Source organism: Gilliamella sp. LMG 34360, from assembly GCF_984568995.1.
Window position 1 is genome coordinate 2,364,533 of record NZ_OZ474900.1, and the last position, 57,671, is coordinate 2,422,203.

The 57,671-nt window shown below is 34.3% G+C and carries 48 protein-coding genes (1 of these 48 cut by a window edge); 23 read left to right on the top strand and 25 right to left on the bottom strand.

Annotated features, from left to right (window positions below; genetic code table 11):
* Positions 1-134: 134 nt before the first annotated feature.
* Entirely contained in the window at positions 135-716 is a 582-nt protein-coding gene (locus tag AC5LW9_RS10640) for a cell division protein ZapC domain-containing protein (RefSeq protein WP_144092402.1), read from the bottom strand.
* 1,502 nt (positions 717-2,218) lie between these two features.
* Positions 2,219-3,697 (bottom strand): ketol-acid reductoisomerase, encoded by a 1,479-nt coding sequence (gene ilvC, locus AC5LW9_RS10645; RefSeq protein WP_086287967.1) that lies wholly within the window; start codon positions 3,695-3,697, stop codon positions 2,219-2,221.
* Between the two features lie 174 nt (positions 3,698-3,871).
* On the opposite strand from ilvC, the gene AC5LW9_RS10650 reads away from it, so the two are divergent.
* Genes AC5LW9_RS10650 through fis form a run of 5 tightly spaced genes read left to right on the top strand, consistent with a single transcriptional unit; the run spans position 3,872 to position 7,756 of the window.
* Positions 3,872-4,108, top strand: a complete 237-nt coding sequence (locus AC5LW9_RS10650) for a YhdT family protein (RefSeq protein WP_086318565.1) — start codon at positions 3,872-3,874, stop codon at positions 4,106-4,108.
* A gap of 7 nt (positions 4,109-4,115) precedes the next feature.
* Entirely contained in the window at positions 4,116-5,567 is a 1,452-nt protein-coding gene (gene panF, locus AC5LW9_RS10655) for a sodium/pantothenate symporter (protein ID WP_086318564.1), read from the top strand.
* Positions 5,542-6,408 (top strand): 50S ribosomal protein L11 methyltransferase, encoded by an 867-nt coding sequence (gene prmA / locus AC5LW9_RS10660; RefSeq protein ID WP_279085197.1) that lies wholly within the window; start codon positions 5,542-5,544, stop codon positions 6,406-6,408. Before panF ends, prmA begins: the two co-directional genes overlap by 26 nt.
* A gap of 36 nt (positions 6,409-6,444) precedes the next feature.
* The gene (dusB, locus tag AC5LW9_RS10665; protein ID WP_198228518.1) at positions 6,445-7,452 is read left to right on the top strand and encodes a tRNA dihydrouridine synthase DusB; all 1,008 of its coding nucleotides are present in this window, start codon (positions 6,445-6,447) and stop codon (positions 7,450-7,452) included.
* A 7-nt stretch (positions 7,453-7,459) separates the two neighbouring features.
* Positions 7,460-7,756: a DNA-binding transcriptional regulator Fis gene (gene fis, locus AC5LW9_RS10670; protein WP_034883623.1), complete on the top strand. Its 297-nt coding sequence runs from the start codon at positions 7,460-7,462 to the stop codon at positions 7,754-7,756.
* Between the two features lie 104 nt (positions 7,757-7,860).
* Here the strand turns inward: fis and rbsR are convergent, their stop codons facing one another.
* From rbsR to rbsD, 6 genes are read right to left on the bottom strand one after another with little or no spacing between them, the layout of a single operon-like run.
* Positions 7,861-8,844 (bottom strand): ribose operon transcriptional repressor RbsR, encoded by a 984-nt coding sequence (gene rbsR, locus AC5LW9_RS10675; RefSeq protein WP_232352913.1) that lies wholly within the window; start codon positions 8,842-8,844, stop codon positions 7,861-7,863.
* A 24-nt stretch (positions 8,845-8,868) separates the two neighbouring features.
* On the bottom strand, positions 8,869-9,798 hold the full coding sequence (gene rbsK / locus AC5LW9_RS10680; protein WP_198235800.1) for a ribokinase: 930 nt from the start codon (positions 9,796-9,798) through the stop codon (positions 8,869-8,871).
* Positions 9,799-9,852: 54 nt separating this feature from the next.
* A complete protein-coding gene (gene rbsB / locus AC5LW9_RS10685) occupies positions 9,853-10,740 on the bottom strand; it encodes a ribose ABC transporter substrate-binding protein RbsB (RefSeq protein ID WP_198235799.1) in 888 nt (295 codons plus the stop codon).
* A gap of 22 nt (positions 10,741-10,762) precedes the next feature.
* On the bottom strand, positions 10,763-11,713 hold the full coding sequence (gene rbsC / locus AC5LW9_RS10690; protein WP_334323051.1) for a ribose ABC transporter permease: 951 nt from the start codon (positions 11,711-11,713) through the stop codon (positions 10,763-10,765).
* On the bottom strand, positions 11,700-13,214 hold the full coding sequence (gene rbsA, locus AC5LW9_RS10695) for a ribose ABC transporter ATP-binding protein RbsA (protein WP_493455876.1): 1,515 nt from the start codon (positions 13,212-13,214) through the stop codon (positions 11,700-11,702). The genes rbsC and rbsA overlap by 14 nt, the downstream gene beginning before the upstream one ends.
* Before the next feature lie 45 nt (positions 13,215-13,259).
* Positions 13,260-13,679: a D-ribose pyranase gene (rbsD, locus tag AC5LW9_RS10700; protein WP_493455877.1), complete on the bottom strand. Its 420-nt coding sequence runs from the start codon at positions 13,677-13,679 to the stop codon at positions 13,260-13,262.
* 355 nt (positions 13,680-14,034) lie between these two features.
* Between rbsD and AC5LW9_RS10705 the strand changes: the two genes are divergently transcribed.
* Complete coding sequence (locus AC5LW9_RS10705; RefSeq protein WP_025316003.1) at positions 14,035-14,778, top strand: YebC/PmpR family DNA-binding transcriptional regulator; 744 nt, start codon at positions 14,035-14,037, stop codon at positions 14,776-14,778.
* The gene (gene ruvC / locus AC5LW9_RS10710) at positions 14,778-15,266 is read left to right on the top strand and encodes a crossover junction endodeoxyribonuclease RuvC (RefSeq protein ID WP_065738819.1); all 489 of its coding nucleotides are present in this window, start codon (positions 14,778-14,780) and stop codon (positions 15,264-15,266) included. Before AC5LW9_RS10705 ends, ruvC begins: the two co-directional genes overlap by 1 nt.
* 193 nt (positions 15,267-15,459) lie before the next feature.
* On the opposite strand, the gene AC5LW9_RS10715 is transcribed toward ruvC, so the two are convergent.
* Positions 15,460-18,672 (bottom strand): efflux RND transporter permease subunit, encoded by a 3,213-nt coding sequence (locus tag AC5LW9_RS10715; protein ID WP_198228527.1) that lies wholly within the window; start codon positions 18,670-18,672, stop codon positions 15,460-15,462.
* Between the two features lie 19 nt (positions 18,673-18,691).
* Positions 18,692-19,888, bottom strand: a complete 1,197-nt coding sequence (locus AC5LW9_RS10720) for an efflux RND transporter periplasmic adaptor subunit (protein ID WP_198228529.1) — start codon at positions 19,886-19,888, stop codon at positions 18,692-18,694.
* Between the two features lie 391 nt (positions 19,889-20,279).
* Between AC5LW9_RS10720 and zipA the strand changes: the two genes are divergently transcribed.
* The 4 genes from zipA to thmT all read left to right on the top strand — a co-directional run bounded on the left by zipA (position 20,280) and on the right by thmT (position 24,227).
* Positions 20,280-21,194, top strand: a complete 915-nt coding sequence (gene zipA / locus AC5LW9_RS10725; RefSeq protein ID WP_198228531.1) for a cell division protein ZipA — start codon at positions 20,280-20,282, stop codon at positions 21,192-21,194.
* A 221-nt stretch (positions 21,195-21,415) separates the two neighbouring features.
* Positions 21,416-23,446 (top strand): NAD-dependent DNA ligase LigA, encoded by a 2,031-nt coding sequence (ligA, locus tag AC5LW9_RS10730; protein WP_493456618.1) that lies wholly within the window; start codon positions 21,416-21,418, stop codon positions 23,444-23,446.
* A gap of 67 nt (positions 23,447-23,513) precedes the next feature.
* The gene (gene luxS, locus AC5LW9_RS10735) at positions 23,514-24,029 is read left to right on the top strand and encodes an S-ribosylhomocysteine lyase (protein WP_198228533.1); all 516 of its coding nucleotides are present in this window, start codon (positions 23,514-23,516) and stop codon (positions 24,027-24,029) included.
* A gap of 9 nt (positions 24,030-24,038) precedes the next feature.
* Positions 24,039-24,227, top strand: a complete 189-nt coding sequence (thmT, locus tag AC5LW9_RS10740) for a 2-hydroxymuconate tautomerase (protein WP_198235795.1) — start codon at positions 24,039-24,041, stop codon at positions 24,225-24,227.
* A 106-nt stretch (positions 24,228-24,333) separates the two neighbouring features.
* Here the strand turns inward: thmT and ribA are convergent, their stop codons facing one another.
* Positions 24,334-24,951 carry a GTP cyclohydrolase II gene (gene ribA / locus AC5LW9_RS10745; protein WP_198228536.1) on the bottom strand — a complete coding sequence of 206 codons (618 nt, stop codon included), beginning with the start codon at positions 24,949-24,951 and terminating at the stop codon, positions 24,334-24,336.
* Positions 24,952-25,047: 96 nt separating this feature from the next.
* Here ribA and AC5LW9_RS10750 point away from each other — a divergent pair, with 96 nt between their 5' ends.
* From AC5LW9_RS10750 to AC5LW9_RS10775, 6 genes are all read left to right on the top strand, one after another.
* Entirely contained in the window at positions 25,048-25,767 is a 720-nt protein-coding gene (locus AC5LW9_RS10750; protein ID WP_493455878.1) for a phosphatase PAP2 family protein, read from the top strand.
* A gap of 81 nt (positions 25,768-25,848) precedes the next feature.
* Positions 25,849-26,160, top strand: a complete 312-nt coding sequence (locus tag AC5LW9_RS10755; protein WP_493455879.1) for a LapA family protein — start codon at positions 25,849-25,851, stop codon at positions 26,158-26,160.
* Between the two features lie 5 nt (positions 26,161-26,165).
* On the top strand, positions 26,166-27,338 hold the full coding sequence (gene lapB / locus AC5LW9_RS10760) for a lipopolysaccharide assembly protein LapB (RefSeq protein WP_198235794.1): 1,173 nt from the start codon (positions 26,166-26,168) through the stop codon (positions 27,336-27,338).
* 18 nt (positions 27,339-27,356) lie between these two features.
* Positions 27,357-28,139, top strand: a complete 783-nt coding sequence (locus AC5LW9_RS10765) for a YchF/TatD family DNA exonuclease (RefSeq protein WP_198235793.1) — start codon at positions 27,357-27,359, stop codon at positions 28,137-28,139.
* The gene (locus AC5LW9_RS10770) at positions 28,132-29,247 is read left to right on the top strand and encodes a ribosomal protein uL16 3-hydroxylase (RefSeq protein ID WP_198235792.1); all 1,116 of its coding nucleotides are present in this window, start codon (positions 28,132-28,134) and stop codon (positions 29,245-29,247) included. Before AC5LW9_RS10765 ends, AC5LW9_RS10770 begins: the two co-directional genes overlap by 8 nt.
* 187 nt (positions 29,248-29,434) lie before the next feature.
* A complete protein-coding gene (locus AC5LW9_RS10775; RefSeq protein WP_065738808.1) occupies positions 29,435-30,670 on the top strand; it encodes an MFS transporter in 1,236 nt (411 codons plus the stop codon).
* 79 nt (positions 30,671-30,749) lie between these two features.
* Here AC5LW9_RS10775 and AC5LW9_RS10780 read toward each other — a convergent pair whose 3' ends face one another.
* The 3 genes from AC5LW9_RS10780 to AC5LW9_RS10790 all read right to left on the bottom strand — a co-directional run bounded on the left by AC5LW9_RS10780 (position 30,750) and on the right by AC5LW9_RS10790 (position 33,205).
* Positions 30,750-31,172, bottom strand: coding sequence for a hypothetical protein (locus AC5LW9_RS10780; RefSeq protein ID WP_198235791.1), 423 nt, complete (start codon positions 31,170-31,172; stop codon positions 30,750-30,752).
* A gap of 481 nt (positions 31,173-31,653) precedes the next feature.
* Positions 31,654-32,181, bottom strand: coding sequence for a hypothetical protein (locus tag AC5LW9_RS10785; RefSeq protein ID WP_086327314.1), 528 nt, complete (start codon positions 32,179-32,181; stop codon positions 31,654-31,656).
* A gap of 136 nt (positions 32,182-32,317) precedes the next feature.
* Positions 32,318-33,205, bottom strand: a complete 888-nt coding sequence (locus AC5LW9_RS10790) for an SDR family oxidoreductase (RefSeq protein ID WP_493455880.1) — start codon at positions 33,203-33,205, stop codon at positions 32,318-32,320.
* 935 nt (positions 33,206-34,140) lie between these two features.
* Between AC5LW9_RS10790 and ilvG the strand changes: the two genes are divergently transcribed.
* The 6 genes from ilvG (at position 34,141) to AC5LW9_RS10820 (ending at position 41,876) form a co-directional block, all read left to right on the top strand.
* Positions 34,141-35,817: an acetolactate synthase 2 catalytic subunit gene (gene ilvG, locus AC5LW9_RS10795; protein WP_493455881.1), complete on the top strand. Its 1,677-nt coding sequence runs from the start codon at positions 34,141-34,143 to the stop codon at positions 35,815-35,817.
* Positions 35,818-35,820: 3 nt separating this feature from the next.
* Positions 35,821-36,051, top strand: a complete 231-nt coding sequence (gene ilvM, locus AC5LW9_RS10800; RefSeq protein ID WP_065738802.1) for an acetolactate synthase 2 small subunit — start codon at positions 35,821-35,823, stop codon at positions 36,049-36,051.
* Between the two features lie 170 nt (positions 36,052-36,221).
* Positions 36,222-37,151, top strand: a complete 930-nt coding sequence (locus AC5LW9_RS10805) for a branched-chain amino acid transaminase (protein WP_065602053.1) — start codon at positions 36,222-36,224, stop codon at positions 37,149-37,151.
* Between the two features lie 133 nt (positions 37,152-37,284).
* Positions 37,285-39,135: a dihydroxy-acid dehydratase gene (gene ilvD, locus AC5LW9_RS10810; protein WP_198235789.1), complete on the top strand. Its 1,851-nt coding sequence runs from the start codon at positions 37,285-37,287 to the stop codon at positions 39,133-39,135.
* A 2-nt stretch (positions 39,136-39,137) separates the two neighbouring features.
* Positions 39,138-40,679, top strand: a complete 1,542-nt coding sequence (gene ilvA / locus AC5LW9_RS10815) for a threonine ammonia-lyase, biosynthetic (RefSeq protein ID WP_493455882.1) — start codon at positions 39,138-39,140, stop codon at positions 40,677-40,679.
* Positions 40,680-40,895: 216 nt separating this feature from the next.
* Positions 40,896-41,876 carry a Gfo/Idh/MocA family protein gene (locus tag AC5LW9_RS10820; protein WP_039128579.1) on the top strand — a complete coding sequence of 327 codons (981 nt, stop codon included), beginning with the start codon at positions 40,896-40,898 and terminating at the stop codon, positions 41,874-41,876.
* A gap of 483 nt (positions 41,877-42,359) precedes the next feature.
* Here the strand turns inward: AC5LW9_RS10820 and AC5LW9_RS10825 are convergent, their stop codons facing one another.
* The 11 genes from AC5LW9_RS10825 to AC5LW9_RS10875 all read right to left on the bottom strand — a co-directional run.
* Positions 42,360-43,286 (bottom strand): L-lactate dehydrogenase, encoded by a 927-nt coding sequence (locus tag AC5LW9_RS10825; protein ID WP_065738798.1) that lies wholly within the window; start codon positions 43,284-43,286, stop codon positions 42,360-42,362.
* A gap of 681 nt (positions 43,287-43,967) precedes the next feature.
* Positions 43,968-44,393, bottom strand: a complete 426-nt coding sequence (gene tssE / locus AC5LW9_RS10830; protein WP_198228557.1) for a type VI secretion system baseplate subunit TssE — start codon at positions 44,391-44,393, stop codon at positions 43,968-43,970.
* Between the two features lie 5 nt (positions 44,394-44,398).
* Complete coding sequence (tssJ, locus tag AC5LW9_RS10835) at positions 44,399-44,908, bottom strand: type VI secretion system lipoprotein TssJ (protein WP_198228559.1); 510 nt, start codon at positions 44,906-44,908, stop codon at positions 44,399-44,401.
* A gap of 13 nt (positions 44,909-44,921) precedes the next feature.
* Positions 44,922-45,968: a type VI secretion system baseplate subunit TssG gene (gene tssG, locus AC5LW9_RS10840; protein WP_198235787.1), complete on the bottom strand. Its 1,047-nt coding sequence runs from the start codon at positions 45,966-45,968 to the stop codon at positions 44,922-44,924.
* The gene (gene tssF / locus AC5LW9_RS10845) at positions 45,932-47,695 is read right to left on the bottom strand and encodes a type VI secretion system baseplate subunit TssF (RefSeq protein WP_198228563.1); all 1,764 of its coding nucleotides are present in this window, start codon (positions 47,693-47,695) and stop codon (positions 45,932-45,934) included. The genes tssG and tssF overlap by 37 nt, the downstream gene beginning before the upstream one ends.
* Positions 47,696-47,747: 52 nt before the next feature.
* Entirely contained in the window at positions 47,748-49,352 is a 1,605-nt protein-coding gene (gene tssA / locus AC5LW9_RS10850; RefSeq protein ID WP_198228565.1) for a type VI secretion system protein TssA, read from the bottom strand.
* A gap of 33 nt (positions 49,353-49,385) precedes the next feature.
* Positions 49,386-52,727 (bottom strand): ImcF-related family protein, encoded by a 3,342-nt coding sequence (locus AC5LW9_RS10855; protein ID WP_198235786.1) that lies wholly within the window; start codon positions 52,725-52,727, stop codon positions 49,386-49,388.
* Positions 52,717-53,862 carry a hypothetical protein gene (locus AC5LW9_RS10860; protein ID WP_198228567.1) on the bottom strand — a complete coding sequence of 382 codons (1,146 nt, stop codon included), beginning with the start codon at positions 53,860-53,862 and terminating at the stop codon, positions 52,717-52,719. The genes AC5LW9_RS10855 and AC5LW9_RS10860 overlap by 11 nt, the downstream gene beginning before the upstream one ends.
* A gap of 4 nt (positions 53,863-53,866) precedes the next feature.
* The gene (locus tag AC5LW9_RS10865) at positions 53,867-54,133 is read right to left on the bottom strand and encodes a PAAR domain-containing protein (RefSeq protein ID WP_493455883.1); all 267 of its coding nucleotides are present in this window, start codon (positions 54,131-54,133) and stop codon (positions 53,867-53,869) included.
* Between the two features lie 263 nt (positions 54,134-54,396).
* A complete protein-coding gene (tssH, locus tag AC5LW9_RS10870; protein ID WP_493455884.1) occupies positions 54,397-57,177 on the bottom strand; it encodes a type VI secretion system ATPase TssH in 2,781 nt (926 codons plus the stop codon).
* 89 nt (positions 57,178-57,266) lie between these two features.
* Positions 57,267-57,671: the 3' portion of an Hcp family type VI secretion system effector gene (locus AC5LW9_RS10875; RefSeq protein ID WP_065738788.1), read on the bottom strand. Its footprint extends 84 nt past the window's final position; the window shows 405 of its 489 coding nt (coding positions 85-489); its start codon lies off the right edge, out of view; the stop codon is at positions 57,267-57,269.

A 57,671-nucleotide genomic window follows, 5' to 3' on the forward strand; every position in this document is an offset into this window, starting at 1 on the left:
AATCATTAACCAAATTACGATTAAAAAGTATAGGATATAAATTAAAATCTGAATTACAGGTGTTAATCAAAAGAAGAATGGATTAAATAGGAATGAGTAGAGAATAACTACTCACTTTGAATTAAGTTTGAAAATTAGGAAATTGCCTTTAATTCTAATTCTTTATCATCTAAAACCATTGAATTATCTGATTGGGTAAATTGTTGTGCTAAAGCCAGTCTATCATTCATTACCTTAATCGCCTCTGAAAAATAGAAAGTTTTATTCATAGAGAAAAAAGTTGGTTGAGCAATAATACACAATGATGCATGTACACCAACTTCAACAACCATCATACAAACTTCAAATCCATCTTCTTGCATATGAACTTTAACGATATCAGCCACTTTTGGTATATATTCAATGGGCTGTTGAGAAAAATACCAACTTTTTGGCATTTGCGGTTTTAAAAAATTAGCTGCGACAATGGCGTTAATTGATAATTGAATCTTTTGTGATTCTGTCAAATTTAATGAATGACAACTATTGTGAAACTGATAATAAGATGCAGCATCACTAACAGAAAAAGCAAATTCACTAAAAACATCAGGAATTAGCATTTTACTTGGATAACAAGATCGGAACAACATATCAGATGAAACTTCCAGCATTAAACTATCGTATTCACGATCAAAATACCAACGCCAACCATCAGTTGGTCGAAAAGCCATCTTCATTGATATATTACCCCTCAATATAAGCAAATGCTGAAAGATAACATAATTTAAATAAGAAATAAATAAGAAATTAAAATAAAAAAATTTTAATTACCTAATTTTTAAAAACTTTATGATCATATTTGATCAATTAAAATGATCTAAATATGATCTTGTCACTATTTTTAGATCTTATTGAATTCAATGCTTTTTTTTTACTTACACGTAGGCATGACCTGAAACTTTTTTACAAAATTAAAATATAAAAAGGTGCCATTTGGTACCTTGTGTTTTAATCAGAATTAAACTGTATCAGTACTTAACTGGCTACATTAATACGTTTCATATCTGTCATATAGCTACGTAATTTGCGACCTAATTTTTCGATCAGTTAATCCTAGATCGTTTCTTACAATTCTATGAAAGCGAAATATTGATTTTTTCAATCTGATTTTTTACTGAAATGTAGGCATGACCTGAAACTTTTTTACAAAATTAAAATATAAAAAGGTGCCATTTGGCACCTTGTGTTTTAATCAAAATTAAACGATTTCAGTGCTTAACTGGCTACATTAATACGTTTCATATCTGTCATATAGCTACGTAATTTGCGACCTAATTTTTCGATCAGTTAATTCTAGATCGTTTCTTAAAATTCTATAAAAGCAAAATAACGATTTTTTCAACTTAATTTTTTTACTGAAACGTAGGCATGACCTGAAACTTTTTTACAAAATTAAAATATAAAAAAGGTGCCATTTGGCACCTTGTGTTTTAACCAGAATTAAACTGTATCAGTACTTAACTGGCTACATTAATACGTTTCATATCTGTCATATAGCTACGTAATTTGCGACCTACTTTTTCGATCAGTTAATCCTAGAGCGTTTCTTACAATTCTATGAAAGCGAAATATTGATTTTTTCAATCTGATTTTTTACTGAAATGTAGGCATGACCTGAAACTTTTTAACAAAATTAAAATATAAAAAAGGTGCCATTTGGCACCTTTGGTTTTAATCAGAATTAAACGATTTCAGTGTTTAACTGGCTACATTAAGATGTTTCATATCTGTCATGTAGCTACATAATTTGCGATATAATTTTTCGATCAGTTAATCCTAGATCGTTTATTACAATTCTATGAAAGCGAAATATCGATTGTTTCAATCTGATTTTTTTACTGAAACGTAGGCATGACCTGAAACTTTTTTACAAAATTAAAATATAAAAAGGTGCCATTTGGCACCTTGTGTTTTAATCAGAATTAAACTGTATCAGTACTTAACTGGCTACATTAATACGTTTCATATCTGTCATATAGCTACGTAATTTGCGACCTACTTTTTCGATCAGTTAATCCTAGAGCGTTTCTTACAATTCTATAAAGGCAAAATAACGATTTTTTCAATCTGATTTTTTACTTACACGTAGGCATGACCTGAAACTTTTTTACAAAATTAAAATATAAAAAGGTGCCATTTGGCACCTTGTGTTTTAATCAGAATTAAACTGTATCAGTACTTAACTGGCTACATTAATACGTTTCATATCTGTCATATAGCTACGTAATTTGCGACCTACTTTTTCAATTGGATGATTACGAATTTCTTCGTTTACATCACGTAATTGCGCATTATCAACACTACCTTCAGGAATTGCTTTGCCAAGATCACCTGCTTGTAACATTGGCATAAATTTTTCTCTTAATAGTGGTACAGCTGCATTAGCAAATAGATAATTACCATATTCAGCTGTGTCAGAAATTACCACATTCATTTCATATAAACGTTTACGAGCAATCGTGTTAGCAATAAGTGGTAATTCGTGTAATGATTCATAGTAAGCTGATTCAGGTAAGATTCCTGATTCAAGCATGGTTTCAAAGGCAAGTTCAACACCCGCTTTAACCATCGCTACCATCACCACACCTTGATCAAAGTATGCTTGTTCGTCAATTTTGCCTTGATATTCTGCAGCTTTTTCAAATGCTGTTTCACCTGTTTCTTTACGCCATTTTAATAAGTTAGCATCATCATTTGCCCAGTCTTTCATCATCGTTGAAGAAAATTCACCTGAAATGATGTCATCCATATGTTTACGATAAAGATCAGTCATGATCACTTTTAATTCTTTCGCTAAAGCATTAGCGCGTAATTTAGCTGGGTTTGATAAACGATCCATCATTAAAGTTATACCACCTTGTTTTAATGCTTCGGTGATAGTTTCCCAACCAAATTGTAATAATTTACAGGCATATGCAGGATCTACACCATCAGCAACAAGTTTATCAAAACAAAGTAGTGAACCTGTTTGTAACATACCGCAAAGAATAGTTTGTTCGCCCATTAGATCGGATTTAACTTCGGCAACAAATGATGATTGTAAAACACCCGCACGATGTCCGCCCGTTGCAGCTGCCCATGCTTTAGCAATTGCTAGACCTTCACCTTTTGGATCATTTTCTGGGTGAACAGCAATCAGTGTCGGAACACCAAAACCACGTTTATATTCTTCACGCACTTCGGTACCCGGACATTTTGGTGCGACCATCACAACAGTAATATCAGAACGGATCTTTTCGCCCACTTCAACAATGTTAAACCCATGAGAATAACCCAATGCCGCACCTTGTTTCATTAGTGGTTGTACAGCTTTAACAACCGCTGAGTGTTGTTTGTCTGGGGTTAAGTTAATGACAAGATCCGCAGTAGGGATAAGCTCTTCATATGTACCAACTTTAAAACCATTTTCAGTTGCTTTTTTCCATGATGCACGTTTTTCAGCAATAGCCTCTTTACGGAGTGCGTAAGAGATATCCAATCCTGAATCACGCATATTAAGACCTTGATTAAGACCTTGCGCACCACAACCTACAATCACAATTTTTTTACCTTTTAAAAAATTCGCTTCTGAAGCAAATTCATCACGAGCCATAAAACGGCATTGACCTAATTGTTCTAATTTTTCACGTAAATTTAGGGTATTAAAATAATTTGACATCATTCTCTCCATGAGTTCAATTGTTTATTTTCGAATCATGAAACATGATATAGTAGTTTTATTGTTGCGAAAATTGATATATTTACAATATTATATTGCATAAATTGCAACATGCTTGCTAAGTTAAACACTTTCTTTTACTCTAAGCCACTTTCAATTCATCTATGAATCATTATGGATCCACGTTACCAGCAAGCAAATAAAGAAGCTAAACTATCACTGTTGTTGACCATTATCTACCTAATTGGGTGGATTATTTGTGCTTATTTTGTCGGGGATAACATTGGCTTTTTAGGGTTTCCTTTGTGGTTTGAGCTATCTTGCATAATGGTCCCATTAGGTTTTATTTTACTGTGTTGGATCATTGTAAAATTTCAATTCAAAAACATCTCATTAGAGCAAACTAAGTGATTAAAAAATGCATTTAGATATTATTTTACCTCTGGTTATTTATCTTATTTTTGTGTTTGCATTATCAATTTATGCTTATGCAAAACGTAAAAAAGTTAATCAATTTACCGATTATTTTATTGGTAATCGAACCATGGGCGGTTTTTTACTCGCTATGACCTTAGCGGCCACTTATATTAGTGCCAGTTCGTTTATCGGTGGCCCGGGTGCGGCTTATAAATATGGACTGGGTTGGGTATTGTTGTCGATGATTCAAGTGCCTACCGTGTTACTTTCTTTAGGGATTTTGGGTAAAAAATTTGCTATTTTGGCACGTAAATATAATGCGATAACGTTAAGTGATATGCTTTATGCTCACTATAAAAGCAAAATTATCGTTTGGTTTGCCAGTATTGCATTAGTGATTGCTTTTGTTGGCGCTATGACAGTTCAGTTTGTTGGTGGCGCTCGTTTGTTGGAATCGTCAGTTGGCATTCCATATGACATTGGATTACTGATTTTTGGCGTTGGCACCGTTATCTATACCGCATTTGGAGGCTTTCGAGCAAGCATTTTAAACGATGCTTTTCAAGGTTTAGTAATGATTATTGGTGCAATTTTGCTATTAACTGCTATTATTTATGCAGGTGGCGGAATATCAGCGATTATTCATCGTTTAAATGAAATTAATCCAGCACTTTTAACACCACAAGGTCCAGATAATTTTATGGACTTTCCTTTTATGACTTCTTTTTGGATATTAGTCTGTTTTGGGGTGGTTGGGTTACCACATACTGCTGTGCGTTGTATGGCATATAAAGATAGTAAAGCCGTGCATCAAGGCATCATTATTGGTACGATTGTCGTTACCATTATTATGTTAACTATGCACCTATCTGGCGCACTTGGACGAGCTATTATTGATGATTTAACGATACCAGATCAAATCGTTCCAACACTCATTATTAATGTTATGCCGCCATTAGCTGCTGGTATCTTTTTAGCTGCACCATTGGCTGCAATTATGTCTACAATTAATGCTCAATTATTACAGGTTTCATCTGTATTAATAAAAGATCTGTTTTTAAGTATAAAACCCGATACCAATTATAGTGATAAGATATTAACCCGCGCGTCGATCATCATTACCATTATTTTTGGTGGTTTGCTTATTTTAGCGGCTTGGAATCCTCCTGATATGATTATCTGGTTAAATTTACTTGCTTTTGGTGGACTTGAAGCTGTATTTTTATGGCCATTGGTATTAGGTCTATATTGGAAAAATGCCAATGCAACGGGAGCATTATGCTCAATGTTTGCTGGGGCTATTAGCTATACTCTATTAGCTGCTTATAATATTAAAATTTACTCTTTCCATCCAATTGTTCCTTCACTGATTATTGGATTATTTGTTTTTATAATTGCCAACATGTTTGGCAACTCGGGAAAAAATTATGCCTTGGATTCAACTCAGAATTAATACAACTAGCGAATTTGCAGAAGAAATTAGCGAACAATTAGAACAATCTGGTGCGGTATCAGTTACATTTCAAGATACCTATGATACCCCTGTTTTTGAGCCCTTACCTGGCGAAACAAAGCTTTGGGGCAATACGGATGTTGTGGGCCTTTATGATGCTCAAACCAATACAGATGAGTTAAAAGCAATATTAAATCTTGAGCAATATTCTTATAAAATTGAACAATTGGAAGATAAAGATTGGGAACGAGAATGGATGGATAACTTTCATCCTATGCAGTTTGGTCAGCGACTTTGGATTTGCCCAAGTTGGCGTGATGTTCCTGATCCCAATGCGGTTAATGTCATGTTAGATCCAGGTTTAGCATTCGGTACTGGCACGCATCCGACTACTGCCTTATGCTTAACTTGGCTCGAAAGCTTAGATCTGAAAAATAAATTAGTTATTGATTATGGTTGTGGTTCTGGCATATTGGCTATTGCAGCATTAAAATTAGGCGCAAAACGCGTTATTGGTATTGATATCGATCCTCAAGCAATTCAAGCTAGTAATGACAATGCACAACGTAATGGTGTCAATGACAAGTTAGAACTTTATTTAGCTAAAGATATTCCTGATAATTTACAAGCAGATGTAGTTGTTGCAAATATCCTAGCTGGTCCTTTAAAAGAGCTTGAGCCACAAATAAATAAACTTGTGAAATCCCACGGTGAACTGGGCTTATCTGGTATTTTGGCTACCCAATCATCAAGTGTTTGTAGTGCTTATCAAACACATTTTGATTTAGATCCTGTCGTTGAACAAGACGAATGGTGCCGTATCACTGGTAAAAAAAAGTAAAAAATTAACATTACCCCCTTTTAAGTTTGAGAAAAAATGCGTAATATAGCCGCCCTTAATTTGCTAAAAATTGGTGAAATTAAATTAAAAAATAATTTAATTGCTGCACCAATGGCTGGAATCAGCGATAAACCATTTCGTAAATTATGTTATCGATATGGTGCAGGAATGACAGTCTCAGAAATGTTTTTAGCAAATTCAGATGTTTGGCATACTGATAAATCTGCATTGAGAATGATCTCAAATGATGATGTTGGTATTCGGGCTGTGCAAATTGTTGGGTCTGATCCTGATGAGATGGCAAAAGCTGCGGAATTTAATGTCAAACATGGCGCTCAATTGATTGATATCAATATGGGTTGTCCAGCTAAAAAAGTTAATAAAAAGTTAGCTGGCTCTGCATTAATGCAGTATCCAGAACTAATAAAAAAAATTTTGCAAAGAGTTGTCGGTGCAGTTGATGTACCGGTAACATTGAAAACGCGGACTGGATGGAATAAAGATAATAGAAATTGCATAGAGATAGCACAAATAGCTCAAGATTGTGGCATAAAGGCTATTACTATTCATGGACGTACCCGTGCTTGCTTATTCAATGGTGTAGCGGAATATGAGTCAATAAAGGCAGTAAAGGAAAAGGTTACGATTCCGGTTATTGCTAATGGTGATATTCGTACACCTGAACAAGCAAAAGAAGTTTTTCAATATACGCAAGCTGATGCTATAATGATCGGCCGAGCGGCACAGGGTCGGCCTTGGATATTTGAAGAAATTGCATTCTATCTATCACATGGACAGTTAAAAAAAAGTAAAAGTATTGATGAAGTAGAGCAAGTGGTTTTATCGCACCTTGATGAACTTTATCGGCTTTACGGAGAATATAAAGGATTGAGGATTGCCAGAAAGCATGTAAATTGGTATACCAAGGATTATGCTGATAGCGATCAATTCAGGCGCTTATTTAGTGTACTTAGCAATACAAGTGAGCAAGTTAAAACACTAATAGCATTTTTTAGTCAAATTAGAAACAACCAAAAGAGTTAAGAATACTATGTCAGAACAACGCGTTACAGCTGCAGCACTTAAATTTACAACTGTAAATTCGCAGGACCAAATAACACAAAAGCCATTGCGAGATTCAGTTAAACAAGCTTTAAAAAACTATTTATCTCAATTAAATGGTGAAGATCCGACTGATCTATATGAATTAGTGTTAGCTGAAGTTGAACACCCATTCCTTGATATGGTTATGCAATATACACGCGGTAATCAAACTCGCGCAGCAAACATGCTTGGTATCAACCGTGGTACGCTTCGCAAAAAATTAAAACAATATGGAATGAGTTAATTATTCTATTTGATAAATTTACGACATTTTGAAAGCGCCTATTTATTAGGCGTTTTTTATAACAATAAAATAATTAAAAGTGAGTCACAACGTTTTTTGTTTTACTAAGCGGATAAGCGTTTTATCAATATTGGCGTTAATGACCGTTTATGTAATGGCTCTTTAGGATTATGAAATCGATTTATTAACATCTCAACGGCTAATTGACCCAGTTCTTTTTTGGGTTGATGAATAGTAGTTAAAGGTGGTGTCATATATTGTGCGATTTCAATATTATCATAACCAACAATTGCAATATCTTTTCCTGCTTCAAGTCCATTTTGGTAAAGTGCTTGATAAACACCTATAGCCATAGCATCATTAGAACAAAATACAGCTTGTGGAGGTTTAGCCAAACTTAATAAATATTGCATCGCAACAATACCTGATGCAAATCGAAAATCACCTTGCACTTCATAACCATTATGAATGATTAAATTAGCTTCATGCATTGCTTTACGATAGCCTTGCAGGCGCGATTGTGCTTGAGTATTATTTAAAGGGCCTGTAATACAAGCAATATCCTTGTAATTTTTCTCAATTAAATATTGAGTCGCTATAGTTGCACCATAAAAAGAATTATCCTGAATAATATCACACATACCCATTAATGGTGTCCAATCCATCATGACGATGGGCAGTTTGGGATAACGTGTAAAGATCTGTTGTGGGCTTGAATGGCTTTCAGTGCACATGATTAATAAGCCATCAACACGTTTTTGTAATAAATGCTCAATGTTATCAAGCATCCGTTTATGATCACCCTCTGTACTACATAAAATCAAGTTATAACCCAACTCATAACAACTTCGTTCAACGCCTTGAACCACTTCTGAAAAAAAAGGATTATTACTCGTTGTAACTAACATACCTATAGTATAGGTTTTATTACTCTTTAAACTACGGGCTATTGCACAAGGTGTATAATTTAGCTGTTTAATCGCTAATTCAACTTTTTCGCGTACAGCAGGGCTAACATAACGATCGTTATTAATCACATGAGAAACAGTAGATGTAGAAACTTGCGCAAGATTTGCAACATCTTTCATCGTAGCCAATGGTTAGATCTCTTTTTACTGATTATATAATTGAATAAAATTGTCAACCTCTATACGCGTTGGTACTGATGTTTGTGCTCCAGCTTTAGTTACTGACAGAGCCCCTGCAGCATGTGCATATTTGATAGCTTGGCTAAGCGATTTACCTTCTAATAATGCTGTGACTAACATGCCATTAAAAGTATCTCCAGCTCCAATAGTATCAATGGCTTTTACTTTAAAACCATCGATAAGTTCCCCTTTGCCTGAATCACTTACCCACGCACCTTTACTACCTAACGTAATTATGACAATTTTTATTCCTTTATTATGCAAAATAGCCGATGCAGTTTGGGCATCTTGTTCAGTGACAATTTTTATACCGGTTAAATGTTCAGCTTCGGTTTCATTTGGGGTAATAATATCAATATGATTAAGCAAATCATCGGATAACTTCTGCGCAGGTGCAGGATTTAAAATCACTTGAGTATTATGTCGTTTGGCTAATTTAGCTGCTTGTTCTATGGTTGCTAAAGGTGTTTCAAGCTGCATTAAAATCGCATCTGCCTGTATAATATCATTTTCAAATTCACGTAAATAATCAGGTGTAACTGCAGCATTGGCACCTGCATAAATGGCAATTTGATTCTCGCCTTGAGCATTAACTAAAATGAGTGCAACACCTGTATTTTCGTTTTTGATTGTTGCAACTGAACGGGTATCAATACGATCATTTTTTAATTGCTGATCTATTTTTTTCCCTAATTCATCATCACCAACTGCAGCAATGAATTGTATATTGGCACCTAAACGACCTGCAGCTACAGCTTGGTTGGCACCTTTACCTCCAAATGAAATTTGGTAATCTCTGCCTGCTAATGTTTCACCTGGTTTTGGAAATTCATTAACATTTAAAATATGATCGACATTAACACTACCCAGTACAATTAGTTTTTTACCACTCATGTAATTCGCTCCAAATTTTACCGCGATAGGACGCAATAATGCGTCCTTAACTCTTTATTTAGTAATTAATTTTAATTCTACAGGAACTTTTTGTTCAACTTTCTCACCTTTTATCACTTTATCAGCGATCTCAATACCCATTGAACCTATTTTTTCTGGTTGTTGTGCAACTGTTGCTGCCATTTTACCTCGTTCTACGGATTTAACTCCATCTTGTGTGCCATCAAATCCAACCACTAAAATATCATTACGCCCTGCAATTTGAATTGCACGTACCGCACCTAATGCCATTTCATCATTTTCGGCAAATACAGCTTGTAAGGTTGGGTAAGCAGTAAGTAAATTTTGCATGACATTCATACCTTTGGCACGATCAAAGTCAGCAGGTTGCGCAGTTAAAATAATTAATTTATTCACTTGTGCGGATTGAACAAATCCCTCACCACGTTCACGTGATGCGGATGTACCAACAATGCCTTGTAGTTGAATTATTTTTGCATCAGCACCTAGTTTTTCAAAAATAAAATCTCCTGCCATTTTACCTCCAGCAACATTATCGGATGCAATATGGCTAATAACCTCACCTTTTCCGGCTGCTCTATCAAGAGTGATTACTGGGATTCCTGCTTTATTGGCAGCCAAAACGGCATTGCCGACCGCATCTGAATCAGTTGGATTAATTAAAATGACTTTAGCGCCTTTTACGATAGTATCTTCAACATTCGCTAACTCTTTTGCTGGATTATTTTGCGAATCGAGTACCACTAAGTCATAACCTAATTCATTAGCCTTTTGTACCGCTCCTTCTTTTAGTGTTACAAAAAAAGGATTATTCAGTGTTGAAACAACTAAGGCAAGATTGTCTTTCGCTGAAGCTTGAAAACTAACGGTTAGACTTAAAGTTACAATTGTAACTGCAGTAATAATTTTTTTAAATTTCATAACCCTCTCCCAAAATAAGAAACTATTTATTGGTTTTTTTATCAACTAACACAGCTAATAAAATCACCACACCTTTTACGATCATTTGATAATAAGCATCCACACCTAACATATTGAGACCATTATTTAAAAAACCTAATATTAATGCACCAATTAATGTACCTATAATTTTACCTTTACCACCAGACATGCTCGTGCCACCAAGAACAACTGCAGCAATCGCATCCATTTCATAACCAGTACCAGCAGTAGGCTGTGCCGATGATAGTCTTGCAACTTCAATGGTACTAGCTAATGCGCAAAGTAACCCACTAAGTGCATAAACCGTAATTTTGACTCGATCAACATTAATCCCTGAGAGTTTTGTGGCAGATTCATTACCACCTAAAGCATAAATATAACGACCTAAACGGGTATATTTTAATAAGTACCATGCAGCAATAAATACCATCGCCATAATGATAATTGGCACAGGAATCGCAAAAACTCGACCAAAAGCAAACCACTCAAAAAGTTCTGAATTATCATTCATACCCGTCGATATTGGACTACCTTTTGTGTAAACCTGTGTTACACCACGTAAAATAAGCATCATAACCAGCGTAGCAATAAATGCTTGTATTTTACCTTTTGCAATGATCAGACCTGAAAAAGCACCTAATAACGATCCTAATGCTAAGGATAAGGCTATCGCAATAAAGGGGGAGATATCTGAACCAACTAAAGAAGCCGTGATAGCACCAGCTAAAGCAAAGGTAGAACCTACTGTAAGATCAATACCGGAGGTTAAAATTACTAAAGTCATACCTACCGCAATGATCGCGTTAATGGATGTTTGCTGTAAAATATTGAAAAAGTTATTTAAAGTAAAAAAGTTATCACTTAAGCATGAAACAATTGCAATTAAAATAAGTAATGTTACTAATGATTTTTGCTCAATTAAAAAATTCTTGAACGTTTTATTTTGCAACATCGACTCTCTCCTGTAATTTTCCAACGGCAGCAGCCATAAGTTTTTCCTGTGTCACGTCACCAATTGAAAATTCGCCAGTCACAGTTCCGTCATAAATAACTAAAATTCTATCGCTCATACCTAATATCTCAGGCATATCAGATGAAACTAAGATAACGCTCAAACCCTGCTGTTTAAATTGATTAATCAGATGGTATATCTCTTTTTTAGCACCTACATCGACTCCTCGCGTTGGTTCATCTAAAATTAATATACTTGGTCGAGTCATTAATCCTTTAGCAATAGCGACTTTTTGTTGATTACCACCTGATAAGAGCCCAATAATTTGGTTGATTGAGGGCGTTTTGATGTTAAATAAACTAACAAAATCCTCAACAGCTTGTTGCTCATTTTTAAGTTGTAATTTACCAAACTGATTAGCAAAATAACTCAATGCATTAAGTGACATATTGTCCTTAACAGACATACCTAAAATCAGTCCATCTCTTTTCCTATCTTCAGAAATATAGACAATGCCATGTTTTAAACCATCTAACGGCGAATTCACTTTTATTGTTTTTCCTTTAAGTATAATAGAGCCAGACTTCGCCGGATTGGCACCATAAATCATTTTCATTAATTCAGTTCGCCCTGCCCCCATTAAGCCTGAAATACCAAGTATTTCACCTTCGTGAAGTTTGAAACTGATATTGTTTACTCCTGCACCGGTTAGATTTTTAACTTGCAGTGTTACCTCTCCATGTTCTTTATTGATGCGAGGATATTGTTCTTCAAGTTTTCGTCCAACCATCATTTCAATAAGGGAATTTTCATCAAGTTGCTCAACTTTCTTTTCGCCAATAAATTGTCCATCTCGCAAAACAGTAACGTCATCACAGATTTCAAAAATTTCTTTTAATCGATGAGAAATATAAACAATTCCACAATTTTGCTGTTTTAGTTTGTGAATAACTTCAAATAATGATGCCGTTTCTGTTTCGGTAAGCGCATCGGTAGGTTCATCCATTATGATAACTTTGGAATTGAAGCTAAGTACTTTAGCGATTTCAACCATCTGCTGTTCACCTATCGATAACTCACTAATAAGCTTACGACTATCATAAGTTAAATGTAGTTCAGCTAATAATTTGTCAGCTTGGTCATATGTTTTTTTCCAATCTATACAGCCAAATTTATTAGTAAACTCTCGACCTAAAAATATATTTTCGGCAATAGTAAGTTGTGGTATTAAATTTAACTCTTGATGAATGATGCCGATACCTGCTTCTTGTGATGATTTTGGTCCTTTAAAATTTACTTTATTGCCTAAGTAAATAATTTCACCCTCATCTTTTGAGTAAATTCCAGTTAACACTTTCATTAGTGTAGATTTTCCGGCGCCATTTTCACCAATCAATGCCATTACTTGTCCAGCTCGAACATTTAAATGTGCGCCTGTTAAGGCTTTTACACCGGGAAAAGATTTATGAATATTAATAAGCTGTAATAAATTATTGTGCATAAATTCCTCATTGCTTAATTAAAACAAACCTTTTTAAAACAACATTTAAAAAATGACACCCGATTGCAAAATAATATTTGCAAATGGTGTGCACTCACCCGTTCTGATAACGGCTTTGCAATGATGCGTTTGTTTTTTTAGCATTTCGTGAGGAAAATAAATAATCTCTATTTTATTGTTCTGAATTTGTTCAATCTGGCTAATTCTTTCTATAATTTCTGCCAAAATTTGAGGATTTTTTTCTTGGATTTCTGCAGCAAGTATTACTTTTTCTATTTGCATCTCTTGTGAAATTAATTCGAAAACTTGCATAAATGATGGGATACCATAAGTAAGTGCCAAATCAATTCGTAAGGTCGTATTAGGTATAGGTAAGCCCGCATCCCCGATTGCAATTTGATCAGTGTGCCCCATTTTAGATAGTACTTGGTAAATATCAGAATTAAATAGTTGGCCTTTGCGCATAACAAATCCCTTTTAAAGATAGTTAACAAGAAATATCGAAACGTTTCGATACATAATCTTGTAACGAATAAGAGTTTCTTGCAATGTTTAAAATTCAAACTTGTGATCTCGATCAATATTCATACACGGCATGAAATTCATTTAATGAATCAAACCTGCAATAATTTAAGTTAATGGTTTGATTTTTCTGTTAAATAAAATCATTCTAAATGATGTGTTCAATGAAACAATGCGTTGTAACATTTTCAAAATTTTGACTTAACTATTGGTATAACTTATACACATATTGATAATGAATTTTTAGTTAAAGTTTGCTAAAATACACCGATTTTAAATTATTTATCTGGAGAATTTTATGGCAGGTCATAGTAAATGGGCCAATACCAAACACCGCAAAGCAGCACAAGATGCAAAACGCGGTAAAATCTTTACCAAAATTATTCGCGAACTTGTAACTGCAGCTAAACTTGGTGGTGGCGATCCAGCGTCTAATCCTCGTCTACGTGCTGCTATGGACAAAGCATTATCGAACAACATGACTCGAGATACCATGAATAGAGCTATTGCTCGTGGTGTGGGCGGTGAAGATGATACAAATATGGAAACAATCATCTATGAAGGTTATGGACCAGCAGGTACTGCGGTAATGGTTGAATGCTTAAGTGATAACCGTAACCGTACTGTTTCTGAAGTTCGTCATGCTTTTACAAAAACTGGCGGTAATTTAGGTACTGATGGTTCAGTCTCATATTTATTCACGAAAAAAGGCGTTATTTCATACCCAGCAGGTACTGATGAAGATCAAGTAATGGACGCGGCGCTTGAAGCTGGAGCTGATGATGTCGTAACCTATGACGATGGTGCAATTGATGTGTTTACGACACCTGAATCATTTGGTGAAGTTAAAGATGCTCTTGATGCAGCAGGTTTAGTATCAGAAGCAGCAGAAGTATCTATGATCCCAGCAACTAAAGTTGATCTTGATATTGAATCTGCACCTAAATTACTTCGTCTTATTGATATGCTTGAAGATTGTGATGATGTTCAAGAAGTTTATCATAATGGTGAAGTTTCTGACGAGGTTGCAGCAACGCTCTAATGGCCATTATTCTTGGCATCGATCCAGGCTCTCGTTTGACAGGTTACGGAGTAATTCGTCAAACGGGACGACAACTTACTTACCTTGGCAGCGGATGTATTCGTACTGCAGTTGATGATCTTCCTACCCGTTTAAAACGCATATATGCAGGTGTGAGTGAAATTATTTTACAATTCCAACCTGATATGTTTGCTATTGAACAAGTATTTATGGCACGAAATGCCGATTCTGCATTAAAATTAGGTCAAGCAAGAGGTTCAGCAATTGTGGCAGCGGTAAACAATGACCTACCTGTTTTTGAATATGCGGCGCGTTTAGTCAAACAAAGTGTAGTTGGGACTGGTGCTGCCGACAAAAAACAAGTGCAGCATATGGTTAAATTATTACTTAAGTTACCTGCAAGTCCTCAAGCCGATGCTGCAGACGCATTAGCTATAGCCATTACCCATGCTCATATGAGTCAACTATTAATCAAATCGCATAAATAAATCAGTTCTTATATCCTTTCAACGCAAATCACTTTTGGCATAGCAAATAAATAATCATTCTCAAGCTTAATCATTCCTTAAAGGATATTAAACTGAATCATTAATTAAATAATCAATGATAACTTGCATAAAAAAAGCACCAATACTATTGGTGCTTTTAACTTATCTTATATTAATAATTCGTTAACTTTGATTAACTATTTTTGGTATTACTATCATAGTTAGATGGTAAAACGACTTTGTTCTTATGTTTAGTAAACAGTTTGGTTACAAACAAGAAGAATAATGGAACATAGAATATCGCTAAAAATGTTGCCGTTATCATTCCACCGATTACCCCTGTACCTACTGCATTTTGGCTAGCAGATCCAGCACCAGTATTTAGTGCTAATGGTAATACACCCAAAATAAATGCAAATGATGTCATTAAAATTGGACGTAAACGTAAACGACAAGCCTCTAACGTTGCATCAATTAATGATTTACCTTCTCTTTCGAGTGCATCTTTAGCAAATTCCACTATCAAAATAGCATTCTTAGCAGATAATCCCATCGTAGTTAATAGACCTACGATAAAATAAATATCATTATCAAGGCCCCTAAACATGGTCGCATATACGGTACCAATAATACCTAATGGGATAACAAATAGGATTGAAATCGGTACTGTCCAGCTTTCATATAAAGCAGCTAATGATAAGAATACAACAATAAGTGAAATAATATAGAGTGTTGTAGTTTGAGAACCTGTTTGACGTTCTTGATATGAAATATCAGTCCAGTCAAACGAGAAACCTTTCGGTAACTGGTTAGATAATTCTTCCATTACTGCCATAGCTTGACCAGAACTCAAGCCTGGCGCTGCCGCACCACTAATTCCCATTGCAGCTACACCATCGTACCGAACAAGCGATGGAGAACCATAACTTTTTGTTGTGGTTGCAAAAGCATCATAAGGTACCATTTCACCTTTTTGGTTTTTTACATGCCAAAAACTGAAATCATCAGGTAGCATTCGATAAGCCGCATCAGATTGTAAATAAACCTTTTTAACGCGGTTATTGTAAACAAAATCATCAATATAAGCAGAACCTAATGCAGTTGAAAGTACTGTATTAACACTACTCACAGCCACCCCAAGAGCTTGAGCAGTTTCAAAATCCACATTAATTTTATATTGTGGAACATCTAACATACTACCTGGGCGAACTTGCTGTAATTGAGGCTCACGTGCAGCTAGGCTCAATAGTTGGAAAAATGCGCCCATCAAAGCATCATGACCAAGACCAGCCGAATCTTTTAACATATAAGAGAAACCATTGGCCATACCAAGTGATGGTACTGCTGGAACATTGGTGATAATGACACGGCCATCAGTAATCGTTGAAGCAAATCCCCAACCACTGCCAACTAAGGCATCAACTGTTTGATCTGGGCGTTTTCGCTCATCCCAATCTTTTAATCGAATAAAGCCAAGCCCCATGTTCTGTCCACGCCCAACCAGACTAAAACCAGCAACGGTGAAAATTTCTCTCACTGAATCGGCTTTTTGCGTCATATAGAAGTCAGAAGTTTTATTAAGCACGCCCATTGTTTGTTCTAATGTAGACCCTGGTGGTAATTCAACCAGAACAATCAATACTCCTTGATCTTCATTTGGTAAGAAACCAGTTGGTAAACGGTTAAATCCAAATACTAAACCTACAACAATTAAGACATAGCAAATAAATGAAATAACTGGATAACGAATAAATTTAATTACACCTTTCTCATAAACATGCAAACTTTTATTATATATATTATTAAATTTATCGAAAAACCATTTAGTTCCAGCTGAACACCAACTAAATGGCGCTATGGTTACGAGTTTTTCACCAAAAGTTGTTTTCTTAACTTTAGATTTCGATGGTGCTTTTAAAATTTGCGCGCAAAGTGCAGGCGTTAATACAATTGCCATCACAACTGATAGAGACATAGAAGTTACAATTGTAATAGAGAATTGGCGATAAATTCCCCCTGCTGCACCACCATAAAATGCCATTGGTACAAATACAGCTGAAAGTACTACGGCTATGCCAACTAATGCAGAAGTAATTTGTTCCATTGATTTAACGGTTGCATCATAAGGGGATAGACCTTCATCATGCATAATACGTTCAACGTTTTCGATAACTACGATGGCATCATCGACCAGAAGACCGATGGCAAGAACCATAGCAAACATGGATAACGTATTGATAGTAAATCCACAAATATATAAAACTGCAAAAGTACCTAACAATACGACAGGTACAGTAATAGTTGGAATAAGTGTAGAACGAAGATTTTGTAAGAATACGTACATTACGATAACAACCAAAATAATTGCTTCGATTAATGTATGAATTACGTTATTAATAGATAATCTAACAAAAGGAGTTGTATCATAAGGATACGCAAATTTAATGTCTTCCGGAAAAATTTGAGACAATTCCTGGATCTTTTCATCAACTTGTGCTGAAGTATCTAATTGATTAGCGCCTGTCGCCAAATAAATACCTAATCCAGCGGAAGGTTTACCATCATAACGAGAAAGAAAGTTATAGTCAGCAGCACCAATCTCAACCTTTGCCACATCTTTTAATAAAACATTTGACCCATCAGTATTAACACGGACTAAAATATTTTGAAATTGCTCAGGTGTTTTTAAACGTGATTGAGCAGTAATTGTCGCATTAAGTTCTTGCCCTTCCGTTGCTGGTAAAGCACCAAGTTGTCCAGCAGTAACCTGCGCATTTTGCGCTTGAATAGCAGCGGTAATTTCTTCAATAGATAAATTAAAATAGTTCAGTTTGTTTGGATCTAACCAAACACGCATTGCATATTCAGAACCAAATAACTGAGTATCCCCTACCCCTTGCACACGGCGAATAGGATCTTGTACTGTAGAATAAATAAAGTCAGCAATATCTGCTTGAGTTTTTTGAGGGTCAGTGGAGTAGAAACCAATAACTTTTAAGAAGTTAGTATTATTTTTAGCAACTGACACGCCATTTTTTTGAACGCTTTCTGGTAAACGTGATTTAATACTTTCTACTTTATTTAAAACTTGTACCTGTGCAAAATCAGGACTTGTTCCAGGAGCAAAAGTCAAAGTAGTTTGAACCACACCTTGAGCACTACTGGTTGATTTCATATAAATTAAATTATCCAAACCAGTTAAGTTTTGTTCAATTAATTGCGTAACAGTGTTTTCAATAGTTTGCGCATCAGCACCTGGATAAACTGCAGAAACAGTAACAGCAGGTGGGGCAATATCAGGATACTGTTCAACAGCTAGTAGCTTAATACATAAAGCACCGCCCAGCATCATCATGATAGCAATTACCCATGCAAAAACAGGTCTATCAATAAAAAACTTAGCCATAATTAAATCTACCCCTGTTTTATTTTATATTGTTATTGATGATGTTATCTAACTGTTCTTGAGAAAGAGTAGTAGGCTCACCAACAACTTCTGCTTGCATAGTCACACCTGATTCAACGGCAGTCAAATTAAGTAGACCTGTGGTGATAACTTGTTCACCAATATCGATACCGCTAGTCACTACCCAATAACCACTGATTCCTGTATAAACTTTAATATCTTGACGATATTCAACCGTATTATCTGGTTTTAAAATTTTAGCGGTATATTGACCTTTTTGGTTACTTGTAACACCTTGTTGAGGTACTAACACTGCATTTTTTATAGTTCCTAATGTCAATTGAGGTTTAACAAACATACCTGGTAAAATTTTGCTTTCACTGTTAGCAAATTGAGATCGTAGTGTTACGGTTCCGGTTGTTTCATTAACAGTCATATCTGAAAATTTAACATTACCTGGAAGTGCATATTTTGAACCATCATTAAAATAGAGTTCCACATTATTCCCTTTGGCTGGCTCATAAATAATGTTTTCATCTTGTAGATATTTATTATAACGTGTCGCTGCTTCTGTCATATCAACATAAATAGGATCAAGTTGTTGCACTAATGCAAGTGGTGTTGGTTGTCCAGCTGACACTAAAGCCCCTTCAGTCACACTTGATTTACCAATGTAGCCATCAATTGGTGAGTATACTTTAGTATAATCTAAATTAACTTTAGCAGCATGTTCTGCCGCTTGAGCAACCAATACGCTTGCATCAGCTTGTTTAGCATCCGCAGCCGCTTTATCATATTCTTGTTGGCTTATAGATTTTGTATTTAATAGGCCCGCATAACGTTTTAAAGTAAGTTGTGCAATATTAGCATTAGCTTTTGCACTTGCTACACTAGCAACAGCACTATCATAATTAGCTTGATAAATGGCAGGATCGATTTGATAGAGTGATTGCCCTGCTTTAACATCTGAACTTTCTTCAAATTCTCGATTCAAAACAATTCCACTAACTTGTGGTCTTATTTCTGCTATTTGTGATGCAACAACTCGCCCTGGTAGATTTATTTTCAGTGTGTAATTTAAAGGCTCCACTTTAAACACGGTTACCTTAGGCAATTGGCCATTACCATTTTGTGACTGATTATTATCACAACTTGTTAATAACAATAGACTAGTTAATGCCATTGGCAGAGTAAGTAACAGCTTATTAAATCTCATATAAGATAACCTCGGTAACTTAATAATTATTTAGATAACAATGAATTAATTATATTCAAAAGTAACGAGCGATTTTACAAAAAAAATACACAAAATGTAAGTATCTTTACAGGTTAATAGCACAGAGTTCTAAAAATAACAAAACTGAAATAGGATAAGAAATAAATTATATTATTAAATATGATTCTTTTTTTAAAAAAGTATTATAGGCTAATTGATTTTTTGTGCTATAAAAAAGCTAAAATAAAATGCTATACTAATATTATTATGTATAGGAAGTATCGTTCAAGTGGTTTCAATTTACATTTGTTGTACTCCGTCATCATTTTATTCAATTTTTCAATGTTGAATGATTTGACTCTATATTCAATTTAATTCTGAGATGGTTATTATGGATAATTTACGTATTGTTCTAATTGTTGTTGCATCCTTAGTCATTATAGCTCTATTGATTCATGGTTTTTGGATCAATAAAAGGGAACTTTATTCTTTTGGTTCAGAAAAACGGAAAAAAAATCAGACAAATGCCCAACAACTTGAAAATAACTTCATTGATGTAATTGAAGATGATGTAATTTTGATTACTAAAAATAAAAAAAATATTGAAAACCAAGATAATACACCTAAAGAGCCAGTTGAGGAAGTTCCTCCTCAGCAAGAAGAGCTATTTGTAAATAATGATGAAGAACAAATTAATGATGAAACTATCGGTGAATCGAAACCAATTATTAAAATAAAGAACGATTCTTTCGACGATAAAAAATTACAAACAAAAAAACAACCACAGCAAACTACTCAAAATAACGAAGAGAAAACCGATAATAATCCGCAGGCACCAGCAAAAGATAGTAAAACTCAGAAAAGTAGTTTAAATAAATTCGACGAAGACAAAACAGAAATTATTATATTAAATATAAAAGGAATTAATGGTAATTTATTACAAGGAGATGTACTTTTAGCAAGTATTATGCAATCAGGTTTCCAGTTTGGTGATATGAGAATATTTCATCGCCATGTTGATCCCGCAGGTAATGGGCCTGTGCTGTTCAGTTTAGCCAATATGGTCACTCCTGGATACTTAGATCCTGAAACAATGCATGAATTTACCACTCCTGGTGTCTCTATTTTCATGGTTGCGCCTACCGAAGGCAACAACCAACAAAATTTCAAATTAATGCTACAAACAGCACAACGTATAGCCGATGATGTTAATGGTGTGGTTTTAGATGATGAACATCGTATGCTAACACCACAAAAAATTGATAGTTATAAAAATCGTATTAAAAAAGCCTGTAACGAAATTTAATCGCAAAAAATTTCAACAATTCTTTAATAAAATGCCACCAATCCTATTTGGTGGCTAGAAACAAAAATTTATATAATGCAGCTATGAATTGATTTAATAACTGTATACTTCATTAATTAAGCAATTTTGATGATTTTCCTATAAGCTACGTTTTAATTTAAGAGCCCATTATCATGCCACTATCAACTAAAACAGAACATTCAGCTATTCAATCAGATTCGATTGAAGATATCATAGAACAATTGACTTCACTGCGAAATTTAATCAGACATCATGAGTATTGCTATTACGTACTTGATGCTCCAGAGATCCCTGACTCTGAATATGATAAATTAATAAAACAACTGCAAAAGATAGAGCAACAATTTCCAAATCTAATTACAACTGACTCTCCAACCCAACGAGTTGGCGGTGCGCCTTTAGCTCAATTTGCTTCAATCAAACATGAATTACCTATGCTTTCACTTGATAATGTTTTTGATGAGTCGAGTTTTATTGCCTTTAATAAGAGAATTAAAGATCGTCTTCATCTTAATGAAAACGATGAAGTTGAATATTGCTGTGAACTAAAACTTGATGGTTTGGCGGTGAGTATATTGTATGAAAACGGGAAGTTCTCAAAAGCGGCTACACGTGGCGACGGCGCAACTGGAGAAGACATCACCGCAAATGTAAGGACAATTAAAACCATTCCTTTAGTATTAATTGGTGAAAATATCCCTGCCCGTTTAGAAGTACGGGGCGAAGTATTTATGACTCATAAAGGTTTTGCCAAACTTAATGCTGATGCAGAAAAACGAAACGAAAAAATATTTGCCAACCCCCGTAATGCCGCTGCTGGTTCATTAAGACAATTAGATCCTAAAATTACTGCTAAAAGACCGTTATCATTTTACTGCTATGGCGTTGGTATTATTGAAGGTAGTTTTCTACCTGATACTCACTATGATCGTTTAATGCAATTTAAAGCATGGGGATTACCTGTTAGTGATAAAGTAGAAAAACGACAAGGAGCCCAAGCTGCTTTAGACTATTTTAAACAAATCGGTGAACAGCGTATGTCATTAGATTTTGATATTGATGGTGTTGTCATTAAAGTTAATAGTATTGCACTACAAAATGAACTTGGCTTTGTTGCACGTGCTCCGCGCTGGGCAACAGCATTTAAATTTCCGGCTCAAGAAGAAGTAACACAATTAAATAAAGTGGATTTTCAAGTTGGGCGCACTGGAGCAATTACACCCGTAGCAAGACTTGAGCCTGTTTCTGTTGCTGGAGTTATTGTCAGTAACGCTACACTACATAATAGTGACGAAATAGCCCGATTAGGTATACGGGAAGGTGATTATGTGACTGTACGTCGAGCGGGTGATGTCATCCCTAAAATTGTTGCAGTCTTATTAGATCGAAGACCTACTGATACAAAAGAAATTGTTTTTCCCTCTCATTGCCCTATTTGCGGTTCATTAATTGTTCGAGATGAAGGACAAGCGATTTCACGCTGTGCAGGAGGATTAATTTGCCCAGCACAGCGCAAAGAGGCCTTAAAACATTTTGTTTCTCGACGGGCAATGAATGTAGATGGGATGGGTGATAAAATTATTGAACAATTAGTCGATAAAGATTATGTTAAAACTCCAGCAGATCTCTATAAACTTAATCTGCCTACCCTGTGTTCATTAGATAAAATTGGCGAAAAATCTGCCAATAACTTATTAAATGCGTTAAATGCTTCTAAAAATACCACATTAAGCCGATTTATATTTGCTCTGGGTATCCCTAATGTTGGTGAAGTCACTGCGGAAAACTTAGTTAACCAACTTGGGAGTTTATCGGCAATCGAAAACGCCTCTCTTGAACAACTACAAACAGTAAATGATATTGGTGTGGTTATTGCTGAAAGTATCATTGATTTCTTTCAAGAACCTCATAACCGAAATGTGATTGAGCAATTAACCAATGAAGAAATAAATATTCATTGGCAAGATATTACGCCTCAAGCTCAGACAACGATTGTTGATTCCCCATTTTCAGGTAAAACAATCGTATTAACGGGTACGCTATCGGTTTTAACAAGAGACGAAGCAAAGAATAAATTAAAACAACTTGGGGCTAAAGTGACAGGCAGTGTATCTAAAAATACCGATCTTGTCATAGCCGGAGAAGCAGCCGGCTCTAAGTTAGATAAGGCCCAAGAACTCGGAATTAAAGTCATTGATGAGCAAGAAATGTTAAATTTACTTGCCGAGTAAACATAAAAAATATTGGTTATCGAGGTTGAATTGATTAAAATAACTAATACCAAATAAGGAGAAAGTTATGCCATTACTAGATAGTTTTAAAGTTGATCACACCAAAATGAAAGCTCCCTTTGTTCGAGTTGCCAAAACTATGGCAACGCCAAAAGGCGATAACATAACAGTGTTTGATTTGCGTTTTACCATTCCCAATAAAGAACTATTACCTGAAAGAGGGATCCATACCTTAGAGCATTTATTTGCTGGATTTATGCGTGATCACCTCAATAGTAAACAAGTCGAAATTATTGATATTTCGCCAATGGGATGCCGTACTGGCTTTTACATGAGTCTTATAGGTAAACCAGATGAATCGTTAGTTGTTGATGCGTGGTTAAAATCCATGCAAGATGTTTTAGGAGTTAAATCGCAGAATCAAATTCCTGAACTTAATGAGTACCAATGTGGTACCTATAAAATGCATTCATTAGATGAAGCTAAAGCCATTGCAGAAAAAGTTATACAATCAGGTATCGGTATCTGCCGTAATGAAGAAATCGCTTTAACCGACGAACAGCTTGCTAACATTAATCACTAGGAGATTTTTATGCCAAATGTTGTTATTGACTTTTTAGAAGGTCGTACAGTAGAACAAAAAAGGGAAATGGCAAAACGTGTAACAGCAGCAATCGCTGAAACGCTTAATTGTAAACCAGAAGCTGTACAAATCATTATGCACGAAATATCAAAAGATCAGATCGCCAATGGTGGTGTACTTCGCTGTGATAACGAATAATCATAAAGGTAAAAATAGATCTTTATTTCTAAAATATAAAAAAACCTCGAAAAAAATATTTTTTGAGGTTTAGTTAAATTAAATCGATTCTTTTCAGTGTTATTGGCTAATGATTACAATTGCAATTACCATGATGTAAATGCAATAAATGTCCCATTTTATTCACTTTTGTTTCTAAATAATGTTCATTATTTGGATTTTCTCCAACTTCTAATGGCACTCTTTGTAAAATTTTAATGCCTGACTGTTCAAGGACTTTTATTTTTTCAGGATTATTCGTCAATAAACGAATTTGCGATACATCAAGTAAAGTTAATATATCAGCACACAAAGTAAAATCACGTTCATCAGCCGCGAAACCCAATTGTTCATTGGCTTCAACAGTATCAAAGCCTTTATCTTGTAGCGCATAAGCTCTGATTTTATTTAGTAAGCCAATATTACGGCCCTCTTGACGATGATAAATTAAAATTCCGCGACCTTCTTTAGCTATTTGTTTTAAAGCTGCTTCTAACTGAAAGCCACAGTCACAACGCAAACTGAACAAAGCATCCCCAGTTAAACACTCTGAATGAATTCTAGTCAGAACTGGAGCATCGCCAGATATATCGCCAAATACTAAAGCTGCATGATCTTTCCCTGTTGCAATTTCTTCAAATCCAACAATAGTAAAACATCCCCATGGTGTTGGTAATTTTGCTTGTGCAACATGTTTTAATTGCATTATCATCTCCGTTTAAATAAAACATAAATAGACTTTTAAAAAAAGCTATCTTCCATGCTAAACTATTTAGCAATTAGTGTTAAATTGAGTCTATAAATGGGGTTTGTAATAAAAAAAACAATGGCACCTTTAGCCATTATGTTAGTAGTACCATTAGTTATTATAGCCATAAATTGGCATTGGCAACCAGAATCATTAAATAATACATCAAAATATTTTTTCTTTATAACAGAAACTGCAAGTTTTCCTTGGGCGATTATTACATCAACCATTTTTTTTATGGTATTTTGTTATTTATTACCCAACAAAACCAAAACAAAGATTATTGCATTATGGTTTTGTCTAGTTTCTGCAATATTAGGTGGGCAAATAGTCAAAACCATTATAAAATCTCAAACAGCAGAATCAAGACCTTATGTACTTTGGATGGCAAAAGAATTTCATCTTAGCGACAAACAATTTTATTTATTACCTAAATCAGAAAAACAAAAAATTATTTCTGAAAAGTTAAGTAATTCAACTACCATTCCGAAATGGTTAGGTAAGCATTGGCAAAGTGAAACAGGCTATTCGCTACCCTCTGGACATACTTTATTTTCGGCGACATGGGCATTTCTTGCAATAACATTATTAGGATTTAGACGTCACTATATTATTGTTAACGCAATTATTGTATGGGCATTATTAATTGAAATTAGTCGATTAGCATTAGGTATGCATAGCCCGATTGATTTATTATTGGGTATTACACTTGCTTGGATCATTTCATTAATATGCTATTTTTATTCACGAAAATGGCATATAGTAGATAGATAATTTTTCAACTGATATTTTGTAAAAATGTTTAAGGTTATATAGACGTTTAAGTAAAATTAAAAAAATATAAAGGTCATTATTATGAAATTTGTTATATCAATTATATTGATAACTGCTATTTTCACTATATCTATAGCATTAGGTGCATTTAACGGTGAAGTTGTGTCTTTCAATTATTTGTTTGCTAAAACAGAACTCCGATTATCAGTTCTTTTAGCTATATTTTTTGGTTCTGGCTTTATTGTAGGTACAATATTAACAGGGATTCTTGTCATAATTTCTAAGCTACAACATTCATCCACTAAACGAAAATTGAATAAATTACAAAAAAAGTATGATGATAACCTAATAGATCATCAAAAATTAAGTTTAACTAAAATCAATCAAGAATAAATATTATGTTTGAACTGTTATTTCTGTTGTTACCTATTGCTGCCGCTTACGGCTGGTATATGGGCGACAGAAATGCAAAACAAAAATATATCAATCAATCTAATCGATTGTCACGTGAATATGTAGATGGTCTTAATTTTCTCTTGTCTAACCAAAAAGATAAAGCGGTTGATCTTTTCTTAGATATGCTTAAAGAAGACGAAGGTACGCTTGAAGCTCATCTAACATTAGGTAACTTATTTCGCTCTCGAGGTGAAATCGATAGAGCCATACGAATTCATCAAGCATTAATGGAAAGTTCCTCGTTGACATTTGAACAACGTCTTTTAGCCATCCAGCAATTAGGTCGTGATTATATGGGGGCTGGACTCTATGACCGTGCAGAAGAGATGTTTTTGCAACTCATTGATGAAGAAGATTTTCAACAAAATGCCCTACAACAACTTATCATTATTTATCAATCCACCAGTGAATGGATTAACGCAATTAATGCTGCAACTAAACTGGTCAAACTTGGCAACGAAAAATACAAAATATACATTGCTCAATTTTATTGTGAGTTAGCATCCCTCGCAATTGCCAATGATGATCTCGATAAAGCATATAGCTTATTACAAAAATCAGCAGCAGCGGATCCAAATTGCGCCCGCACATCATTAATGTTAGGTCGAATATTGATAGTGCAAAACAGAACAGAAGAAGCCATTGAATCACTTAAACAGATATTACAGCAAGATAAAGCATTCATTGGTGAAGCATTACCTTTATTAAATGAATGCTATAACAAATTGAATAAGCAAGAAGAATTTAAACAGTTTTTACAATTGTGTGTCGATAAAGACACAGGTAATGTGGCTGAACTAATGTTAGCTGACATTATTGAAAAACAAAATGGGCTTGATTCAGCCCAATACTATATGTACCGAGAATTATTAAAGCATCCTAATTTAAAAGGATTTTACCGATTAATGGATTATCACGTAGCCGATGCCGAGCAAGGGAAAGCCAAAAAAAGCCTTTTATTATTACGTAATATGGTTGGTGAACAAATAAAAGCTGTCCCGAATTATCGATGCCAAAAATGTGGTTTTACTGTTAATACTATCTATTGGCTTTGCCCTGCTTGTCGTTCCTGGTCAACCATAAAACCCGTCCGTGATTTTGAACAACATTCCTAAAAATAAAAAGAGATTATTATGTTTTTAATTGATTCTCACTGTCATTTAGATAGTTTAGATTTAAAAAGTAAAACTATCGAAGATATTTTACAACAAGCTATAAATAATGATGTTAAACATTGCTTAAGCGTGGCAACAACATTGTCAGGCTATGAAGCGATGAAGCATCTACTTATGCCTTTTAAAAAACAATGTTCCTTTTCATGTGGAATTCATCCTCTTAATTTAGATGATGAAAAATATGATGCAGATCGCTTTCAACACTTAGCTCAAGAGGATAATGTTGTCGCTTTAGGTGAAACAGGTCTTGATTACTATTATCAACAAGATAATTTAGAACAACAACAAGAAAATTTTAAAGAACATATTCGGTTAGGACGAAAACTAAGTAAACCTGTAATTGTTCATACTCGTAATGCAAAAGAAGATACTTTAAGAATATTAAAAGATGAACATGTCCATTCTGGTGTATTACACTGTTTCACAGAAGATATTGCTACAGCTAAACAGCTATTGGATATCGGTTTCTACATCTCTTTTTCAGGTATCATTACCTTTAAAAATGCCGAAGCGTTACGGGAAGTAGCAAAATATGTACCGCTCGATCGTATTTTAGTCGAAACGGATTCGCCTTATCTTGCTCCTGTCCCATATCGAGGAAAAGAAAACCAACCCGCATACGTGCGAAAAGTTGCCACTTATCTATCGGCATTAAAAGGTGTTACTTTAGAAGTGATAGCGAAACATACAACCGACAATTTTTGTCAATTATTCAACTTACAAGGGGTGTTAAATGAATAATAAATTAAATATAGATTGGGATGACTTCTTAACAAATTATTGGCAAAAAAAGCCAGTGATATTACGCAAAGCTTTTAGTCATTTTATTGATCCAATCACCCCTGATGAACTTGCCGGGTTGGCAATGGAAGAAGAGATTGAAAGCCGAATTGTTACCAATAAAAATGGCAATTGGGATGCTAAATTTGGTCCTTTTGATGATTTTAGTAACTTAGGCGAGGAGCACTGGAGTTTATTAGTTCAAGCGGTTGATCACTGGCACGAACAAGCTGCAACTTTAGTCGAACCATTTAAATGTATCCCACAATGGCAATTTGAAGATCTAATGATTTCTTATGCTACACAAGGTGCAGGTGTAGGTCCACATATCGATAATTACGATGTTTTTATTATTCAAGGTATGGGGCGTCGACGTTGGCAAGTTGGTGATCGTAATCCTAATTATAAACAATTCAGTGCCCATAAAGCGTTACTACATGTTGAAGATTATCAACCGATTATTGATGAAGAGATTACTTCTGGTGATATTTTATATATTCCAATTGGTTTTCCGCATAATGGTGTATCAATCGGTGAATCACTAAGTTATTCTGTTGGTTTTAGAACGCAAACATCACAAGAAATGCTTAGTGGCTTTGCAGATTATGTTATTGATAATTTACCAAATGGGATTTTTTACCAAGATCCAAATTTAAAATTACCTAAAGATCCCTACCGTATACAACCTTATGAATTAACCAAATTACAAGATCAAATCATTGATTTGATAAAAACACCCGATCTTTTTAACGATTGGTTTGGTAAACATATCACTTTACCGATGCACGAGCTTAATATTGTCCCTGTTGAACCTCCTTATGAATATGAAGAATTTAAAACAATCCTACAAACAGGAGCAGAATTATTCCGTGTACCAAGTATCCGAATTCTTAAAGTTGGCAATTTTGGTTATATTCATGGTGAAAAAATAGATTTACCTATGTCTGTTATCGATATACTTTGTCAAAACGAAATACTCAGTTATGAACATTTACAAAATGAAGAAACACAACAAGTATTACTTAATTTTGTTAATAAAGGCTATTGGTATTTTATTGATGAACAATAATATTATTTATCCGCCGATAATGAAATCGGTGGATAAAATAACCTTTTTAAGCTTTAGACTTGGCTTTTTTTAAGTTTTAAGTATATACTTTGCCCCGCTTTAGATTACCCCCCGTTTAATGGCAAATTAAACATCACAAAATGCTAACTTTTAGCAAAAAATCTATTTTCAATTACTAGAGGTATACATGAAAACTGAATCAAACTCAGTCAAGCAGGTTGAAAGTGAAAAAGCAACACCATACCAAAAGAAAACGCTTTTTGCATCGACTGTCGGTTATGCATTAGATGGCATGGATATGATGATTTTAGGTGTCTGTTTTAGCCTAATTTCGGTTTCTTTTAATTTATCCAAAACCGATCTAGGGACATTAACTTCTGTAACCTTACTTGGTGCTGTATTGGGAGGCATTTTATTTGGTGTTTTAGCGGATAAATATGGTCGAGTACGCGTGTTTTCATGGACTATATTAATCTTTTCTTTATTCACCGGTTTATGTGCAATATCCCCCAATTATGAAAGTTTTTTAATTTTCCGTTTTTTAAGTGGTTTAGGTCTTGGGGGTGAGTTTGGCATTGGTATGACACTCGTATCAGAAAGTTGGCCAAAGCACAAGCGCTCACGAGCAACATCGATTGTTGCGTTAGGTTTTCAAGCTGGTATTATCCTTTCTACTTTAACAGTCAATTTCGTTGGACAAGCTTATGGTTGGCGATGGGCTTTTGCCGTCGGGGTATTACCTGCACTATTTGTTGCTTGGACTCGAAAAGGTCTAGAAGAGCCAGAAATTTGGCAAAATTTAAAAGATCAGAATAAAAATGAAATTGCGGTTGGTAAATTGTTTAAAACACCAAAAACCACTGCAACTACTATTGGTTTAACAATTGCATGTGCGGTGCAAAATTTTGGGTTTTATGGTTTGATGGTTTGGATGCCAAGTATGATTGCTTCTGAACTAAAATTACCATTTAAAGATACTCTGTATTGGACTATCTCAACCACAATTGGTATGTCATTAGGTATTTTAATTTTTGGTTGGCTTTGCGATAAATTTGGTCGCCGCCCTTCATATATTATATTCCTTTTAATTTCAGCAATATCTATTTGGTTCTATTTCCAACAAACTGATATGATAATATTAATCATATTTGGTTCAGCAATTGGCTTTTTTGTTAATGGTATGATGGGTGGATACGGTGCCCTACTTGCCGAACATTATCCTACCGATGCCCGTTCAAGCGCTGAAAATATTATTTTTAATGTAGGACGAGGAATTGCGGGTATATCACAAGTTCTAATTGCTTATTTCGCAACGGTGTATTCAATTAGCTACGCATTAGCTCTATTATCCGCTACGTATCTATTATCAGCCGCAGCTTTTGTATTTCTCATACCAGAAACCAAAGGTAAAGCTTTAGAATAAAAGAGTAAAACTAAACAGGGCTATTGCCCTGTTAATATAATAGAATATTGATAACTATTTAAATTAATAAATAGCAACTTTAGTTAGTATTACATGAAGCAGGTGTCAATTTTACGCTAAATAATTTTTCATCATCAATATAATAATTGTGAACAGCGCCATTTGGAAAAGCATCCCGAAACTCTTTAACTTGCTGATTGTCGGTACAATAAACTTTCTTCAAATTTTCAGACGTCATTTTTTCTGTTTCAGAAATTTGTAATTGGTCTTTAGATGCCTTAATAACATATCGATAATTAATAGAATTATCATCTTTAAAAATATCGACTAAACTGGTTACGGAATCAACTTGATAAGGAAGAGATTTTTTCGCATCACTAATAATTATTTCTTGTGTTTTAGTTAGCTTTTCTACTTCATCTTTTTTTGCTTGCTCACTGTTATCACAACCAAACAATCCTAGACTTATTAAAACTAATGTTGTTATTTTTATAACTTTCATATTTATTCCTCAATTATTCATATTTTCAATATTATCAGATACTTTCTTAAGTATGTTTATGTATATAAAATATTGCTCTCTGTTAATCTCATTTAAAATTACAATCTAATAACAACATATTTATAATTTATAAAACAGGTTAACTTTTATAAATAAACCTAAGCAGCCAAAAATTGTTTTACATTAAAAACATCACAATTAAAAAGCATCCTAACTTTTAAAAAAGTGTGGCTTATTGTACAAAATAGCGGCTAAAACTCAATAATTATTAGCTATATGCTTAAAATAAAAATTAAATTTCTTGTCTACCTTTTTTAAATGCAAATTTAAACAAACTCAGGCGTATAACACATTGACAAAACACAAAATTATTTACGTAATTATTCATTCCTTTTTAAACAAAATGATGCAATTTTTGTTTACAATTGAAATAAAAGGGCTCTAATGGCCCTTTTATTAACAATAATTGATAAGTACAAAATTATTTAGCATCACAATCACTAGGTTTTAAATCAAGTGTTAAAACTTTTTCTCCATTTAGATAATAATTATGGCTTGCACCATTTGGAAAAACTAATTTTATGGCATTGATAGTCGCATCTTTACTGCAATAAAGGGTATGCAAACCATTTGAAATATTTTTTTGATTGCTTTCAGCTTGAAATGCGTCTTTAGTTATATTTTTTACATCATATTTATAACTAATAATATCGTTTCCTTTTGTTACATCGACTAATGTTGAATTTTGATCAACATCCAAAGGTAATTTTAAACTTAAACCTTTGATTATTGCATCTTGAGCAAGACTATAATTACCATCTTTTAAATTATTGAGGGCATCTTGAGTTGCAGATTTGGTTTGTTCATATAGTTCTGCTACTTTATCGCTAACCTTTGAACTCGTTTGCGCAACTTGTTCTTTGATATTATTAACTGTTGGTTTTGAATTATCACAATTTACTAAAAAAAGCCCCATCATTGCCAAAGTAATTACTTTAAATGTTCTCATTGTTCTGCCCTTATTGGTTATAAGTTCCGTATAGTTACTATTATGGTTTTGTATAATAGTGGTTAATTTAAAAGGAAATTAATTACTTAAACATGCAGTAAAAAGGCTCTTACAAGCCCTTTTACTGTAAAAAATATTAATTAATATGCATACCACCCGTTACACCATATGTTTCAGCTGTGGTATAACTTGACTCTTCAGAAGCTAAATGTACATATACACCGGCAAGTTCAACAGGTTGTCCTGCACGTTGTAATGGTGTTTGTTTACCAAATTCAGGGATAACGTCACTCGGTTGACCGCCACAGATTTGTAATGGCGTCCAAACTGGTCCTGGCGCTACACAGTTAACACGAATACCTTTGCTGCTTAACTGATTAGCTAAGCCACGGGTAAAGGCAATAATTGCTGTTTTAGTTGCCGCATAATCTAATAAATTGCCGCTTGGTTGATAAGCTTGAACAGAGGAAGTAGTAATAATCGTTGACCCAGGTTTTAAATACCCTAAAGCCGCTTTAGTAACCCAGAAAAGTGAAAATACATTTATTTCGAATGTTTTTTTAATTTGTTCTGTGGTCAGTTCCATTATATCTTCCACAGCCGTTTGCTTACCAGCAACTAGGGTTAAATTATCTAATCCCCCCAACTTTTGATGTGCTTGTTCAACTAATTGTTTACAAAATGCCTCATCACTTAAATCACCAGGAATTAATACCGCTTTACGACCAACAGCTTCTATAACCTTAGCCACATCTTCAGCATCTTTTTGTTCATAAGGAAGATAATTTATTGCCACATCAGCGCCTTCTTTTGCATAAGCAATAGCCGCAGCTCGTCCAATACCTGAATCACCACCTGTTACTAACATTTTGCGACCTTCTAAACGACCATGACCTTGATAGGTTTTTTCACCACAATCAGGAATCGGATCCATTTCACACTGTAGAGCAGGTGCTGCTTGTTTTTGTTTTGGAAATTTATCATGATGGTATTTTGTAAGAGGATTACAAATTTGTTTACTCATTATATTCTCCTAAGTTAACTATGTATTTGTACACAAATTCAATATAACTTAAATAAAATCAATTAGTAATCACAAAATCCTATTGTTAAGCCTATTTTAAATCTTTAAAATAACCAATTAATTCAATAAATTATATTCAATGACTATAAAATTTGAATATTTGTTTCTTAAAGCTAAATCATGTTGCTTAATGTTATCCTCTGTCTATTTAAATTAATGAATAAAAAGAGGCAGAATATTATTAAAGGTGGCATTCCTTGATTGGCTTGGCGGGGTCACTGAAAGTAGTATTACCAAAGCCATGAGTGTTGCATAATCTTGCACCTCTCTCAGTTTAGCAAATTAATTTTAACTAAGCTAGTTATTACAAATTTTGCATTTGTAATTCGATTTATTGATAAATTTATATAAAGAAGATTAAATGTAATTATAGTAATTAAAACAGCTTTAACAATGATTAGCCAAACCATCTTTAATATCTGTTTTTTTTATTTAAACATAATTAGATGTTTGTTTTCCAAAACTATAATTAAACAATGATAAAATACTAATTATCATTCAATGTGTCGTATTAACCTACCAAAATCACATTTTTATATTGAAACGTTTTATACTGAAATGTATAGTTAACCTGAAACTTTTTTACAATCCATTTCTAACACGTTATAAAAGCGAAAAAAATAGTTGCACTTTTTTTTAAAACGAGTATTTTGTTTAAAATAATTTTTAAAATGACGAAAAAGTTTATTAACACATATTATGAAATTTTCACTTAAAAACGTCCTTATCAACATTATTGTCAGCGTGGTCATTATTCCAACGCGGGGGCGTTTTTGAATAAAAATATGTTTATACATAAAATCAAAAACCCCGCTCCAAACAGCGGGGTTTTTTTATGAACAACGACTGGGCAAAAAAGAACAAGTGAGGAATAAATGTTAGGAACACAGTGGATAGTAAAAACCTTAAAAGAAAAAGGCGTTACCACCGTTTTTGGATATCCGGGTGGACAAATTATGCCTCTCTACGATGCTTTGTATGATGGAGGTATTGAACATGTATTATGTCGTCATGAACAAGGCGCAGCCATGGCAGCAATTGGTTATGCTCGTTCAACTGGCAAAACGGGGGTTTGTATTGCGACATCAGGCCCTGGTGCGACTAATATCATTACTGGACTTGCTGATGCATTAATTGATTCTGTACCTATTGTTGCCATAACGGGGCAAGTTCCAACTAATCTAATTGGTACGGATGCTTTTCAAGAAGTAGATGTTCTAGGATTATCCTTAGCTTGCACCAAACATAGTTATTTAATAAATGATGCTAAACAATTGCCCAATACATTAGAAGAGGCATTTAATTTAGCCAACTCAGGCAGGCCGGGACCAATTTTAATTGATGTTCCGAAAGATATACAGCTTGCCAATTTAGATTATCAACAATATTTAGCACCATCTTTAATAAAAAACAGTCCTGATAAAACACAATTATATACCATTCCTCCTGAAACAATAAAACTCGCTAAACAAATGATCGCTCAAGCCCGAAAACCGATGCTTTATATTGGTGGTGGTATTGGACTTTCAGGCGCTATATCAGAATTGAAAGATTTTATGACATTGACTCAAATCCCAACAGTTTCAACATTAAAAGGATTGGGAGTTGCTGATATTAATAATCCTTATTATTTAGGTTTAATTGGTATGCATGGCGCTAAAGCAGCCAATTTAGCCGTACAAGAGTGCGATTTACTTATCGCCTTAGGTGTACGGTTTGATGACAGAGTTACAGGTAATCTTAATGAATTTGCCCGTCATGCAAAAGTGATCCATGTCGATATTGATCAAGCCGAAATCAACAAATTACGGCAAACACACTTAGGATTACAAGGTGATATTAAGCAGGTTTTACCATTGCTTAATCAAACTGTATCAATCGAAGCATGGCATAAAAAAGTGGATGAATTGAAAGCACAGCATCCTACACGTTATGATCATCCTGGTGAAGCCATTTATGCACCAGCATTATTAAAAACCATTTCCGAACGTAAGTCAGCCAATACGATAATCACTACAGATGTTGGTCAACATCAAATGTGGACCGCCCAACATATGCGTTTTAATCATCCACAAAATTTCATTACCTCAAGTGGATTGGGCACGATGGGATTTGGTTTACCAGCAGCGATTGGCGCACAAATGGCTCGCCCTAATGATTGTGTAATATGTGTATCGGGTGATGGATCATTTATGATGAACGTCCAAGAACTAACCACTATAAAACGAAAAAAATTACCGATAAAAATAGTATTAATTGATAACCAACGTTTAGGCATGGTTCGTCAATGGCAAGAGCTCTTTTTTAACGAAAGATATAGTGAAACTAATTTATCAGATAATCCTGATTTTTTAATGTTAGCAAAAGCATTTGAGATTCCGGGTGAAATAATTACAAAAAAATCTGAAATTAATTCTGCACTTGACAATATGTTTAATTCATCTGGTGCATATTTATTGCATGTGCGCATTAATGAATTAGAAAATGTATGGCCATTAGTACCACCAGGCGCAGCTAACGAAAACATGCTCGATAAAAGTTGCAAGGAGTAAATGATGAATCAACAAATACAACATCAATTGACCATAAAAGCTAACGACACGTTAGGTACATTGGAACGTATTTTACGTGTTGTTCGTCATCGCGGTGGACATATTGAATCTATGCAAATGCAAACCATTGAAAATAATTTACTGATTTTGACACTCAGATTAACTATTGAAAGAGATCTTTCAATGTTACAAAACCAAGTAGCTAAATTAGAGGATGTTATTTCAATAGAATAAAAAACTTTACAGATAATTTATCGGTAAAACAAAAAGTTAAATTAAGATATGTCAATATTTTAGATATTAAACAAACAAGAAAGTATTGTATAATGTTTGACGTTTAATTGATAAAAGCATAAAGCAAGATACATGCTAAACAAAAGTAAAATTTAAGAGGAAAACAGAAAATGAGTACTACAGCAAAATCTGATTATATTTGGTTTAATGGCGAATTGGTTCCATGGGCAGATGCTAAAGTGCACGTAATGTCACATGCACTACATTATGGTACATCGGTGTTTGAAGGTGTTCGTTGCTATAATACACATAAAGGACCTGCTATCTTTCGTCATAAAGAACATGCTCAAAGATTATTAAACTCAGCCAAAATTTATCGTTTTCCTGTTCCATATTCGCTTGAAGAAATTATGGAAGCAACACGCCAAACTATCAAAAAGAATAATTTAGAAAGCGCTTATATTCGTCCATTAGTATTTATCGGCGATGTTGGTATGGGCGTTATACCTCCAGCAGGTTATAAAACGGATGTCATGATTGCAGCATTCCCATGGGGAGCTTATCTTGGTGAAGATGCTTTAGAACAAGGTATTGATGCAATGGTATCTTCATGGCATCGTTTTGCACCAAATACCATTCCAGCAGCAGCAAAAGCCGGCGGTAACTACTTATCATCATTACTCATCGGATCAGAAGCTCGCGCTAATGGCTTCCAAGAAGGAATTGCGTTAGACGTAAATGGTCAACTTTCTGAAGGTTCAGGTGAAAATCTATTTATCGTTAAAGATGGTATATTATTTACACCGTTATTATCTTCATCAGCACTGCCGGGGATCACTCGTGATGCTATCATCACCCTTGCACGTGATTTAGGTATTGAAGTACGTGAACAAACACTATCCCGTGAATCACTCTATTTAGCTGATGAAGTCTTTATGACAGGTACTGCCGCTGAAATTACTCCTGTTCGTAGTGTTGATCGTATCGAAATCGGTATTGGTCGCTGTGGTCCAATTACTAAAAAGCTCCAGCAAACATTCTTTGGTCTATTTAATGGTCAAACTGAAGATAAATATGGCTGGTTAGATCTAGTTAAATAAGGGATATCAGTTAGAGATCCTCCAGTTAACACGGCGGATTTTTTTTCGAGAATGTGATTCACTTTATAGCATCATGTAAAGCAAGATATCGTTTTAAATGGTAACTTGAATAATAAAAAGTTGGGAGCAAGAAATGCCTAAATATCGTTCAGCAACATCCGTAGAAGGTCGGAATATGGCTGGAGCCCGTGCATTATGGCGTGCAACGGGCGTTAAAAATGAAGATTTTGGAAAACCTATAATTGCAGTCGTAAACTCATTTACGCAATTTGTACCGGGACATGTACACCTTAAAGATATTGGGCAGCTTGTCGCCAAACAAATTGAGGCATCGGGTGGTATCGCTAAAGAATTCAATACTATTGCAGTAGATGATGGTATCGCCATGGGGCATGGTGGTATGCTTTACTCACTTCCATCACGAGAATTGATTGCTGATTCTGTTGAATATATGGTAAATGCACATTGCGCTGATGCCATGATCTGCATCTCAAATTGCGATAAAATAACCCCAGGTATGTTAATGGCGTCACTTCGCCTCAATATTCCAACAGTATTTGTATCGGGCGGTCCAATGGAAGCAGGTAAAACAAAATTATCTGACCAAATTATCAAACTCGATCTTGTTGATGCTATGATCCAAAGTGCTAACCCAAATGTTAGTGATGCCGACAGTGAAGCCATTGAGCAATCTGCCTGCCCAACGTGTGGATCTTGCTCAGGTATGTTTACTGCGAACTCCATGAACTGTTTAACAGAGGCCTTAGGTTTATCACTACCAGGGAATGGATCACTTGTTGCCACGCACAAACAGCGAGAACAATTATTTCTTAAAGCAGCTAAACGTATTGTAGAAATTACTAAACGTTATTATGAACAAGATGATGCGTCTTATCTACCGCGATCTATTGCAACCAAAGCCGCTTATGAAAATGCTATGTCATTAGATATTGCCATGGGTGGATCAACTAATACAGTATTGCATTTACTCGCCACTGCTCAAGAAGGTGAAATTGACTTCACCATGTCAGATATTGATAGACTCTCACGCAAAGTACCACATTTATGTAAAGTAGCTCCAAGTACTGCCAAATATCATATGGAAGATGTCCATCGGGCTGGTGGTGTGGTATCAATTATGTCTGAACTTGATAAGGCTGGATTGCTTAGACGCGATGTTCACAATGTACTTGGACTGACTCTGGAAGAAACGTTTGCACAATATGATATTACCCAAACTAATGATGAAACTGTGAAAAAAATGTATCGCAGCGGGCCAGCAGGGATCCGTACAACTAAAGCTTTTTCACAGGATTGTTATTGGGATACGCTTGATGACGATCGTGAAAATGGTTGTATTCGTGACAAAGCCCACGCTTATAGTCAAGATGGTGGGTTAGCTACGCTTTATGGTAATGTTGCTCAAGATGGTGCAATTGTCAAAACCGCCAGTGTTGCTGCTGAAAACTTAGTTTTTCGAGGACCGGCCAAAGTATTTGAAAGTCAAGAAGATGCTGTCGATGCAATCTTAGGTGGTAAAGTGATTGCTGGTGATGTTGTAGTGATTATTTATGAAGGTCCTAAAGGAGGACCGGGTATGCAAGAAATGCTTTATCCAACCAGCTATTTAAAATCAATGGGTCTTGGCAAAGCTTGTGCACTTATTACAGATGGTCGATTTTCAGGTGGATCATCTGGTTTATCGATCGGACATATCTCACCAGAAGCGGCTAATGGTGGTTTGATAGGATTAGTACGTGATGGTGATATTATTGATATTGATATTCCTAACCGTAAATTAGTTTTAGATGTACCTGATGATGAACTTGAAAGACGACGTGTAGCAGAAATTGCTCGTGGTGATAAAGCTTATACACCACATAATCGCAACCGCTATGTGTCATACGCACTGAAAGCTTACGCGAGTTTAGCAACTAGCGCAGATAAAGGTGCTGTTCGTGATAAAAGCAAACTAGGTGGCTAACTGTGAAACAAGAAGATAAAAAACTTACTGGCGCTGATTATTTAAAAGCAACACTTTGCAGCGCTGTTTACGATGTGGCAGATGTCACACCACTTGAAAAGATGGAAAAAATCTCATCAAGAATAGGAAACCAAATCTTTGTTAAACGTGAAGATCGGCAATTAGTCCATAGTTTTAAAATCCGTGGAGCTCAAGCAATGATTGCCAGTCTTAACGAAGATGAACGTAAATGCGGCGTGATTGCCGCATCGGCTGGAAATCATGCACAAGGCGTTGCTTTTTCGGCAACAAAATTAGGCATAAATTCGCTTATTGTCATGCCGTTAACTACAGCAGATATCAAAGTTGAGGCAGTAAAAGAATTTGGTGGTGAAGTACTTTTATATGGTGCTAATTTCGATGAAGCCAAAGCAAAAGCAATGGAATTAGCCAAAGAACAAAATCGAATTTTTATTCCTCCGTTTGATCACCCATTGGTCATCGCTGGCCAAGGCAGCATTGCCATGGAATTACTTCAACAAAATGCCAAACTCGACCGTATTTTTGTGCCTGTCGGGGGGGGAGGACTTGCTGCAGGCATTGCAGTATTAATTAAACAAATTATGCCGACAATCAAAGTTATTGCGGTCGAACCTTCTGATGCAGCCTGTTTGAAAGCTGCACTTGATGCAAGTAAACCCGTTGATTTAAGTCGAGTTGGGCTATTTGCTGAAGGTGTTGCCGTTAAACGTATTGGAGATGAGACATTTAGACTCTGCCAGCAGTATATTGATGATATTGTTACCGTTGATAGTGATGAAATTTGTGCTGCAGTAAAAGATTTATTTGATGACGTCCGCGCCATTGCTGAACCATCAGGTGCGGTTGCACTGGCAGGATTAAAAAAATATGTTAATCAACATAATATTCGTGGTGAAAATCTAGCACATATTTTGTCTGGTGCAAATTTAAACTTTCACAATCTGCGTTACATTTCAGAACGTTGTGAACTTGGTGAAAAACGCGAAGTGTTATTATCGGTGACTATTCCTGAAAAGAAAGGTAGCTTTTTAAATTTCTGTAAATTATTAGGTGGACGCTCAGTAACGGAATTTAACTATCGTTATCATGACGATAAATCAGCCTGCATTTTTGTCAGCGTCAGAATCTCGAAAAGTAATGAAAAAGAAGACATACTACAAGAATTAACGGCTGCGGGATATCCTGTTGTAGATTTATCTGAAGACGAAATGGCAAAACTTCATGTTCGCTATATGATTGGTGGTAAACCGTGTAAACCGATTCAAGAACAAGTTTATAGCTTTGAATTTCCTGAATCACAAGGTGCATTACTTAAGTTTCTACAAACATTAGGAACAAATTGGAATATTTCCATGTTCCATTACCGTAGCCATGGCACAGATTACGGAAGAGTACTTTGTGCTTTTGAAATTGATGAAACAGATAGCAATAAATTTGCTCAACATTTAACTGAGCTTGGTTATGGTTTCCATAATGAAACACAAAATTCATCAATTAAACTTTTTCTTACCAACTCGCTTTAAAATAATGATGACCACCCTTTTTACTCTGGGTGGTCTAATGGGGATCAATTTTTAGTTCTGTTATATACGTTTCGCTTAAATGTAAAAGATGTTACTATTTATGCTATCTAACCTATTAATAATATAACAAAAAAATAGACTAAAACGTTATGTTAACCTCAAACTTTTTTACAAAAAAGTGATTAACATAGCAAATAAATTTATAAAGGCATGCATATGATTAGACTAGCAACAATAGGTAGCAACTGGATCACAGAAAAATTCATTGATGCCGCATTACAAACTCAACAGTATCAACTTGCAGCTATTTATTCACGAGATATAGATAAAGCTCGCCAGTTTGCACAAAAATATAATATTGATGTTATTTATGATGATTTAATACAATTAGCTAACGATACTAACATTGACGTAGTCTATATTGCTAGCCCGAACTCACTACACTTTGCACAAGCAAAGTTAATGTTAGAAAACAATAAAGATGTTATTTGCGAGAAACCTTTAACTTCAAACTTAGTGCAAACTCAAAGATTATTAGATATTGCGAAACAGAATCAACAAATCATTTTCGAAGCACTAAAAACCTATTACTTACCTAATTTTGAATTAATTCGAAACTATCTACCTAAATTAGGAAAAATACACAAAGCTTTATTAAATTATTGTCAATATTCATCACGGTACCCTAGTTATTTAGACGGTGAAAATCCTAACACGTTTAATCCTCAATTCTCAAACGGCTCAATCATGGATATTGGTGTTTACCCCCTTAATTTTGCAATAGGCTTATGGGAAAGACCGAGTTCAATATATGCCAGTGGCACACAACTTGATTCCGGAGTTGATGCTCATGGTACGGTTTTATTAAATTATGATGACTTTGATATTATTATTTGGCACTCTAAAGTCACTAATTCATCTATTCATAGCGAAATACAAGGTGAAGATGGCACTTTAATCATTAAGCACTTATCTGTTTGTGAACAAGTATTCTATCAACCAAGACAAGGAGAATTACAAGAAATAACCCTTACACAAAATAGTAACGAAATGTATTATGAAGCGCTAGAGTTTGCTAATCTCTATCAACAAAGACAAATAAATCATAAAGGGCTAAAATATTCTTTGATTTCATCACAATTATTGACTGAAATAAGAAAGCAAATCCATGTAAAATTTCCAGCTGATAATGAATAAAATACAAAGACAGGTTATAACATTAAATAGGTTTGATTTACCGTTCATGCTTTGCTTCTATCTGGTTGTTTGAATGTAATAGATATTTACAATTATGCTAACTGAACACACACTGAATATAGATGAATATTCTTGGACTGTTTAAATTTTATTAGCAAAAATTATCTATTTTAAATTATCGTTTAATTAGTTTTCTTAATATTTATGATCAAACAGATAGCTAGGAAGTTTTAATGAAATGATGAATATGGATTATATTGCAGCACTAATTTTTATAAGAAAATATAAACATTTGTAAGAAAATAATCTAATATATTAATCGAATGTCCATCAATTTCTTGTTTTTGCTGAATATGTTCAGTTACATTCTCAAATACCTATTTTAATATCATTAAAAATGATTATTTGTGGCATATTTTAAAGAATAATGCCACAAATGAATAGTATTAAGTCCATACTCTAATTGAGCAATGGTAAAAAATATTAGTTTAAATTAATATGCTCAATATAACCTTTAACAATTTCAACACTGTTTGCAAATAACTGTTTTTCCTTTTCAATAAAATCAAGTTCAATAATTTTCTTGATACCATGTTGGTCAAGTATGGCTGGTACACCAATAGCAACATTTTTATAGCCATATTCACCATCCAAAATACAACTAAGTGCTAACGCTCTGTGACTATTGGTAAATATATGTTGGCAAATTTCGGTGATAGTGCTAGCAATCCCATATTCAGTACAATGTTTTCGTTCCATGATTTCAAAACCCATTTTTCGTGCTTGAGTACCGATTTGAGCAAAATCAATTTTATTTTTTTCTAATTGATTTAAATTGATACCATAAATCGAGGAATGTGACCAAACAGGGAATTGAGAGTCACCATGTTCACCAACAATAAAAGCATCAATACTTTGTGGACCAATATCCATTTTTTCACCCAATAATCGACGTAATCTCACCGTGTCAAGCCACACTCCTGTACCAATCACACGGTGACGAGGTAATCCAGATAATTTCCAAACTTGATAAGTGATGGCATCACAAGGATTTGTCGCGACTAAAAAAATACCTTTAAATCCATTCTTCATCATATTAGGTACAATACTGGCGATAATTTTGGATGTTCCGTCTAACTCTTCTTTTCGGCTTTTTTGGGCTAGTCCTGATGTAACGGTGATAATAACAATGTCGATATCTGCACAATCAGTTGATTCGCGCAAGCTAACTTTAATCATATTTTGTCGATAGGCTGCTGCATCTAATAAATCTTGCGCATGTCCATATGCTAATTCTTTATTAAGATCAACGAGTGCGATTTCTTCACAAATACCTCGATTAACAAATGTATAAGCGGTTGTTGAACCAACATTACCAACGCCGATAATCATCACTTTTCGTAATTTCATGCTGCCCCCAATTAATTTCGGTGTATTCAAACATAAAGTCAATTAACTTTGATTAATATTTATTCATCGTATACCTACTGTATAACAATTTCCAGCTATTAATGATTTATGATTTTTATAAAACCAATGTATATAAAATGATTAAACGGTAAATTTTTTGCTAGCTGGCTATATAGCGTAAGTTAATTGATTAAAAAAATTTTCATAGAAATCTTAATTATGCTGAATTAAAGAATTAAGTGAATTTAACCTAAAATATCATGATTACCAATTTAATATTAATAAGCGTTTATCACGTTTTTTTATTTGTTAAAATTGGAATTTTAATGGTTTGCAATAGTTTACCGTCATCATTTACGATAAACATTAATACTAGTAATTTTAATATATTCTTTTTAGATAATAATACTTTAAAAAAAGTTGGGATTGTATCTATTTGTGAACAAAAGATATTCTTAAATTCAATATTATTAATTAATTGTTCTAGAATATTCACGTTTTTTATTAATAAATATAGGAATATTAATATTCCTATATTTCAAAACAGCTATTTAATCTTTCAGCTTTCAGTTAGATGACTGATAAAATTATTAGCCTTATTAATCATATTGTTTCTTTTTTATTCCACTGCTTTTATTGGTCATTTAGTATGATTTTTTTATCTCTTCAAGCAATTTAAAATCAGTTTTTAGGTGTTTTACGACTATATCTTAACCGGGCTTTACCATCTGACATAAAATAAGTACCATATCGAACCAATCCACCCTCTTTAAAATAGCAAGTCATTTCGTATGCTAATACCATGTTATCATTATTTTTTTCATCAATATTGATGTTAATAGCCTGTAGCCTTGGTTCATAAGTTAATAACGTTTGCTCAATTGCCCGCATTAAAACGTAAGCTGAGGAAGGTAATGCTTGAAAAACTGTCGACATATCGGGTAATCCATAATCGGGCATATGCTTAATTGCACCTGCCCGACTATTCAAAATACGCTCAATATTATCCATTACACTAATAACGGTTTGTTCATTTTCAGAAACATCTTCAATGGCTATGCCTGATTCAAAATAACCATATAATATGTCGTACAAAGATGCGCTCATTAATCTTAATCCACTAGTTTAATGATGTATTTACTTGCTTCTATTTTACGTGCTTTAGTTATGTGTAAATCAGAGCGTTTTAATACTAATCGCCAATTGTCCGCTTTTAAATCAGGATCATTATAAAGAGCAACTACCGCTACAAAATTTGCTCTATTGTCAAAAGGTACTTCGATTGAAACAGAAGTATCAGGTTTTAACACAATTTCTTTAGTATCAAGTAAAGTTTCTTTCAACTCATCACTATCTTGATCAACCAGATTTTGATAAGACGCAGATTTAAAAGCAGTATCTTTAGTTAATTGATAAATTCTAATAACAACAGGAGATGATTTCCCTTCGTCATCAAGATTTAATTCAGCTCTAGCTGTTATATCTAAGTGTAATGTTTTAATATCCCACGAAAAAATACTGTTTCCAATACTAGTTGCACCTTTCGTTACGCTTTGCGCTATACCACATCCACTTAAACAGATAGTTAATAGACAAATAATAAATAAATTAATTCGTTTCATATTTATTCCTTTTTTATGCTGTATAATCAATTCCACAATAATGACCTAAATTTACAGCTACCTTATCTTGAATATAATCGCCATTTTCTGTCACTTTGGTTAATGATGCAGTTTGTCCTAATCGACAATTTTTTGATATTAGTTGGCTACGCGGCAAAAAATTTCGCTTAATATAAAGTGTAATTTTGGCATCAACTTGATAACCTAAATATGCACGCATCAGTGCCATAAGATCCTTATATAACTGCCCATCAGGGAGTAAATCCATAATCTGATCTTCATGTTGAGGAGTTATGGCTATATGTATTGTTTGATTACATTCTCTTAAGCGAGATCCTAAGACTGCACTACCATTTAAACCTATTTTGTTTGTTTTTCCACCCACTTGAGCTGGACTTTCAATAGCGTGCCAAGTAGGATAGAATTCTGTTATTTCAACTTTAGCGTCACTAACTATTACTCTTGTTAAACCAGCAATACCCTCAGCTGTTCGTGTTTTTTGTGTAACTAGACCTAACAGTGCCAAAAATCGTGAAGCTGGTGAACCGATTTGTTCGCTAGTTCCTTTTATTATAAGACCTGTTAGTCCAAGCAAGCACTGAGATATAGAATCTTTACCACCACTTATAAAACAAGCAGGGTAATGATATTTCAACCAAATTCGGTAAAATTGTGTTATAAATCGATGGTTGAATATATCTAAAAAATCGGTCATCGCATGATAGTTTTCTTCACGGCGGATAATATTGTGCAATAATCCAAAAGGTAATACTGCATCAACACCATACAAACCGAAAAAGCGAGTTCTTACCGTTGTTGGTCGATTTAAATACGGTGATCTTTCAATATACTGTAACTCACTAGCAGGAAACGACATATCAATTGATGGTGCAAAACGTAAAGGATCACCAGTTGGCGTTTCTGCTCTTCCTAGTATAGGTTCCTCTTTAGCATAGAGTTGCTCAAGTAACTGACAAAAACGATAAAAATTTATTTTTGGCAGTACTTTTTCAAGCTCCTGCATTAAAGGGCTACTTTCGATATTTTGCTCTGATTCCATACTATTTTATTTCCAACAGGTAGAAGGTTAATGACTAATTGAGTAAATAAATTAACGTCAGCATATAGAGCAAAAAATTGATGTAATAACTCACCAAAAAGCATCACATCACCTTCGCCAGTAAACTGGAAACTATTTATAGTTACTTCGATCTCTATCCCCCTTTGTAACATTCCTTTTTCAATCCGTTTTATCATTCTATGAGATACATCGACGATGCCTTCTAAGCGTCGACGATTAAGCTCATTTTCAGTCCAATCATATAAAGCAAGCGTTCCCCTTAATACTTCTGCATTAATTAATGACAAATAATTTGGTGCTAAATGCGATAATACTCGCCAATGAAAGCGATCCTCGGTTGGCGGATAACAAGGCAACGTTGGTGAGCATAAATTTCTAACACTTAAAATACTATTTTGTGAACTACTCAGTGATTGTATCCGTGCATTACTTAACGTTTTCCGAGGCAACATACCATTGGTACCAGTAACGCGTAATGATAACGTTTCGGTTTCAAGAGATTGACCTTTATCCCAAATTTTACCGCCTAAAACTAACCAAGTTTCATGTAATCCAGAAGCACCTTTTCGAACATGAGTATGATAATACCTTTCAGGTGCATCATGACGTAACATACCCCCCCTATGCTTAAAGCTAGTAAAAGGAACATAACTATAACGACCATTACGAGTTATAGCTTCAACACTCTCAACTGAGTAAACTTCGATGTGTCCATCTTGACGTAATAATGGCCTAAGCAGATATTCACTTTCTAGTTGATTAACTACAATAGGATCTGCTTCCATATCAAATAAATTTATAACTGGCACACAATGTAATCGAATGTTGTCCTTATTAAAAGGCATATCACTTGGCCAAGTTTGATTTAGGATAATTTCAATATCGATATATTCACAACCTTCAGGAACATTACGAATATTAAGTCCATGGAGATCAACAAACATAAATTTTTCACGAAACGCAAAGTATTCTAATAATAACTGATAGCCTGCAAAAGCATTATCTGGTTTTAACCATAAGCGATCTTCTTCACTAAAGCCAACCGGTGTTATTTTTCCTTGAAAACCGACTATTTCATTAGGTTGATTAGAATAGCGTAACTGTATTGCTGAAACTTGATGAGTTAACGCATGATGCAAAGTTGAAGCAATTGGTGCATCTGCATTTAAATAGAATCTTAATTTAGATAAATCAACTTGTTCAAAATCAATTAGTTCACCAAAACCTAAACGAATGTTAATAATACTTCGTCCATCTTGATGTACTCCTAATTTTACTTGATTGATTTTAACAGGTTGCAAAATTACCGGTTGAGTTGTTCGAAAAGGACACCTTGTTCCTTTTGGTCCAAGCGGTTCTGTTTGAACTTGTAAACCTTTGGGGATAACTTCCAAACGTGACAATGTGGAGTAATTGGGTGTAAGCTCAATAATCGATAATGAAGGTATTAATCGTAAATAATGAGGCCATAACAAACTCACAAGGCTCTCAGTTAATTCTGGTAAATCATCATCAATTTTTTGACGTAGTCTTCCTGTCAAAAAAGCAAAACCCTCAAATAATCTTTCAACATATGGATCACGATCACCTACACGATCTAAATTTAATTGACCTGCTCTATCAGGATGAATTTTGGCAAATTCTTTCCCCGCTTCCCGCAAGTAACGCATTTCTGACTCATAATAGCGTAAAATCAAATCATCCATTTTTTATCTCTTTAGTTTTATATTTTTTCAACGTCACTCTTTTATTAAAAGTTTAAATCACACTTAGTGCCCTAGCTGGATTGAGCTGCATAAGTTCATGCTGCAAATTCTCTATTTGTTCCCCAAAATTTTTATTATTATCTTTCTGTAGATTTTTTTGTTTAATTAATTTGAGTAAAAATCTTTTAATATCAAATAATAGTTCAGGTTCCCATTGCAACAAAGTAATTGATTGCTGTTGATTGTTTAATCCAGTTAGTAATGTTAATGCAATATCTTGTTTTCCTAATTGTTCCGCAACTCTTGCTTGGGTATATTGTAATAAATATTGTTGTTTAGGTGAACGCAATGATGGCAAACTTTGTATCCATTGGAATGCATGTTCTAGGCTTTCTGCATGAGCTAATTCTAAAGCTTGTTTTTCAATCTCACCCCAATCATTTTCACCCGATACAGCAATAGGTTGAATACTATCACCTTCACCTAAATTATGTATACGAGCATCACTGGCGATCCAGCTTAATGTTTCATCATCAGCAAAAGGCATACCATTGTCAAAATAGAGGTTTTCAATTCCATTTAAGCGCTCTAACATTAAACCTATATCTGTTAAATAAATATCAGCCCAAGACTGATAAGGTTCTCCCATGTTTTTTAAGGCTAAAACGGAAGCACGTTGCAGATCTAACCAAAAATGATTTGCATTTTCCATGAAAGCACTTTCAACACGTTCGAAAAGTGTTGACCATTGTTTTTGGAGAATCAAACGATTAATATTTTGTTTAAGTTCCGCTCTTGGTGCTGGTAATCTTGTTTTACCCTTAGAATCAACAGGTGGTAAATCTACAATCATATCCCAGCGGATTACTCGCAAAAAACGCCCTGCAGCAAGATAACCTTCAGGTTTTTCTCGTAAAAATGCTGCCATCTTTCGTGCTTGGTCAAGTAAATCTCGTTGAGAACTAATTTTTATTTCAACGTTACTTTGTTGTACTTCTGAAGCAGGTACAGGATTAGCCGTCGCTTGAGGCGGTTGTTCTTCGTTTGTGGTTTTAACTGGTTGTTTTGCTATATTACCAAAAAAATGAACCAACGCCGATAAATCAGGCGCTGTTGTTGACTGATTAGGCGTTTCAGAATTAAATAATTTTTGACAACTACTATCTATCTGACTTAACGCAGCGATAATACGACTTAAAGATTCATCACTTATAGGTTGTAGTTGTGTCAATTGATCTATAAAACGCGCATTAGTAAGCCATTCTATAGCATTTTTGCGTATATTAGGTCTTGACGGATAAATCAATGGTCCAAATGTATCAAGCAATCCAGCCAATATTTCAAGACCATCAGCAAATCCTTCTACACCATCTTGATATAATCGTGCTAAACAATAATATGTAGCCACACGAATATCTTTACTACTTCGTTTTAGTAAGCTTTCACTCTCAACAATAACAAATGAATAATCTATTCCAGATATTTTTGCAATTTGCTCTTTAATATCTTGAAAAGTATCATGATAAGTCAAATCTTCCCCAGTTGGTTTATCTGGATTAATTGGCTGTAACCAATCAATCCAAGTTTGATTTAACTTTTGTATCAGTTTGCTCTGATCATCTGTACCTGTAAAACGGTTTAATAATTGACTAAACATAACATTAATCCAGTATCCGATATTAATTTAACATTATTCAAATACGTTTTGTGGTAAAGTAAAATTGCGTAATTTCAATAACGTTAGTGGTCCACCACCTAGTTGTGTCCTTAAAACATATCTAAGTTTATTACCATCTTTAGCTTCCCAAACTAATTCATATCGACTGGAATCCAGCGGTTTAATTGATGCTGATTCAAGTAATCTGATCCATGCCCAATCACCATTATGGTACTCATATAGCCTTAAACCTGAATTATTACTACTCCAACTGAGCTGTGAATATGGTGCATATCCATCTCCTGGCCAATTAAAACGTTGCCAAGTAGGTACTTGATTGAAATATTCAAGTTTCTGCTTATTAATTATTAACTCTGTTTTAGCGGTACTTGCTCCTGTACGAGGCATTAGATCGAATGATAAGGATACATCGCCTGTTTCAAGTACTTCTGCAGAAAGTTGATTAAATAAGTTTAGTGCTTCAAGAAATTTAGGTGAAAAATTAAGTCCTTGGGCATTAACATTATTTACAACCCACATACCACCTTTTTTATCTAATACTCCATTTAATTCACTAGTGATAAATTTATCTATAATGCCAGTATCAGCTCGAATAAAACGAGCTAATTCAGGTAAAGAAGCTTCATTTTCACTGTTTTTAAATGGATAGCGGCCAGCAAAGGATTTTTTCCACTGACTGACAACATAGTTTTGCCAAATATCATTAAAACTTTCTGCTGCTGGTGTTAATACTACTTGCCATGATTGTTCTAATGGTTTTTTGAATAAACTATAACTAAATCCTGACCACTCTTTTCCTAAATTCGCAGCAATTAAATTACCATAATCTCGGGTTTCAGTTAAATCAACCGAAGTACCTTTAAATACACTTTTAGCTAATTCTTGCATCATAGTTTGTGGTTCGGCACTATTAGTTATATTTTGCAATTTCAATCGCACTTGAGTAATACGCGACAAATAAGTCTCTAAAGATAGTCCATTGGTATTATCATTTCTTAACAAACTAACAATAGGTGCGAATGTTTCTGTTAAAGGACCCGTTGTTTCATTGTTCCTTTTAGTCATTCCTGTTGGTGATTTATTGCTATTAATAAGCTCTTTAGCTGAACGTAAAATATTACTGGATAAACCATCTTCATTATAAGCTACCTCTGATTGGTACTTAATTGTATTTACTAATGCGACTAAAGGAGATTGTCTAGTATCAGCAAGTATTGTTAGCTGTTCAATAACATCTGTTACATTGTCAGATTGACGCCATTCTATACCATTTAAAAAGTTCAACCATGCAGCACCATATTCACTAAAATATAGTTCAGTAAGTTGTTTTCTTAATGATTCCGACGAAATCGATTTAGGTAATGAATTACCTCCATCATTTAAAACCCAATCAATTTGTTCTTGGCGGAGTTTAGAGACTTCATTTATTTCCTGCTTAATGGTGTTTTCCCAAGCTTTTCGTGTATAAATACCAGATAGATCATCCTTACTAAAAAATAGTAAATGATTATCAAACCCATCAAGCAATTGATTCAAACTTTGATCTGCATAATTCTGGCTAGCTCGTTGGATCATCTCTTTATAAATTGAGTTAACTGCATTTTGTGCACCAATTTTATTAATTAATATTTGGCGGGCATTTTTTACTAATGATGCATCTTCTTTTTGTGCCCACTCAGGATGAATATTTAATGATTGTCCCCAAAAACGAACCAGATCAGGCATTAATCTTTGCCAATTACCATCGCTAACGTCTTTTGGTGCACTCCATCTTTTAGTTGCAAATTGACTTAGATAATCCCCATCACTTTTATTAGGACGACTCATCATCAAGTATACTTTCAATACATCATATGCCGATTGTACTAATTCGTCTCGGTGAGGATCATCTGGCGGTAATTGCGTTAATAACTCTAAATAATCCGTCATTATATCTTTAAATGGCACAACAATATTACGTAAGTTTGTTGTGTAATAGCTAGACCACAATTTTTTTAATAATTTATCATCATGATTTAAACCAAAACGATAAGATAACGGTGCTCCATTTTGTTGACGAAACAATAATTGTTCTAATCTTTGTTGTAACTGATATTGAATTTGTAATCTTGAAGTATAATCTTTAGTAGCAGAATCATCTGCATTTTTGGCAAGTTTAATACTATCTTCAATTAATGATTCATTTCGGAAATAAGATGTGAGCATAGCACATCCTGTCATGACCATAGATATAAATAAAACATAACAAGAAATTTCTCCCCAGTTTAATCCAAGTCTTCGCCCTACGTTTGATTTCGCATCATCAATGATTGACTGCCAAGTTGGTGTCATAAAAAAATGATTTAAATCGTAAAATTCTTGTTCTTCCGTTGGCTTCGAAGACTGATGAGGCATAAAAAATAGTCCTCGAAGATTTGGAGCATAACGGAGTGAGATCAATGAGCTCAAATATCGCTTAATTTTATCAATATCGTTTTTGACCAGATTTTGGCTTAACTGAAGCAAATAGGAGTAATGAGAGTTTTCTTTTACCTGTTGTATACCTCGTTGACAACATCCTGTTGCCAATTGTTTTAGCGATAATTCCGCAGAGTCAATGATGTTATTTTTAGCGGAAGAAAAGGTTATCCCAACGCTTTGTTCAATTCTTCCTTCTTGTGACCATTCACTTGTTTGTCCTGATACTAAATAAAGCGGAGCAGACCATCTTAAAATTTTATCGCGGGATCTTAGTTGTAATATAGTTTTTTCAACTAAAACTTGTTGTTGTCGAGTATTATCAAGATAATTTTTTGATACAGCCCAAATGATTGCATCTAACGGTTTATGATAAAACGGTAAATAACGTGAGAAATGTTTCTTTAATGTTTTCATCCAAGGAATATTTACTTCACTTGAAACATCTCCGCCATAAATCATTAATGTTTGACCACTTAACTGCCATTTTGCTTGTTGTAAATTAGGGAATAATGTTTCTACATCAGTTGATGTCCCAATAACCAAACATTTTCGAACTTTATAACGCCAAAACAGACCGTAACGGGATTTGCACTGATTGTTTATTTCTGAAAATTCAGGAAATGTAATAACTTTTTTTACGGGTTTCTTTTCAATAGGATTCAAAGATTCACGCTTAGCTTTATCTTTAGCCCATATTTTACGATTATTAGTAATAATAACAGGCGTTAACAATAAGCCTAGCAATAAAAGCATTGCTTGTAACCATATTGAAAATTTCTGTCCTGTTGTTACATAACCTAAACCCGCTCCCCAGAAAAAAAGTCCAGCAGCTAGAATTAGTGCTCCTAATAATATAATGAAAATTAATCCAATCAGTTTCCATTTATTTTTCATTTACGACTCCCGACGTACTACCCGTCAAAATTGAAAGTAACCACTTATTATGACTATATGCAGTCATAAGATTATTTTGGTTAGTGAGCATAACCATTTCATATCCCATAGCCAACGATAGCCAAAAACTTAACACAGTATGATTACCAATAAGACTGTCTAATTTAACTAGATTGGTTAGAGAAATTTCTTGATCTGCTAATAGTGTTGTAATTTCTGTCTGTTGTTTATGATCAACATTAGCAAACCAAAGTTGCTTTACTTGTTTTATTGCATGTTGCATATCTATCATTTGGTTAATAGCATTATCAAGTTCAGTCGCTATCATGGGTCTCAAGATTTCAACTTTCTTACTATTTATTCCCAAATCTTGATAATGTTGTTTGCTTGTTCCTAAAAAAGCACACAAAAACGCCGAGTCTGATGAAATGGTATTATTGATAATCACAAGTTGAAGACTTGCTTGTGAGTCATCTATCATTTCTTGTAGTATTTCAGCATTAACGTTATCTGATATATGCTGCGTTAAATTATATTTCCATGGCAGTTGTGCTGTTTGATAAGCATTATTAATATCTTCTTCTAAAAGAACATTTGATTCAAATGATGTGTAAATATTGATATTAATTATTTCTTTTTCTGGTAACTCATGTAGCAATTTACGTAGAGATAAAAAAACTTCCTCAAGATATATTTTAATATTAAACTCATCATCAAATTCTAACGATTTATTGACTTCAGTTGGTAAGTTTTCAATATTACTCAAGATGTCTTGTACAGTTAAGTGATTAGGTAAAATATAATAACTATCAAGAATCACTAAAGATTTCATAGCCCAATTTTGCCAATTTTCTTCAATGTTTTTCTGTTCTAACTGCCAAATTTCATATTCTTCTTGAGCTAAACCATATAAATATAATCGTATACTGACAGCAATCCCAGTAATTATTGTTGGAATAATTGTCGCAAACAACCAAAATATCCACTGTGAACCATAGTTTTCATTCGGCCAGATTAAAATAAGCAAAATAGTTGTGATAAAACTCAGAACTATAAAAAATAGATACCATCTACTGCGATGTAATTTTAACGGTGGTTTTAATGGATTAACTACCCTAGGTTTAGGCCAAGACATAATATTAGTCAATCTCCGATGTACTTAGTGTTGAAATCACTTTACAACCGCATTCACATATACATTGATCTACGACAACTGGTTTACCATCAGAAAAACAAGTCGTTGAAGCTTCAATAATTTTATTTACGCCATGCCCTTTCTTAGGACAGCTAACCAGATCACCTAATAGAGCTGCAGGTTTTCCTTCTACAATCATTGTTGAAGAAACAGAAATAACCGCCCCACCATGAGTTGTAGGATCACCCAATCGAACCACGTTTTTTCCCATTATTTATCCCTTACTTAAATTCTCAAATAAGAATGCTCGTTATACGATGTTTTTAAATTCACAATTTTTTCAGTATTAAAATTAATCGTATTGCATACGATTTTAGGTATTGACAGTAATTTAAGATCTGTCATCAATACTTGTACTGTAATTACTATGATTAATAAGAAATATTATTTTTGTCTATTTTAATTTTGCTTAAAACTGACCAATAAGTTTTAGACAAATTGGCCAGTTTATATCATTTAAAAAACATCATGTTATTAATCAATTTTATCTGATTTTTTTTGTTGTTTTTCCTTAGTTTTAATAGGTTTTGTTTTATTTTTTACAGATTTACTCTTTGTACTTTCTGAATTTTGTTTTATTGATCCATCAATTAATTCAAGAACAATACCTTCCGTTTCGCTAAAATCTAATAATAATGTTGAAGCTTTCCCATTACTATTGTTCTTTCTTTGTAATAATAAATTTGAGATTGCAGGCAAAATTTGTTGATTCAAAATACTATCAATATTACGAGCCCCTGTATCAGGTAACAAACAAGCAGAAGCAAGTTGATCGTATAATTGATCACTAACTTTAAAGCCAATTTTGTAATGTTTTTGTATTCGTGAAGCAACTTTATCCAATTTCATTTTGACTATCTGGTTCAATGCTTTATCCGATAACGGTGTATAAATAACCGTTTGGAAACGAGCCAATAGTGCTGGTTGGAAATGTTCTCGAATAATTGGTCGTAATAACTCATGTTGAGTAGCCGTATCAGCATCTGGCATCTGTTCAAATAGAGCCATTAATTCATCATTACCTAAATTAGATGTCATGAGTATTAAGGTATTACGAAAATCGATTTCACGACCCTCTCCGTCTCGCATAAATCCACGATCAAAAACTTGATAGAATAAATTAAGTACATCACGATGGGCTTTTTCAATCTCATCTAATAACACTACACTGTAAGGGCGTTTTCTAACTGCTTCGGTTAACACACCACCTTGGCCATATCCAACATAGCCTGGAGGAGAACCTTTGAGTTGAGATACTGTATGAGGTTCTTGATATTCAGACATATTAATAGTTACAAGTGATTGCTCACCACCAAATAATGTGTCTGCAAGTGCTAATGCCGTTTCGGTTTTACCCACGCCAGACGGACCAACTAATAAAAATACCCCCATAGGTGCATCTTCTGAAGTCAGTCCTGTTTTAGTGGCTCGAATACGTTTTGCTAATTCAAATAAAGCGTTATCCTGACCAACAATTCGTTTTCGTAAATCATCTTCAAGAGCCATGAGATGACTTTGTTCATCTTTTAATAAGCTTTCTAAAGGAACGCCTGTCCAATCAGCAATAACAGAAGAAACGACTCTACTATCAACATCAAGCGATAATAACGGTCTGTTTCCTTGCAGTTTATTTAACTTTTCTTGTGTTTCGGTTAATTGTTTTGATACTTTTGGTTCTGGCGTAGTCGTTAATTGTTTTCTCAGTTCAATAAGTTCTTCAATGATTTTCTTTTCTTCTTCAAACTGAGTTTGCTCGATGATTAATTGTTTTTGTAAATCATCTAATATCTTATTAATTTCAGTTATGCGTTCGGATGAATTGTTTTCACTTAATAATAAATCGTCTTCAATCGCTACTTTTTCGATTGTTAATGATGCGATTTTTGCTTCAAGTTCAATGATCGATTCAGGTATAGTATCAAGGCTCATTCTCACTCTAGCGGAAGCAGTATCTAAAAGATCAACAGCCTTATCAGGGAGTTGACGACCACTAATATAACGGCGAGATAATGTTACAGCTGTTTTTACTGCTTCATCTAAAATGTGAACACCATGATGAATCGCATATCGTGATTTTAATCCACGCAACATAAGACAGGCTTTTTCATCATCAGGTTCATCCGCTTTAACCATTTGAAAACGACGCTCAAGTGCAGCATCTTTTTCAAAATACTGCTTGTATTCTGACCATGTTGTTGCCGCAATGGTTCTTAATTCCCCTCGAGCTAATGCTGGTTTTAATAAATTTGCCGCATCTGCACCGCCTGCTGAATTTCCAGCACCAATAATGGTATGAGCTTCGTCAATAAACAGGAGAATTGGAGTTTGTGATTGCTGTACAGCATCGATAACATTTTTAAGTCTCTGTTCAAATTCACCTTTTACACCGGCGCCCGCTTGCAATAATCCTAAATCAAGGGCTAATATGCTCACATCTTTAAGATTATTTGGTATATTGCCTTCTGCTATTCGTAAGGCTAATCCTTCAACTAAAGCAGTTTTACCTACACCTGGCTCCCCCACTAAAATTGGATTATTTTTTCGGCGACGGGATAAAATATCGACCATCTGCCTAATTTCTTTATCACGACCTAATACAGGATCGATTTTACCTGCTTTGGCTTTTTCTGTAACATCTTCAGTAAAGCGACTTAATACAGCTTGATGATGTTTTTGCTGAAGAGCTTTATTATCTTCTTTTTCACTTTCAGCTTGCGTTATTTGAGAATGATCACCTAAATTTTGCAGGTCGTTTTGTAAACCATCATTTGAATCATTAAAAGGACTTTCATCAGATAGTTCATCTAATTTTGGACGGAGTTTCTTTAAAGAAACAGGCGTTAAGCTAAGAAGTTGCCATGCATCTTGAGCCTTTAAGCATTGTGGCATTTCTTGTAAAACTTGTAGGATATGAAGAGATCGAATTGTTTCTTCATGATCTTCTAATGAAGCTTTTAACCATGCTGCTTGCAATACAGCAATAAGTGATGATGATAAACTAGGTTTATTATTAATGGTATGCGGTAATGCATCAAGGAAACTTAGTAGTCCTTGCCAAATTTTATCCATATCAAGTTGATAATGCCTTGCTATGATTGTAATATCACCAGATCCTTGCTCTAATAGTTTTAACAACCAATGTTCAAGTGTGATTTCAGTATGAGCGCGGGTTTGACATAACTCTGCGGCTGATTCAAGTGATTTTGCACAGTAAGGGTTCAGTCGTCTTAATAAAACAGATGGATCGGCAATCATTACTATTCCTTTTTATTATATATTGATCTCTAATCTTTATTTCCAAAGATGCTGACCCTTAAGTCAGGAAAGGGTCAGCAAATATTAAATTACGCTCGACTTTCTACCCAGCTATCTGAGTGAATGATGTTGCCATCTTTATAAGTCCAAGTAATTTTTTCATAACGAAGTTCAACACGCTCTAAATGATTGTATTGTTCTTTTGTTGGGTCTTTGATATTGTGCATTTCTGGTTTAACAGATACAACTTTTACACCATCCATTAACGTATTAAAATACTCAATTTCTTGACCAGCATCGTTAATTTTGTACCATTTGATCTCAACTGATTTTAAGTTTTGACCTGTGGTAACTGCTTTGTAAAGATAAGGTGATGAAGCATCGACTTCTTTAACAAACTCAAGTGCTTTATGAACACGTGTGCCAGTTAATTTACCAGTATTACCATCTGTTGGGATGTACACTTTGTGATCAAACTCAACAACTTCTACACT

Bases quoted from the DNA above. Each gene is read 5' to 3' on its own strand.
- AC5LW9_RS10640 (WP_144092402.1), bottom strand. From the start codon at position 716: ATGAAGATGGCTTTTCGACCAACTGATGGTTGGCGTTGGTATTTTGAT.
- ilvC (WP_086287967.1), bottom strand. From the start codon at position 3,697: ATGTCAAATTATTTTAATACCCTAAATTTACGTGAAAAATTAGAACAA.
- AC5LW9_RS10650 (WP_086318565.1), top strand. From the start codon at position 3,872: ATGGATCCACGTTACCAGCAAGCAAATAAAGAAGCTAAACTATCACTG.
- panF (WP_086318564.1), top strand. From the start codon at position 4,116: ATGCATTTAGATATTATTTTACCTCTGGTTATTTATCTTATTTTTGTG.
- prmA (WP_279085197.1), top strand. From the start codon at position 5,542: ATGCCTTGGATTCAACTCAGAATTAATACAACTAGCGAATTTGCAGAA.
- dusB (WP_198228518.1), top strand. From the start codon at position 6,445: ATGCGTAATATAGCCGCCCTTAATTTGCTAAAAATTGGTGAAATTAAA.
- fis (WP_034883623.1), top strand. From the start codon at position 7,460: ATGTCAGAACAACGCGTTACAGCTGCAGCACTTAAATTTACAACTGTA.
- rbsR (WP_232352913.1), bottom strand. From the start codon at position 8,844: ATGAAAGATGTTGCAAATCTTGCGCAAGTTTCTACATCTACTGTTTCT.
- rbsK (WP_198235800.1), bottom strand. From the start codon at position 9,798: ATGAGTGGTAAAAAACTAATTGTACTGGGTAGTGTTAATGTCGATCAT.
- rbsB (WP_198235799.1), bottom strand. From the start codon at position 10,740: ATGAAATTTAAAAAAATTATTACTGCAGTTACAATTGTAACTTTAAGT.
- rbsC (WP_334323051.1), bottom strand. From the start codon at position 11,713: ATGTTGCAAAATAAAACGTTCAAGAATTTTTTAATTGAGCAAAAATCA.
- rbsA (WP_493455876.1), bottom strand. From the start codon at position 13,214: ATGCACAATAATTTATTACAGCTTATTAATATTCATAAATCTTTTCCC.
- rbsD (WP_493455877.1), bottom strand. From the start codon at position 13,679: ATGCGCAAAGGCCAACTATTTAATTCTGATATTTACCAAGTACTATCT.
- AC5LW9_RS10705 (WP_025316003.1), top strand. From the start codon at position 14,035: ATGGCAGGTCATAGTAAATGGGCCAATACCAAACACCGCAAAGCAGCA.
- ruvC (WP_065738819.1), top strand. From the start codon at position 14,778: ATGGCCATTATTCTTGGCATCGATCCAGGCTCTCGTTTGACAGGTTAC.
- AC5LW9_RS10715 (WP_198228527.1), bottom strand. From the start codon at position 18,672: ATGGCTAAGTTTTTTATTGATAGACCTGTTTTTGCATGGGTAATTGCT.
- AC5LW9_RS10720 (WP_198228529.1), bottom strand. From the start codon at position 19,888: ATGAGATTTAATAAGCTGTTACTTACTCTGCCAATGGCATTAACTAGT.
- zipA (WP_198228531.1), top strand. From the start codon at position 20,280: ATGGATAATTTACGTATTGTTCTAATTGTTGTTGCATCCTTAGTCATT.
- luxS (WP_198228533.1), top strand. From the start codon at position 23,514: ATGCCATTACTAGATAGTTTTAAAGTTGATCACACCAAAATGAAAGCT.
- thmT (WP_198235795.1), top strand. From the start codon at position 24,039: ATGCCAAATGTTGTTATTGACTTTTTAGAAGGTCGTACAGTAGAACAA.
- ribA (WP_198228536.1), bottom strand. From the start codon at position 24,951: ATGCAATTAAAACATGTTGCACAAGCAAAATTACCAACACCATGGGGA.
- AC5LW9_RS10750 (WP_493455878.1), top strand. From the start codon at position 25,048: ATGGGGTTTGTAATAAAAAAAACAATGGCACCTTTAGCCATTATGTTA.
- AC5LW9_RS10755 (WP_493455879.1), top strand. From the start codon at position 25,849: ATGAAATTTGTTATATCAATTATATTGATAACTGCTATTTTCACTATA.
- lapB (WP_198235794.1), top strand. From the start codon at position 26,166: ATGTTTGAACTGTTATTTCTGTTGTTACCTATTGCTGCCGCTTACGGC.
- AC5LW9_RS10765 (WP_198235793.1), top strand. From the start codon at position 27,357: ATGTTTTTAATTGATTCTCACTGTCATTTAGATAGTTTAGATTTAAAA.
- AC5LW9_RS10770 (WP_198235792.1), top strand. From the start codon at position 28,132: ATGAATAATAAATTAAATATAGATTGGGATGACTTCTTAACAAATTAT.
- AC5LW9_RS10775 (WP_065738808.1), top strand. From the start codon at position 29,435: ATGAAAACTGAATCAAACTCAGTCAAGCAGGTTGAAAGTGAAAAAGCA.
- AC5LW9_RS10780 (WP_198235791.1), bottom strand. From the start codon at position 31,172: ATGAAAGTTATAAAAATAACAACATTAGTTTTAATAAGTCTAGGATTG.
- AC5LW9_RS10785 (WP_086327314.1), bottom strand. From the start codon at position 32,181: ATGAGAACATTTAAAGTAATTACTTTGGCAATGATGGGGCTTTTTTTA.
- AC5LW9_RS10790 (WP_493455880.1), bottom strand. From the start codon at position 33,205: ATGAGTAAACAAATTTGTAATCCTCTTACAAAATACCATCATGATAAA.
- ilvG (WP_493455881.1), top strand. From the start codon at position 34,141: ATGTTAGGAACACAGTGGATAGTAAAAACCTTAAAAGAAAAAGGCGTT.
- ilvM (WP_065738802.1), top strand. From the start codon at position 35,821: ATGAATCAACAAATACAACATCAATTGACCATAAAAGCTAACGACACG.
- AC5LW9_RS10805 (WP_065602053.1), top strand. From the start codon at position 36,222: ATGAGTACTACAGCAAAATCTGATTATATTTGGTTTAATGGCGAATTG.
- ilvD (WP_198235789.1), top strand. From the start codon at position 37,285: ATGCCTAAATATCGTTCAGCAACATCCGTAGAAGGTCGGAATATGGCT.
- AC5LW9_RS10820 (WP_039128579.1), top strand. From the start codon at position 40,896: ATGATTAGACTAGCAACAATAGGTAGCAACTGGATCACAGAAAAATTC.
- AC5LW9_RS10825 (WP_065738798.1), bottom strand. From the start codon at position 43,286: ATGAAATTACGAAAAGTGATGATTATCGGCGTTGGTAATGTTGGTTCA.
- tssE (WP_198228557.1), bottom strand. From the start codon at position 44,393: ATGAGCGCATCTTTGTACGACATATTATATGGTTATTTTGAATCAGGC.
- tssJ (WP_198228559.1), bottom strand. From the start codon at position 44,908: ATGAAACGAATTAATTTATTTATTATTTGTCTATTAACTATCTGTTTA.
- tssG (WP_198235787.1), bottom strand. From the start codon at position 45,968: ATGGAATCAGAGCAAAATATCGAAAGTAGCCCTTTAATGCAGGAGCTT.
- tssF (WP_198228563.1), bottom strand. From the start codon at position 47,695: ATGGATGATTTGATTTTACGCTATTATGAGTCAGAAATGCGTTACTTG.
- tssA (WP_198228565.1), bottom strand. From the start codon at position 49,352: ATGTTTAGTCAATTATTAAACCGTTTTACAGGTACAGATGATCAGAGC.
- AC5LW9_RS10855 (WP_198235786.1), bottom strand. From the start codon at position 52,727: ATGAAAAATAAATGGAAACTGATTGGATTAATTTTCATTATATTATTA.
- AC5LW9_RS10860 (WP_198228567.1), bottom strand. From the start codon at position 53,862: ATGTCTTGGCCTAAACCTAGGGTAGTTAATCCATTAAAACCACCGTTA.
- AC5LW9_RS10865 (WP_493455883.1), bottom strand. From the start codon at position 54,133: ATGGGAAAAAACGTGGTTCGATTGGGTGATCCTACAACTCATGGTGGG.
- tssH (WP_493455884.1), bottom strand. From the start codon at position 57,177: ATGATTGCCGATCCATCTGTTTTATTAAGACGACTGAACCCTTACTGT.